Source organism: Riemerella anatipestifer, from assembly GCF_009932355.1.
In the GTDB taxonomy this organism is placed as follows: domain Bacteria; phylum Bacteroidota; class Bacteroidia; order Flavobacteriales; family Weeksellaceae; genus Riemerella; species Riemerella anatipestifer_E.
On the sequence record NZ_LEKU01000015.1, the window covers coordinates 1 to 57,671 of the forward strand.

The following is a 57,671-nucleotide window of genomic DNA, read 5'->3' on the forward strand; positions in this document are numbered from 1 at the left end:
TTTCTCTCAACTTTGCGACCAATTTATGATTAAAAGAAACTATGCTAAAACTTTTGAAGGCTTTAAAACAAGGATAATCAGTAAAATAACCGCCGCAACGGTTATTCAATATATCAATAAATTTATCTTCCAAAGAAAATTAAATCATCTAAAAATCAGTATTATTTAAAATGCACAACGAGTCTTTCTATAGTAATATTTGATCTTAAAGCAGTTGTAAACTCACTTCCTTCTATACTAGAAATATTACTGGTTGTAAGATTATCTGCTGTAATTAATCTAAAGCTATTTCCTAAATAACTTTTTTTATTTGTACTTGTGGTATTATTTCTTTCTGCATGCTCATTTTGAAGTAAATATAAATTTGAAGCATATCTATAGGCGCCTGTAGGAGAGCCATTTGTAGAACCTATATGTGATACGGTTGGTAAAACCTTAGAATCAACTATCGTCAAATGTGGTATTTCATTCGTAGGTATCCCCATTCCTCCACTTGTCCATATATCATCAGTTGTATTACCTCCACCTAAATTCGTTAAAAACATACCTGTATTTGTCTTATAGGCTACAGTATCCCCATTAGCATCAGCTGGTTTTAGATAAGTTTCCGTAACTCCATTATTATCTCTCTGAGCCCAAAGTTGGTCGTTAGCTTGGGAGTCACTTAGCCTCACCCATTTTCCTTCAGAAACTGTTTGGTTGGTAGCTCCATTAGGATTAGAGAAATAGTAGAATCCTGGGGTTACATCTACTACTTTACCTTGGGTATTAGCGTCCGAACCTGTTTTCCCTGTAGCGGTGTTATAAACCACTACACCATCAAATCCCGATAATGTTACCTCATCGGTAACCACCTTTAAATCAAACTTAAACTGTGTTAAATCGGTTTTAGGAAAACCTAACAACTTTCCTTTAGAAACATCTGCTTGACCTTGAAAATTACTTGCATCAAGAAAGTAATTGGTATCAAATAAGCTTTTAGAAATTTCTCCATTGGATAGTACTTGGGCTTGAGCTATTGTACAAGTTCCTAATGCTAATGCCAGTATTGTTATTTTTTTCATTTTGTCTGTTTTTTTATGTTAATAAATGACTAGTTTCTACCTCCTATAAGATACCATTTAGCTCCATCAGACCAAACCATTTGAGCTGAACTTGCAGTAATAGATGAGGTTTCTGATGGGAAATCCACCCCATTAGTCCCTGTATAGTTAAGCGTCCCCCCTGTAGAATTTTTAAAGTGAATAATTGCTCCTTTATGTGCACTAGGTGCTGGGAGTTTTAACGCTCCTGCATTAGTTGTAAACTCATAGAAATCAGCTAAACCTATTTCTTTACCAGAAGAAATTCCTCCTTCTTTTGTCCACTCATAACTTGGAGATACCGTTTGTCCCAATCTTGCGGTAAACTCTTTAGTTGTAGAAGCCGCTCCTACTTTTACCCACTTAATAGCAGTTTTATCAAAGTAGTAAAACCCTTTACCATTGTAATTAGATGTAGTACCTGTAGCATTAGCTGCCCCAGAACCAATGAATAATAAAGTACCATCTTCTAGCCCTGTACCCATATTTTCGGCTCTGTCTGCACTTACATTTGGGATTAAAATCCCCTCTTTGGTATTTCCACTTTTGTTAGCATCAGATATTTGAATCTCTAATGTTGCATTAGGATAAGGAGTATTGATACCCACTTTACCATTGTATTGTCCGTAAGCTACTAAGCCTAAACCTAAAAAGGCGAATACACTCAATTTTGTCGTTTTTGTTGTCATAAAATTTAATTTTAAAATTGTTGATATTTAAAGTTTATAGATATTGGATTTTAGACTTTAGATTTAAGGGTTGAGGTGATACTAGGTTCTAATATCTCACCTCTAAGTTCTAACCTAAAAAAACGCCTTCCCCCTCTAAACACACACAAAACGAGAGGAAAGGCTAATACAGAAAGAGCAAAATACTCCCCCTGAACACTAAAAGCACCTAACAAGAACGACCATATTATTAGACAAAACAATGGTGCTTTTAGCATGTATTTATGAAAGCTAAAATTAGAATAGGATAAACGCCAAAAGCCCCCAACAAAAGTTGTTGGAAGAAGTCTATTAAGCCCAAATTTAGGACTAATGATTAACGATGAAAATCTATATAAAAAGTAATATAATAGAACGCGTAGGCACGGTACTATTTGTGTGTGTGTACACAATTATTTGGAACAACCAAATAATTGAGGTACTTTTTTACACTTAGTTGTATGTTTTTGATATAGTGGGCCATAAAACTGGGACAAATGTATAAGCTATTTTTTAGATATGCAAGTTTTAGGAGCTTGTTTTTTCTTTCAGAGGATACCATTATCCAATAATTTTGCTAAAGACAGGGCTAAATTTTTTCTAGAAAAAGCAGAAATATCTTGTGGAGTTTTAGTAAAATCGGTTTGCTTCCAAAGTTGGTATTGCTGTAATAAATACTGCTTTAGAGAGGCTTTGTCTTGGTAAGAAAAATGTTTACCTGTTTGGGTTTCTTCTAATATCTTTTCTACATCAGCTTGGGCAGGTCCAAAGGAAATAATGGTATTTCCAGAAGCAAGATACTCAAATATTTTACCAGGGATAATCCCTTTAGAAGTCTCTTGTGGGAAGTTGGTTATCAGAAGTAGTGTAGAATGATGCATCTCTTCCACGGCTTTATGGTGTGGGAGGTATCCTAAATCGTTAATGTGGTTTTTAAGAGGCGTGTGCTCCCAACTTTCGGATATTTTGGCATCAATTCTACCCACCAGTTTTAGCTCAAAGTCGGCTTTAAAATCGGTAGATTCATTAAGTAGTTCGTTCAGTGTTTCCCATAGTATTTCAGGATTTCGCAGTTGCTCTAATACCCCAATATAGCTTAATGTAAATTTAGTTTTAGGCTTTCTTTCGGTGGTATTGAGGGCTTCAGAATCGTAACCATTGGTAATACACACCGCATTTGCTCCTTTTTTTATAAAGTTTTCGGCATCGGTATAGCTGGTAGCAAGGGTAATATCTGCATGGTTAAATACCTTCTGCTCCAGTTCTCGATGTTTTCTATCGGCTATTTTAGAGAGTTTAAGGTGTTTGTAGTAGGATATTTCTGTCCAAGGGTCACGGAAATCGGCAATCCATTTTAATTTTGGGAACTCTTTCTTGAGTTTAAGCCCAATTAAGTGCAGGGAGTGTGGTGGTCCTGTGGTTACTAAGGCGTCAAAATGATGTTCCTCCAAATACTTTTTTAGAAACTTCACTGAAGGGTTTACCCAAAATACTCTAGCATCAGGAATGAAAAAATTTCCTCTTATCCAAATAGAAAGTTTAGATTTCCAACTTTGATTAGTGCCAATATCAAACTGCCCTGTTTTAAATTTTTTGTTGTTTTTGTTGAGTTTTTCGGCAATTTGGTAAGGCTCCCAGATTTTTGTTTTTATAATATCAATGTCCTTTGGTATTTCCTTTAGCAGGCTGTTGTCTAATAAAGGATAGCTTGGGTTTTCTGGAACAAATAAGGTAGGTTGCCACCCAAACTCTGGGAGGTATTTGGCAAATTTGAGCCATCGTTGCACACCTGGACCTCCCGCGGGAGGCCAGTAATAAGAGATGATGAGTGTTTTTTTAGGCTGTGGCATTCTGCTCTTTGTAGAGTTTTAAAATTCCCAAGATACTTAGTAAGATGAATAGTCCAAAAGCACCATAAGACCACAGTTTACCTTTGTGCAGAACTTCAGGGTCAAAAACCATTTTGATGGTATGATGTCCCGCAGGAACATAAACGGCTCTAAGAAGGTAGTTCGCCTTTATATAAGGAACTTCCTGATTGTCCACAAACATTTTCCAACCTTTTGGGTAGTAAATTTCGGAGATTACCGCAAGTTGAGGTGTTTTAGACTGGCTCTTAAGCTGTATTTCGTTTGGCTGATATTGGATAAGCTGGATATAGGCGGTACTATCAGGCTGAATGTTTTTGCCATTAAAGTAGCTTTTGTCTTCGGTGCTTACCACGGCTGTTCTTTTGTTGTCTATTGTGCCGATAGCTTTAATTTCCTCGTTAGGCGTATTAGCCCATAAAATATCAGAAACAAACCAAGCGTTGCCATTAGCATCAGGGTTAGGATAGGCTTGTGGATTGTCTGCACTACCTACCACAAAATACTTAGCATTAAGCATATTCAGTATTTTTGGTAATGCTACGGTGTCTTGTTTGCTAAAATATTCGTTGATTAAATCATCATATCTTCTCAGTTTAGCGGCACTATAACCTCCAATAGAGGCTTTGAAATAAGAAGTATTAGTTTCGCCAAAAGTTCCTAAAGTATTATTGAAAATTCGGTAATGACTTTTATCTTTTTCGGCTAAAGTTTCTAAAGTTTTATTGATGTTCACTTGAGAAAGAAGTCCTTGTATGTAAGGATTGTCTCCTGCCTTTCCTATAAGATAGTCGTTGTTTTCTGTTTGGAAAGGGTTTTCTGCGAAGGTTTTATCTACAAAATTACTGCTGTTAAGATAACGCTGATTTACTGTCCATAAATCAAATAAACTTACCAAACCAATGATAACTAAAGCGATATTTTGAGATAATTTTCCCTTTAAACTAAGCCAAAGCACTATCGCCGTAATGCCTACATATAATATTGCTTTTATAGCATCTGCTCGGAAAAACTGCCATCTTTCGTCTTGTAGATAATTGAGTAGATAGGGTGGGAGATAGGTCTTTTCGGTATCATTGTAAAAGTTTAAAAGAGATTTGCCTCCTACGAGTAAAATCACCGTAAATCCTAACACAGAAGCCGTAGTATAGATGAGGTACTTTTGTTTTAACTCTTTGGAAAAATTTTGATTTTTAAAAAACTGATACAAACCTAAAATCCCAATGAGCGGAAATAAAAGTTCTACCACAACTAGGATAGAAGATGGTGCTCTAAATTTGTTGTAGAGCGGAACATATTCTATAAAAAAGTCGGTAAGTGGCATAAAATGATGTCCCCAAGCCAACATAATCGTGAGGGCGGACGCTCCCAAAATCCAATATTTGTATTTTTTTCTAGCAAACACAAATCCTAACACTGCAAGGAAACAAACCACGGCACCCTGATAGGCAGGTCCAGAAGTCATAGGCTGGTCTCCCCAATAGGTAGGACTACTAAGCCCTTTAATGATATTATTAACTTCCTCTTGTGAGGTTGCATTTTCTTGTACAAGTTCTTGGATACGCCCCATCATTCGTTCCGAGTCTTTTTCTTGGCTTCCGCCTCCCATAAGTCTAGGAATAAATAGGTTGAATGTTTCTAGCTTTCCGTAACTCCACATGGTAATACTTTCTTTATCCATACCAGACTTTTCAGTATTGCCTTTTTCGGTGTTTAGAATTTGCTTTCCTCTTACGGTTTCCTTAACATATTCGGCATTTGCCATGAGCCTTTGAGCATTCATACCTACCCCTAAAGCAATAGCAAGGGCTAGTACACCAGAAGAAATACCGAAGTGTTTCCAAGTGGTATTGCCTTTAATGGCTCTAACAAGTTCTGAAATAAACAGAAATCCTAATGCTATAAATAGGTAGTAGGTCATTTGGATATGATTTGCTGCTATCTGTAACCCCATAAACAAAGCGGTAACAATGAATCCTAAAATGTACTTTTTCCTGATATACACTAATAGAATACCTGCAAGTAGAGGTGCAAAATAGGCTACAGTGTGTACCTTACCATTATGCCCAGCAGCGATGATGATGTAAAAATAAGTAGATAGCCCAAAAAACGAAGCTCCAAGTAAAGCGTACTTCCAATTTCTCACGGTTACCATACCCAGTAGGAAAAATCCTGAAAACAACAAAAACAGATAATTGGCTGGTTTAGGAAGGAAGTTTAAGAGATTATCCACCTGTTTTATAAGGTCGCCTCTAAACTGTGCACCTGTTTGGTAGGTCGGCATTCCGCCAAACATAGCATCGCTCCAATAGGTTTCAGTACCGTATTTAGCTCTATAATCTAATAGCTCTTTTGCACCGCCTTTGTAGTGCACAATATCGGGTTGCATAAGCTGTTTACCAGAGATAATAGGATTGGCATAAAGTACAGCGATTAGCACAAAAATAACCAAACTGCCAATGATAAAAATGATGTTTTTGTTTTTCAGATTCATATCACTTCGTGAATTTTGTAGCGTATTATTCCTTTATTTCTTCATAATCTACGGTTTCGGCCTCCCATTTTATATTGCTCTTTTTGGAAGTGCTTTTTTGCCGAGATTGACTTTGAGATTGTGATTGATTTTGAGCTTTCTGATGAGGAAAATAATTATAGAATTTGTTAAAGAATAACCGTTTTAGGATATTCCAAACAAAAAATATAACAATAGTAGTCAAAATTATCTTTAAAATATATTGCATAATTTGTTGTAAATAATACGGTTTTAAAGAGTTAAAAAAATCAAAATACACCTACACTAAAGTAATAGAATAGGTGTATTTATAATATGATTAAGGATTAAGCGTAATGCTAGACTGTGTGGTCTGCGTCATCGTTTGGCTTTGTTTACCATCAGATAAACTTTCCTTTTGTGTAGTAGTCATATTTTGTTTAGACGAAAGAATCCAACCTGTGTTGGCATCTAAAATAATTTTACCATTCTGAGAACCTTCTACACTAATGCTGTGTGTGATACCTTCTTGCTTTTTAGAGTCAGATTTTTTTGGAATGCCACCTTTTATGCTTACTTCTGCCTTTCCATCAGCTACTTTTTCTAGTTTATAAGTGGTACTGATTTTTAGCTTTCCGTCAGGTGTTAAATTATCGGTTTCTGTCCAAGTTTCGCCTATTTTAACTCCTTTTTTAGGCAGAATGTTAAGGCTTTGAGTAAATTGTTCCTTAAACATTTTCTCATTAAACCCTTGCTTGAAACCGTCCATAAATTGTTTTCTTTCTTTGGCATCTTTGATAAGACTAGTGATGTTTTGTTCCACCTTTTTATAAACTGCATCAAATCCCGAAATAGAAATAACATTCCCCTTTTCGTCCATTTTCATTTGGAGTTTGTTACCAGAAAGAGCTTTGTTTACCGTCCACATACCTTTTAGTTGTTCCTCTTTTGGTGCAGCTTGTTTGGTATCAATAACTACTGTTTTGCCTTGGGAAGAAGATTTATTAACTTTTCCTACGAGGTTTACGGTAATATCGTAAGTGCCATTAACAAAATCGTTTACGGTAAACGTAATTTCATCGGTCATTTCTTGTGTACCACTAATGCTTTTCCCAGAAGGGTCTTTTACAGTAGTAACATCTTTTTGAAAGGAAGTTAAAGGATAAGTTTTACCTTTTTCTAGTTTAAAAGATAAAGAATATATTCCAGCAGAATCAGCGATGGCAGGTTTTGCCTCAGGAATTTTAGCTCCTTCTTCCTGCGGAGTATCTACTGTAATGGTTTCAGCTTTACCTGTTTCTTTATTGATAACCACTTTGGTTTCTTTGTCTTTTTTACAAGATGTTAATGCGAATGCAACGATGCTAAGTGCAATTATTTTTTTAATCATTTTAAATATTTCAAATTTTAGTTGTGTTATTTTAATTTTAAAGTCCCATTCTCTGTCTTACCACTTCGTACAGGATAGCACCACAAGCTACGGACACATTTAGGGATTGCGTTTTACCTTCTATTGGTAGTTTTATTTTTTCGTCAGAATGGTGAAGTACTTCTTTAGAGATGCCTTTTTCCTCGTTCCCCATTACTAGGGCAAAAGGAATTCTAAAATCCACATCATAGATTAGTTGTTCCGCTTTTTCGGTTGCAGAAAATACAGAAACCCCCGACTGTTGAAGGAAATCTACGGTGTGAGCTAGATTTTTTTCTTTACATATTTTAACATTGTATAGGGCTCCAGCAGAAGTTTTAATAGCATCTGAGTTGATGGGAGCAGCACCTTTCTCTGGAATGATGATGGCATCTACGCCTACACATTCTGCGGTTCTACAAATGGCTCCGAAGTTTCTAACATCAGTTAGTCTGTCCAAAATGACTAAGAAAGGTGTTTTACCTTGTTCAAATATTTCAGGGAGTACCGCTTCTATACTATGGAAAGGAATATCTGAAATAAAAGCCACCACGCCTTGATGATTTTTTCTCGTAAAACGGTTGAGCTTTTCTATGGGTACATAGTTAGGACGGATTTTATGCTTTGCTAAAAGTGCTTTAAGTTCGGCATAAATGCTCCCTTGTAACCCATTTTGTAAGAATACTTTATCTATGGTTTTACCTGCTTCTATGGCTTCTATTACAGGTCTTAAACCGAAGATGAAATCTTCTTTTTTATCGTTATTTTTTTGGTGCGATGTATAATCTTGCTTCATTTTCTGTTGTTTAGTCAATCATCAATGCTCTTCTCTGTGCTAATATATAGCCGTAGTGCAAGCTTTCGTGTAAGTTGTTGAATATAATGGCTTCTTTGATACTTTTAATATCTATCCCAAAACTGGTGGAATATGGCGAGTAGTCCAAAAATAGACCATCATCATAGTCTTTCATTAAAACTCTAGAAGTCTCGGATAGTAGAAATCCTAAATCCTCTACTTCAGAATCCTTTACATCTAAGTTTGGGAGTGTGCCTTTTTTGTATCGTTCTATCCAGTAAGAGTCTATCCGAAAAGGGTTGCCACTAAGATAGTAGTGCAACAACTGTTGAGTGGCTACACAATGAGCAATGTTCCAATAGATGTTATTATTAAATCCATCAGGAATTATGAGCAATTGCTCCAAAGGAGAGCTTTGCAGTACTTCTAATAGATTTTTTCTGACAGCTTTATGGTTAGAAAAATGATAGTTCATTTAAACTTTATTAAAAATGTATTTAATCCTCAAAAATAGTTTAATTAGTTGAAAATGCCAAAGTTTTATTATAAATTAACTATTTTCTAGGGAGAGCTTGGTTAAGTACGATGAATAAAGGATTTAATTTAACAAACTTTAACACAAATTTAGCTTAATTTATTTTGAAAATATTCTCGAATTATTGCACTTTTACCAAATATTTTTGAATAAAAATGGCAGAATTACATCAAGCGGAAGAAATAAAGATTTTAACTGAACAGATTCAAGTTCAGAACTATCATTTTAAGCTCTTAAAAGAAGAGATGGGGAAAGTGGTTATAGGGCAGTCTTATATGGTGGATAGATTGCTAGTAGGGCTTTTGGGTAATGGGCATATCCTTTTAGAGGGCGTGCCTGGCTTGGCAAAAACTTTGGCTATAAAAACACTTTCGGAAGCCTTACAAGGACAGTTTTCAAGGATACAGTTTACGCCAGACCTTCTACCTGCAGATGTGGTAGGTACAATGATTTATAATGTTAAAGAGAATGATTTTTCTATAAAGAAAGGTCCCGTGTTTGCTAATTTTGTGTTGGCTGATGAGATTAACCGTGCTCCAGCAAAGGTGCAATCGGCACTATTGGAAGTGATGCAAGAAAAGCAGGTAACCATAGGTGATGAAACATTACAGTTGCCAAAACCATTTCTTGTAATGGCAACGCAAAACCCTATTGACCAAGAAGGAACTTACCTTTTGCCAGAAGCACAAACCGACCGTTTTATGCTAAAATGTAAAATAGAATATCCTGAATTTGAGGACGAAAGAGTGGTGATGAGAATGGTGTCTACATCAGATATTCCTAAGGTAACTCCTGTGGTATCTTTGGAGCAAATTTCAGAAGCAAAACAACTTATCAATAAAATTTATTTGGACGAAAAAATAGAGAAATACATTTTGGATATGGTCTTTGCAACTCGTTTTCCTGAGCGTTATGGCTTATCCGATTTAAAAGATTATATCAGTTTTGGTGCGTCTCCTAGAGCATCTATCGGTTTAGCGGTGGCATCTCGTGCAATAGCCTTTATTAAAGGAAGAGCTTTCGTGATTCCAGAAGATGTTAAAGAGATTGCAAAAGATGTTTTAAGACACCGAATTGGATTGAGTTTTGAAGCTGAAGCCGAAAATATCACTACAGATGAAATTGTAGATAGAGTTTTAGCTAGAGTTCAAGCTCCATAAAACTTTATTTTATTTGATACAGAAAAATAGATGCAGGTAAAAGACATCATAAAGAAGGTTAAGCAGATAGAAATTCGCACCAAAAAAAGGATAGATGCAGCACTTATGGGGCAGTATCATAGTGCTTTTAAAGGGCAGGGAATGGCTTTTTCTGAAGTGAGGCAATATCAGTTTGGAGATGATATTAGAAGGATTGACTGGAATAAAACTGCTCGTTTCAAAGAACCCTTTGTTAAGGTGATGGAGGAGGAAAGAGAGCTTACTATTATGCTATTGGTAGATATTTCTGCGTCTATGGATTATGGAACAAAGGTTCAACTAAAGAAAGAATTTGTAGCAGAGATTTGTGCTAGTTTAGGATTTTCGGCAGTAGGAAATAATGATAAGGTAGGTGTGGTACTTTTTGCAGATAAAGTATATAAAGTCATTCCGCCACAGAAAGGTAGGAAGCATATTTTAGCCATTTTGAGTCAAATTTTGTCAGCAGATTATGTACCTGCGAAATCTAATATAGATGTAGCTTTAGAATATGTGATGAATGTTTTTAAGAAGAAATCGTTTTTGTTTTTACTATCCGATTTTAATGATGAGATAGATGAGAAAACATTAAAGGTAGCATCAAGAAAGCATCAACTATTAGGAATAAGGGTGGCAGATGATAAGGATAACGAAATTCCAGATGTGGGATATGTATTTTTTCAAAATGTAGAAACAGGAGAAAATATCTGGGTGAACACTTCTAACCGAAGGTTTAGATACCACTTTGCGGAAGAGCAAAAGCAGAATTTAAAAAAGATGAAGGAAACTTTTGATAAAAGTTCTGCCCATTTTATAGACCTTAAAACAGGTGCTGATTATACACGAGCATTATATCAATATTTCCAAAGGAGATGAAATTAAGAATAATTTATACATATATAGCAGTATTTTTTTTACAGTGCTTTGGGGCTCAAACACTTTCTTCTAGTCTTACAAAAAATAAAGTAGGAATGGGAGAGCCTACGGTGCTTAAAATAACCATCAATGGTCTTCAAGGGAAAGATGTAGTGTCTGCTCCTAAAAATGAGTTGTTACCCTTTCATTTTGAAGAAATTAAAGATGATATAGATAAAAAAGAAGACCAATACACGAGGCTGATAGAGTTTGCCATTTTTGAGGAAGGAACTTTTAAGATTCCACCTTTGGAATTCAAAATTGGAGGGCAGGTACAAACAACGATACCTTACGAAATACAAGTGGTAAATACAGCTCAACAAGGAGATGAGGTGAAGGATATTATGAATAACAAGCAGGTAGAGCTTGGAGTAAGAGATTATTGGGAGTTGTATAAATATTATGTGTTGGGTATTTTGGGCTTTTTAGCGTTGGTATTTCTGATAGTGTTCTTTATTAAATATGGAAGAAAAAAATCGGCAGAGGCTAAATTACCAACTAATAAAACCCTAAAAGCACTAGAATTATTAAAGAAGAAAAAGTATATACAGTCGGGTAATTACAGAAGTTTCTATGTGGAACTTATAGAGATTAGCAGAACTTTTTTACAAGAGCAGTACCATATTCCTGCGGAAGTTTTATTAACAGATGATTTGTTGGCTTTAATGAAAGAAGACTCTAAAATATCCATAGAAAATGAAAAAGTGATAGAGGAAGTCTTTTTGAGAGGAGATTTGGTAAAGTTTGCTAAAACCATTCCTGATGCCGATTTAATGGAAACCGACTATCAGAAAATAGTGGATTTTGTGAAACGTTCATATCAAGATATAGAATTTGAAAACTTAAGGAGAGATGTTTAATTTTGAGTTTCATAATCCTTGGTTTTTATTACTTTTTTTAGGTTTTATACCTCTTGTTTTTAGAGATTTAAGTCATAAGAAAAGAAAAGGAGTTGCTGTGTCTTCTACTAAGAATATGCAAGTGATTTCTTATTTTGGAGCGGTGTTGTGGCTACTCAGAGTTTCTAAATATATTATTCTTTCGGCTCTTATTTTGGCGATAGCAAGACCTAGGACTTTCAGTATTTCGGAAGATAGGGACGAGACTAAAGGTATGGATATTGTGCTTTCCATAGATGTGTCGCTGAGTATGTTGGCTAAAGATTTAAAACCTGATAGATTAACGGCTCTCAAAGAGATTGCAAGGACTTTCATTAAGCAGAGAATTACGGATAGGATAGGCTTAGTAGAATATTCTGGAGAGGCGTTGATGAGAGTGCCTTTGACTTCGGATCATAGGATAGCAGAGGAAGAATTGATGAGTTTTAACCCGATGGATTTGGAAGGTGGAACTAATATCGGCGATGGTTTGGCGGTAGCTGTGAGTCATTTAAGAAAATCTAAAGCAAAGTCAAAAATCATTATTTTGATGACAGATGGTGTAAATACCATAGACAATGCTATGTCTCCACTGACAGCGGCAGAACTGGCACGAAATAATGATATTAAAGTCTATACCATAGGTATTGGGAGTAATGGTTTGACACTGATGCCTACGCAACAAGATATTTTTGGTAATTTGGTGTTTACAGAGGAGCAAGTGAAAATAGATGAATATCTTCTGAGAGATGTAGCCCAAATTACAGGAGGTAAGTATTTTAGAGCTACCTCTAATGAGAGTTTAAAGCAGATTTACGAAGAAATAGACACTTTAGAAAAATCTAATATTAAAACCTCTAAAATTTACAATTATCAAGAGTATTTCAGGTGGTTTTTATGGATAGCATTGGTAACTTTAGTTTTAGATGCTTTGTTGAGATGGAGGGTGTTTAGAGTATTAAATTAACAAGAGAAACTTTATGTTATAGTGATGGATTGGTATTTGGGTAATTATTGGTATGCATTATTGATGCTTTTGTTACCATTATTGGGGTATCTTTTGTTTCGTTATTTAAAATGGAAAGAAAGGGTTAGAGGCTATTTTGCAGATGAACGCTTTCAGAGTACACTATTTGAAAAAACAAAATGGTATCCTAAGTTTTTCTTGGTGATGTATTTTGTGGCGTTTTTGTTTTTAATTTTTGCGATGATGGATTTAATGGGTGGGAAAGAAGAAATTAAAGTACAGCAAAAAATGAATAATGTAATGTTTCTTGTAGATGTTTCTAACTCTATGAATGCTCAAGATGTTGCTCCAGATAGGCTTTCGTTAGCGAAAAATATTGTAATATCATCTATGCAAAAAATGACTAATGATAGGGTAGGTTTGGCTGTTTTTGCGGGAGAGGCATTTTCTGTAATGCCATTAACTACGGACTATTTGGCGGCGGAATCTTTCGTTTCTGGATTAGAGACTTCGGCAGTGTCTATACAAGGGACAGATTTTTATAAAGCAATGCAGGTGGCGGTTTCTAAATTTAAGACCGTTTCCAAAGGGTCTGGCAGGATAGTACTGATAAGTGATGGTGAAGATAACGAAGGTAATGAAGTTGCAGCTATAAAAGAAGCTCAATCTAATGGAATACAAGTTATTACCGTAGGTGTAGGTACAGAGGAGGGTGCTCCAATTCCCGAATATATTTTTGGACAATTGATGGGATATAAGTCTAGTCTAATGGGGGAAACGGTAATTTCTAAAAGACAAACTCAGGCTTTAATAAATATTTCTGAAAAGACAGGAGGGATTTATATTGATGGTAATCATATAGATAAAGCGGTTAATGAGATTTTAGAAAATCTTAAAAAACAATCTTCTACAACAGAAAGTTTTGTGAAATCTCAAACAGGAGTACATTACTATCAATACTTTTTGGCGGTGTCTTTGCTTTTATTTTTTATCATTTATTTAACAAATCCTAAGCGGGATTTTAACATTTAAAATCGTTATTTTTGCATAGTAAATGACTAGGAATCTATTTATTAGTTTTTGTTTAACTCTCTTTTGTATCTGTATCTTGCAAGGGCAGGGTAGTTACAATGCTTTGTCCTATAAGGGAAATAGAGAATATGATTCTAAAAACTATGATAAAGCTTCGTCTTACTTTTTAGAGGCTATTAAAAAGAAGCAAGACTTCGGTGGTCATTATAATTTAGGTAATACTTTGTATAAGAGAGAAATGTATTCTGAAGCAAAGGCAGAGTACCAGAAAGCTTTATCTCTAGCGAAAACCAAGGAAGATAAAATGGCATCTTTGTACAACTTAGGCAATGCAGAAATGAAGGCTCAAAATTATGATAAAGCCGCTGAGTTCTACAAGAAAGCTTTACAACAAGACCCTTACAATGAGTCTATAAGAAAGAATTATAATATTTCTAAGTTAAAACAAAAGGAGAAGAATCAATCAAAATCGAATAATAAATCTCAAAATCAAAATTCGGAGCAGGATAAATCACAAGATAATCAGCAAAAAAAATCTGAACAAGAGTCGCCTCAAAATTCAGATAAAAATAAAGACGGTGGAGCTAATGAGAAAGATAAAGGTCAGGGTGCAGGACAGACACCTAAACCTGATAATAATAGCTCTGAAAACAAAAGAGGAATGTCTAAGGAAGAAGAAAATAGAATTATGCAACGCTTGGAAAGCAAGGAACGAGATGCTGCAAGAAGAATTCTTAATAAAAATTCATATATAGACCCCAAAAGTAATGAAAAGGATTGGTAGTCATAATGCGTAAGGAGTTTTGGAGTATATTACTATTCTTATTGTCCGTAAAATTGTACGGGCAAGTCTCTTTTTATGCAGAAACTAATACCAAAGAAGTCAAAGCAAATGAGCCTGTATTATTTACAATAATGCTAGAGCTTAATGGTAACGAATACAGACAAGAATCTCTCATAAGGTTGCCCGACCTTTCAAAATTTGAAGTTTTAAGCGATGGTTCCTCTAGAAATACCTTCTTAGACCCTGATAAAAATATTACGGTAGACCAGATTGTTTATCAAATACTTATAGCACCCAAAAAAACAGGTAAACTAAAGATTGGGAGTGCTTTGGTAACTGTAAATGGGAAAATATATAAAACAGAGCCGTTTGAAGTATCTGTAACAGGAAGAGAGGCGTTGAGTAATAATAAGATTTCTGATGATATTCAACTAAAACTACAGATTAAAAATCACTCTGTTTATCAGCATCAAGGAGCGGTGGTAGAACTCAAAGCGTATGCTAAGAATATAGACTATTTTCAAAGAATCCATGATATTAAACTTCCAAAAGACGGAACGAATAGATTTTATCTTATATCAGGGAGATCAGACGATATAGAACCGTTAGAGGGGAATATACTTTTGTCTCAAGTGTTGGGAGTTTATGTAATGTTTCCTGAAAAATCTGGTCAGTTAGAGCTTTCTAAAATTTCTGCTAAGGTAGCAGGAACGGGGAAAGATGAGGTTATATATGCTAACTCAAAAAATGCTATAAGAGTTAAACCATTACCAAAAGAGGCTCCTGTTGGGTTCAAAAATGCAGTTGGGCAGTTTAAAATAGAGTCAGATAGTGTTGCAAAAGGAGTCAAAAAGGGAGTGCCGTTTTATTTTACGGTACGTTTAAAAGGGGTAGGGAATTTGGATAGATTGCAATTTCCTTCGCTTGTGCCTAGTAAAGACTACAAGGTTTATTCTCCAAAAATCATAAAAAATATAGCCGTTACCCAGCACGGAATGAAGGGGAGTTTAGTGGCTAAATATTTAGTAGTGCCTAATGTACTTGGTGATATAAAACTAGAATTGGAGCCGTTGGTTTATTTTGACCCTAAAAAAGAATCTTATCACACATTAGAACTTAATGAAGTGAATGTTTTGGTGGCTTCCGATAGTCTAGATAAAGTAAAAACTAACACTTTGGATAAAGTGATAGACAATACCAACTATGTCTTAGAAACCGTACAGTTACCTAAAATTAAAAATGAAACTTTTAAAAGCTCTGAAAATACTAAATGGTATCTTCTAGGAGGGTTACTGTTGTTAAGTAGCTTTTTAGGTGGTTTTTTATTGAGTAAGAGATTGAAGAAAAAAGGTAATGCAGCTGATGTAAAATCTGATTTGAAAGTACAACATTACAGTATAATTGATTTTGAAGATGATTATAGAGTTCTAAGAGAATCTCTAGAGTATAAAAACTACCCAATGTTTTTTGATACTTTTGATAAAATGAAGATAAAAGTCCAGCACTATTTTAATTCAAACAGTATCAATATTCAATCTGTGATAGAAGAGAAGAAGGGGTATTTTATAGCTGAAGAATATAGGCAATTGGTTTCTAATATAGAAATAGAAAAGTACGCTCCTGTTAAAGATGCTGAACAATTAAACGAATTATATTACAAAATCATCAATTTGCATAATAAGATGGTGGTGTAATCATTTTTTATTCCTATTTTTGCCCACAAAAATGTAATAATAAAGATGGGATTTTTAGAAGAATTTTCACTTAAAGAGTCAATGACGAGTTTCATGGTATTGTTTGCGGTAATAGATATTATCGGTTCTATTCCTGTTATTGTATCATTAAGGAAAAGGTTTGGTCATATAGAGTCAGAAAAGGCATCTATAGTGTCGGGTATTCTAATGATTTCTTTTCTTTTTATTGGAGATAAAATTTTGCAATTTATTGGGGTAGATGTTAACTCATTCGCAATAGCAGGGGCGTTTGTGATTTTTGTGATTGCTTTAGAAATGATTTTAGGAATTGAAATCCATAAGGCAGGAGAAGTTAATGCGGCTTCTATAGTTCCTATTGCGTTTCCTTTGGTCGCAGGAGCAGGGACGCTAACTACTACTCTTTCGTTAAGAGCAGAATATCATATTGTAAATATTATTATAGGTATATTACTCAATATTTTAGTGATTTACCTTGTGCTTAAATCTGCTAACTGGTTAGAGAAAAAACTTGGAGATGCTACACTTATGATTTTCCAAAAGGTGTTTGGGATTATATTATTAGCTATTTCTATAAAACTATTTACAGCTAATTTTGCACAACTAATAGCAAATTATATCAATATCTAAAAAGTGATATGAGTATGAAACTAGTATATAAAATATTTTTAGGATTATTTATTGTATTTATAGGTCTTAACCTTTATGCAATAGATTGGGAATTAGGATTTATGGATAATGAGAATACCAAGTTTGTATTTTCTATTTCTGCGGCGTTGTTGGGAGTGCTTTTAGTTTTTGTACTCAATACATGGAGTAAACTGTCTCCTAAAAAATAAAATTGAAAGAGGGCTTTTCAAAACTGAAAAGCCCTCTTTTTTATTTACTTCTCTAAATTTCTGTAGTAATCAAGTGCAGAAATTATTTGTTTTTCTTCCACATTATAATCAAATAAGCAACTGCCTATCCCATTGATGAGTGCGAAATTAACAATGCCATTTTGGTTTTTCTTGTCGTTTTTCATTAAGGTTATAATGTTGTCGTTAGAAAATTCTTTTATAGAAATATAAGGGTAAAAACGAAGCAAATGTTTCTCTATATTATGATAAGTTTCGTTATCTATAAGATCTTCTGTAAGGGCAAGGTAGCTTTCTGTAATCATACCTAGTGCTACGGCTTCACCGTGAGGGATGGGCTTTTCTAGTGCCATAAAAAGGCTTTCTACAGCGTGTCCAATAGTATGTCCAAAATTGAGCGTTTTTCTTACATTTTGTTCCTTGAAGTCTTTATTTACGACCTCTTGTTTTATTTTCATAGAAGTTTCTATAAAAGGAGCAACGCTTTCTGGAGTGAGCTCGGTAATAGAGCTTAGAGCGTCCCAATGCTGCCTATCAGCTATTAGACCGTGCTTTAGCATTTCTGCAAAGCCACTTCTTAATTCAACAAAAGGTAGTGTTTTTAAAAAATCTGTATAGACAAATATCTGCTCAGGAAGTGCAAAAGTCCCTACGATATTTTTAAGATATTGGTGGTCTATTCCTGTTTTTCCGCCTATGGAAGCATCACACATAGAGAGGAGTGTGGTTGGGAGGTTAATAAAACTAAAACCTCGTTTGTAGGTAGAAGCAATAAAACCACCTAAATCACTAATAACACCACCACCAAGGTTAATGAGTAATGATTTTCTATCCACTTTAAAATCCGAAAGTATCTCCCAAATTTGTACGGCTGTACCGATGTTTTTATTCTCCTCACCAGCTTCTATCTCTACAATTTCAAAATGAATATCGGTTTGTAAATTTCCTAGAAGAGTGGGGAGACAATATTCGTGAGTGTTCTCATCCACCAAGATGATGATTTGGCTTGGTTGGGTCTTTTCTAAAAACTGATTAAGACTGCTAAAATCGGAATCTAAACGGCTAATCATAAGTGCTAAATTTCAGCAAAGATAACTATATTTTTGGAGTAGGCTGTCTATGGTTTTATTGTTGTAAAGAGGGTGTTTTAAATTTTAATAAAGAAATTAGTTTTAAATCGGATAAATTAAATAAATTTGCTGTTATATAAAAAAACAACTAATAATGAGTCTTTTTAACGATACCAAAGTCGCTTTTGCAGATAAAACAACAGAACAGCTAGAGAAAGCAAAGTGGATGTTTACTATGATTAAGTTTCCACAATTGACTAATGTAGGAATAAACTTTCTTAATTTTAGTATTAAGAATAATTTCCCTTTTGTGGAGGGGATTGTTGAAAAAACATTATTCCAGCAGTTTTGTGGTGGCGTTACTAGAGAGCAAAGCCAGAAGGTAGTTAATGAGATGTATCAGCGTCATATAGGCAGCATCTTTGATTATGCCATAGAAGGTAAAGAAGAAGAACAAGCCTTTGACCATACTTGCGAAGAAATAAAACAAAATATTCTATACGCTACGGGGAATCCAGCCATTCCTTTTGTAGTTTTTAAACCAACAGGATTTGGGAGGTTAGATTTATATGCTGAAGTTCAGGCGAAAAAAGAGTTGACAAGTTCAGAAAAAGAAGAATGGAGCAGGGTAGTGAAACGCTACGAAGAAGTTTGTCAGTTAGCATACGACAAAGGTGTGATAGTAATGGTAGATGCCGAAGAGTCTTGGATACAAACAGCCGTAGATGATTTGGTAAACGAAATGAAATCTCGTTATAATAAAGAGAGAGCTATTGTGTGGAATACCATTCAGATGTATAGAACAGGAAGATTGGAGTATCTAGCCGAAGATTTAGAAAGAGCCAAATCTAAAGGTTATTACTTAGGCTACAAGTTTGTTAGAGGGGCTTATATGGAGAAAGAAAGAGAAAGAGCAGAAAAAATGGGCTACCCATCACCTATCCAGCCAACCAAACAGGCTTCTGATGATAATTATAATGCAGGGATAGATTTTGTAATGGCTAATTTAGACAAAGTTTCGGCGTTCTTTGGAACTCATAATGAGAAGTCTACGGAGCTGGTGATGGATAGAATGAAAGAAAAAGGTCTGCCGAATGACTTCCAACAAATCCATTTTGGACAACTTTATGGAATGAGTGATAACATCACTTACTACCTAGGAAACCAAAAATACAATGCGTGTAAATATCTGCCTTACGGTCCAGTGAAAGATGTGGTGCCATACCTTACGAGAAGAGCTCAAGAAAATACTTCCGTGGCAGGGCAAACAGGTAGGGAGCTATCTCTAATAGAAAGAGAACTTAAAAGAAGAAAAACAGAAAGATAAAATCCATCAGAATATATAAACTAAGTCGAAGTAAAACCTTTTACTTTGGCTTTTTTTGTAGAGAAGATTTAAAAACTTTTCTTCCAAAAACTTGTACACTTCCATAAAAGGTTATAAGTTTGCTCCATATTTATGCGATACACTATCAGCGACATACAAAAAAGTGAAAAAAAGTGGCACAAAAATTTGGTAGTTCCAAATAATTGTGTAAACACACACAGATAATTACCTGCGTATACGTCGTATTATCTAGAAAATTCTTTAGACTTTTATCGTTCAACCAAAATATTATTCCGCCAATTTTTATTGGGGGCTTTTCGTGTTTAGTTCAATCTAAATTTTGTTTTCATCAATATTTACTAAAAGCACCATTGTTTTGTCTAATAACATGGTCGTTCTTGTTGGGTGCTTTTAGTGTTCAGAAAGGGAGCTTTCGCTTTCTTTCTGTTTTAGCCTTTCCTCTCGTTTTGTGTGTGTTTAGAGAGGGAAGGCGTTTTTTAAGGTTAGAACTTAGAGGTGAGATATTAGAACTTAGTATCACCTCAACTCTTAAGTCCAATATTCAGCATCTAACATCTAATCTCCAATATCTAAATCTAACCCTTTAAATATTATAAATTATGTCAATTAAGTACAAAACCATTCAGAAAGCCCAGCCAGGAGTGGCGGGCGGAGGCGACAAAAAATTCTATGCTTCGCCTGTGTATCAAGGCGAGAAAACTCTAGAAGGTCTTACCAAAGACATTGAAAAGATTTCTACCGTAAGTGGAGCCGACATCAGAGCGGTGCTTTATGCACTCGTAGATGTGATGCAGACTTCACTTTCAGATGGACAGATTGTAAGGCTAGGCGAACTCGGTAGTATGAGAGTAAGCCTTAGCAGTGAGGGCAAGGCTAAGGAAGAGGAAATAACTTCGGCAGCAGTAAAGTCAGCAAAAGTATTGTTTACCCCAGGGTCTGACCTTAAAAAGATGCTACAAACGCTGAAGTTTGAGAAAGCCTAGCCACTCACAAAAATTTCCTAGCTAGGGAATGGTAATTCTCAAGCTAGGAAATCTTAATTCCCTAGTTAGGAAATTCTAAACGCCACGCTAGGGAATTTTTAACCCAAAGAATAACAAAGAAAAAATAAACAAAATCATTAACAATTTTAAAATTAAATATTATGAAAACAAAGACTACAAAATTAAGTGTATTAGCCTTTTTAGGTTTAGGATTAGTAGCTTATGGGCAACAAGGATTGTACGATGGTAAGGTAGGTGTTAATACCTCAGAGCCTAATGCCACCTTGGAAATTAAAATATCCAAAACTAATGAAGGGGGGAATACTAAAGAGGGGATTTTAATCCCAAGTGTTACGGCTGCAAGAGCGAAAGCAATGGGCGAAGGCGTAGCAGAATCTACCTTAGTCTATATTACTGATGGTACGGGTGAAGCAAATACTACTATTTCTAATGTAAGTGGCAAAGGTTTCTACTACTATGACGCTACCGATAAAAAGTGGCAAAAAATAGGTGGAAACTCTAATGGAGCAACTTTAAATACCATTACTGGGAATATTAGAGAAGTAACCTCTATAACCCCTGAAGAGTGGGCAAAGCCTAATACATTTGCTTTAGTACAAACGAGCGGAGACCAAATTAAGTTGCCTGCCCCCTCAAGTTATACTAACAAAATTATCTCTGTAAATAATCAGTATAATAGCCAAGTAACTTACTTTAATACAAATAAACCCGTAGGAGCTAGTACATTATTCTCTGGGAAAGGACATATATTAATGTCAGACGGTACAAATTGGTATATCATAGGAGGAAGTTATTAATCACAAAAAATAAGGTAGAACTAAAAAAGAATACAAATGAAAAATAAAATAATAGCAGCAAGTTTATTAGTAGGTTCTTTAGCTTACGGACAAATAAAAATACAGACAGGAGCAGACCCTTCTATAGGAAATCAAAACCCATTTTTAGATGCGTCTGGTTATATAAATTCAGATAATAATGTAGGAAAAGGCTTGTATTTTCCAACAACCGATTTAAAAACATGGGAGTTTAAAACAGACTTAGTAAATCCTGGTAATTTCTCAAACTACTTTGATGGAATGATAGTCTATAATACTGGTGAAGGTACTCCTACCACAGATGCTAGCAAAGGTGGGATTAGAAAGAACTTAACCAGAGGTTTCTACTATTTTAAAAACCCTAACCAAAATTTCCCTACTGGTAGCGTAGCAAATGGAGAGTGGGTAAGGCTAAGCGATACCCAAGCTAATGACCAACTTTGGGCTCAGAGAGATAATAATGGAGTTCAAGAGACTTATCTAAAACCAGCTGATGCTAAAGGAGATTTGGTAAGCTACCAAGGAAATAGAAAATTATATAATAACCTAGGTGAGTTTAATTTTAATGGAAATACATTTAGACTTGGTACGGACTTAACTGGTGCAAGAGATATACCTAATTTGAATTTAATAACCTCTGATGTTTTGCCTAATCAGGCTAAATTAGCGTTTGGTAATCTATTTACATTTGATAAATCCTATGTTTTCAATGGGCACGCTTCTGAAATTAAACAATCTCATATGCAGACTGCAGAAAATACTAGCTCTAATGGAAAGTCATATTCTGCAGGAGCATCGGTTTTGTTTACGGATAAAGATGTAACGGGTAATTTAGGTTTTTTATCAGGATACAATGTAAATGTGGTAGTAAACTCAAACGCTACTGTTGACAGACTTAATGGATTATCAATTGGTTCATCAGTTGGTGATTTCTTAGGTAGTTCTAGTCCAGTAGCTGAGGTTATAAGTGGAGCAACATTGTACCCATCATCACTGGCTAACTCAAAAGTTACAAGCCTTTATGGTGTAACAGCGATACCGGTTGCCTATAAGTCTACAAATGATTATATCATAGGGGTTAATACAATAGCACAAAGTGGAAGTAAATTCTGGTATGATACCCGAGATGGCGGTAGTTATCCAGCTACTACATTAAAACATTTATTGGGAGTGAAATCTTCAACTGAAGCTCTACCTAATTCAACTATTGATGCATTGGCATCTTCATTTAATTTGTCAACATATAATAGTAATTCTAGTGTTACGCGCGGTTATGGGATTTTAAATAAATCGGATTTTGATACAGGAGCCACAGTAAAAGATTTTAGTAGCTATGAAACATTTCTAGAGGTAGGAGGTAATGTGAATATGGATACATTTGCAGTATTCAAATTTTTCAAAAATGCCGCCGCCAACTTAGATAGTTTTAATCCTAAGAATATGTATGGATTATGGCTTGATAATATTAACAATGGTACAAATTCTAACTATGCAATTTATACAGGTTTAGGAACTATTCGTTTTGGGGATAATGTGGGTATAGGTGTAGATACACCAGTAGAAAAACTAGAAGTAGCAGGTAAAGTAAAAGCCTCCGCTTTTATAGGAACTAACGGTGCTTCTATCTTCCCAGACTATGTCTTCCAAAAGTATTATACAGGTACTTCTAGCCTCAAGACAGATTATAGCTTTAAACCCCTTAGCCAAGTAGAAGACTTTGTAAAAGCTAATGGGCATTTGCCAGGGTATTTGTCAGCTTCTAAAATCAAAGAGCAAGGTTATATAGACCTTATGGCTACCCAGCTTACCAATGTAGAGAAGATAGAAGAGCTGTATTTACATAGTATAGAGCAGGAAAAGAAGATAGAAGCTCAGCAAAAACAGATAGAAGAGCTAAAGTCTTTAGTGCAAGAGTTGCTTAAGAAGTAGCCTAGTCTTGTTTAGAGATAGAGCCGTCCGTTTGGGGCGGCTTTTTTATTTTAGGCTAGGGCTATTGGGCTGAAGTTGTACTTGTTTCAAAAAAAGTTTTGTTTCTTTTGGATATTCAAAACCTAAGGTCTATATTTGTGCTGTATTTGTACCTTAACATCATCGGAAATGTTATCAAGAAAGGCGGAGGGACTAGACCCTGTGAAGCCTTAGCAACCCTTTCATCAAGAAAGAAGGTGCTACATTCTACCTATTTTGGGATAGATAACTAAAAGATTTCTACTTTACCTTTTGAGCTTTCTTTTTAACATTTCAATGATTTTTTAAATTTTATTGAAATGGAAACTAGCATATTTAATCAGCTCGATGCCTTGCTCCAAAAGAGGATACTTATTTTGGACGGTGCTATGGGCACTATGATACAACGATATAATTTTACCGAAGAAGATTATCGTGGCGAACGCTTTAAAGATTGGGAACATCCTGTTAAAGGGAATAACGACTTGCTGTCCCTCACGCAGCCACAAGCTATAGAAGAGATACATCGTTTGTATTTAGACGCAGGGGCAGACATTATAGAAACCAATACCTTTTCTAGCACCACCATCGCAATGGCAGATTACGCGATGGAGTCTTTGGTGGAAGAACTCAACTATGAATCGGCTAGAATTGCTAAAAAACTTTGTGAAGTTTACACCGAAAACAATCCTGATAAACCTCGTTTTGTGGCAGGGGCAATGGGACCTACTAACAGAACGGCATCGTTATCTCCAGATGTTAATGACCCAGGATATAGGGCAATTACCTTTGAAGATTTAAGAAAAGCCTACAAGCAACAGGCAAAAGCATTGCTAGAAGGCGGTGCTGATATTTTACTTGTTGAAACCATCTTTGATACGCTTAACGCCAAAGCCGCCTTGTTTGCCATTGATGAGCTGGCAGAGGAGAGAAATACCAAAATTCCTATTATGGTATCAGGTACAATTACCGATGCATCTGGGAGAACTCTTAGCGGACAAACAGCGGAGGCTTTTCTTATTTCGGTTTCTCATTTAGACTTGCTGAGTGTAGGGCTTAATTGTGCTTTGGGAGCTAAGCAGCTCACGCCTTATTTACAGGCTTTGTCAGAACATTCCAACTTTTACATTTCGGTGTATCCTAACGCGGGGTTGCCTAATGCTTTTGGAGCATACGATGAAACGGCAGAGCAAACGGCGGAGCAGGTTAAAGAGTATTTAGACAAACAGTTAGTCAATATCATTGGAGGCTGTTGTGGTACCACGCCAGAGCATATCCGTGCCATTGCCGAATTGGTAAAACATTATGAACCTAGAAAACTTAATCTCGTATGAAAGGAAATCATCAGTTAGAACTTCCTGCGAGACCACTTAAATTGTCAGGATTAGAGCCGCTTATCATCACTCCCGAATCTAACTTTGTGAATGTTGGGGAAAGAACCAATGTTGCAGGGTCTAAACGATTTTTAAGGCTGATAAAAGAGGGCAACTATTCCGAAGCGTTAGATATTGCAAGGCATCAGGTAGAAGGTGGAGCTCAGATTTTAGATGTCAATATGGACGATGGGCTTATTGACGGTAAAGAAGCCATGGTAAAGTTCTTAAACCTCATTGCTTCCGAGCCTGATATTGCTCGTATTCCGATTATGATAGACTCTTCCAAGTGGGAGATTTTAGAGGCTGGGTTACAGGTAGTGCAGGGTAAAGCGGTGGTCAATTCCATTAGTCTTAAAGGTGGCGAAGAAGAATTCATCAATCAAGCTAAAAAAATAAAAAGATACGGTGCGGCGGTTATTGTTATGGCTTTTGATGAAGTGGGACAAGCCGATACTTATGATAGAAGGATAGAAATAGCAGAACAATCTTATCGTCTTTTGGTGGATAAAGTCAACTTTGCTCCAGAGGATATTATTTTTGACCTTAATATATTTCCTGTGGCTACGGGAATGGAAGAACACAGACGAAATGCCATAGATTTTATTGAAGCGACGAGATGGGTAAGACAAAATTTACCGTATGCTTCGGTAAGTGGGGGCGTGAGCAATGTTTCGTTTTCTTTTAGAGGTAATGATACTGTGAGGGAAGCCATGCACTCGGTATTTCTATATCACGCCATACAAGCAGGAATGAATATGGGGATTGTAAACCCTACCATGCTAGAGGTGTATGATGAAATTCCTAAGGAACTTCTAACCCTAGTAGAAGATGTTATATTAGACCGAAAAGATGATGCTACAGAACGCCTACTAGAATATTCAGAAACGCATAAATCTACCAAAAAGGAAAAGGTAGAAGATTTATCGTGGAGGGAACAATCTTTACAAGAACGAATTACCTACTCATTAGTAAAGGGTATCGACCGCTTTGTAGAGGAAGATATGGACACTGCTCTTAAAGTGAGTGAAAAGCCTTTAGATATCATAGAAAATAACCTTATGACAGGTATGGGCGTAGTAGGCGATTTATTTGGAAGTGGGAAGATGTTTCTGCCTCAAGTGGTAAAATCGGCTAGAGTGATGAAAAAAGCCGTGGCTTACCTTCAGCCTTTCATAGAGCGTGAAAAAGATGCTACACGACCGTCCAATGGTAAAATTTTAATGGCAACCGTAAAGGGAGATGTACACGATATTGGTAAAAATATTGTGAGTGTAGTGTTGGGTTGCAACAATTACGATATTGTAGATTTGGGCGTAATGGTACCTGCTGAAAAGATAATCCAAACAGCGATAGACGAGAAGGTAGATGTTATAGGGCTTAGTGGACTAATTACTCCGAGTTTGGACGAGATGGTACACATTGCTTCTGAATTAGAGAGGCAAAATCTAGAATTTCCTTTAATGATAGGAGGTGCTACAACTTCAAAAGCCCATACAGCGGTTAAAATTGCTCCTCAGTACCGCAATACGGTAGTTCATGTTAATGACGCTTCTAGGGCGGTAAATGTGGTAAGTTCTCTACTGAATAAAGAGAAATCTAATGCTTATGCTCTTAATTTGAGAGAGGAATATGATGAGTTTAGAGAGAAATTTCTTGGTAGAAAAATAGAGAAGGAATATGTCTCAATAGAAGAAGCAAGACAAGAACGCTTTAAAATTGATTGGGATAAAGAAACTATTTCCCAGCCTAATAGTTTAGGAATAAAGGTGATTGAAAATCAGGATTTGGAAGCATTGCTACCTTATATAGATTGGTCGCCGTTTTTTAGAAGTTGGGATTTACACGGTAAATATCCACAGATTTTAGAAGATGAGGTCGTTGGTATTCAGGCTCAAGAATTGTATCATGATGCTCAAAAAATGCTCAGCCAAATTTTGAAAGAAAAAACACTCACAGCGAAAGCCATTTTTGGTATTTTCCCTGCTCAGTCTAATGATAAAGACGATATTATCATCAACAAAAATGAGGAGAAAATAGCCTTTAGAACATTAAGGCAACAGCTTAAAAAATCCAAAGGAAAGCCTTACTATGCTTTGTCGGATTTTATTGCTCCAGAAACTTCAGGTAAGCAAGATTATTTGGGACTGTTTTGTGTAACGGCTGGCTTTGGTACGGAAGAATTAGCTAAAGCCTACGAAGCTCAAAATGATGACTATAACGCCATTATGGTAAAGGCTCTTGCGGATAGATTTGCAGAGGCTTTTGCAGAATATCTGCATCGTGAGGTAAGATTAAAATATTGGGGATATGCCCAAGATGAAAGTTTAGATAACGAGGCACTTATTGCCGAAAAATATAGAGGGATTCGTCCAGCTCCAGGGTATCCTGCATGTCCAGACCATTTGGAAAAAGAAACTATTTGGGAAGTACTTAAAGTAGAGGAAGAAATAGGAGTTTACCTCACCGAAAGTTTAGCGATGTTTCCTACGGCATCGGTGTCAGGTTATTATTTCGGAAGTCCTCATGCTAAATATTTTGGAGTGGGAAGAATTACAGAAGACCAATTAGAAGATTACGCTAATAGAAAAAATATCAGTATAGAAAAAGCAAGAAAATGGCTCACTCCTAACTTATCAGAGTAGTTTAGTTTTTGTGTAAAATATTAAAATTGATTATGAAAGTAACAGAACATATAAAAAAATCAGAAGGTAAAACCTTATTTTCGTTTGAGATATTACCTCCATTAAAAGGTCAGAATATAAAATGTATTTTTGATGCCATAGACCCTCTTATTGAGTTTAATCCTAGCTTTATAGATGTTACCTACCATAGAGAAGAGTATGAATATGTAGAGGTAAAAGATGGTTTGCTAGAAAAAAGAGTGGTAAGAAAACGCCCTGGTACAGTGGGGATTTGTGCCGCAATACAGAATAAATATAAGGTAGATGCTATTCCGCATATCCTTTGTGGTGGCTTTAATAGAGAGGATACCGAGAATTTTTTAATTGATTTAGATTTCTTAGGCATAGATAATGTCATGGCACTGAGGGGCGATGCGGTGAAATCCGAAATTTATTTTAAGCCAGAGAAAAACGGTCATGCCAATGCTTCGGATTTAGTAAAACAAATACAGGAGATGAATCAAGGTATTTATTTGGATACCAGTTTAGAAAAAGCGGCTCCAACCAACTTCTCCATAGGTGTGGCTGGTTATCCAGAGAAGCATATGGAAGCAGCCAGTTTTTCTCAAGACATCGGTTATCTTAAAAATAAAGTAGAGGCAGGAGCGGATTATATTGTAACTCAAATGTTTTTTGACAATCAAAAATATTTTGATTTTGTGGACAGATGCCGTTCTGAAGGGATAGAAGTCCCAATTATACCAGGGCTTAAGCCTATTGCGACTAAAAGTCAGTTGAGTCTTATTCCGCATAGATTTAAGGTAGATTTACCAGATGATTTGGTAATAGCAGTTACGAAAGCGTCTAGTAATTCTGAAGTAAAGGAAATAGGTGTAGAATGGTGTATAGAGCAAAGTAAAGATTTAATGAAAAACGGAGTGCCTATTCTCCATTATTACTCTATGGGCAAAAGCGAAAGTGTAAGAAAAATAGCAGAAGCTATATTTTAAGATTGATATTGGTTCAGGCTATCGCAAGATAGCCTGAACGTTTTTTTAGTCAATTTCCTTTGAAATCAATAGGCTTACAGCATTTCCTCCAAACCCAACTGCATTTACTAGTATATTATTGATTTTCTTTTCTTTGGTTATATTTTCTTTTTCAATAAAAGGAATCTCAATGAGTTGCTGGTGTTCTAACATCAGTAAAGCCAATTCTAAACTCAAAATTCCAGATGCTCCAAAGGTATGCCCTATTTTCCATTTATTAGTGGTAATGAAAGGCGTATTATGATGAGCAAAAACATCTTCTATGGCAAATCTTTCGGAGGTATCACCTTTAATAGTTCCAGGGGAGTGCATCACAATGGCATCTACTTTAGACTTGTCAATATTTTGAGTCGCCATCTCCATCGTCATTCTAAGACATTCAGCCCTTTCGGAAATAGAGATGTTATGAGTTAAAGGCTCCGAAGCAACGCCTATCCCTGTAATATAAGCGAATGGTGGTCTTTCGCCTATGAGTTTACCAATCGCCATAGCACCAGCACCTTCGCCTAAGACCATCGTATTTTCTGTTTTAGAAATATCTCCAGCAAGGCAAGGATAGTTTTTGTCTAGGCGATGAGAGTAGATTTTAAGGGCTTTCATTTGAGCAATACTAAAAGGTGTTAAAGAAGCCTCGGCACCACCCACCAAAAACTGATTGGTAAATCCAGCCTTTATCCATGCAATACCATTAACCACCGAATGCAAAGCCGTAGAGCAAGTAATGGAATGAGAAAAGTCTGGACCCGTAATACCTAAATCCTGAAGCACCCAAGTTGAAATATTACCCAAAGTGGTAAGTGGAGAGGTTAGAGTAGGAGTTTTTCCTGTTTCTAAAAAAGTTTGGTAGAATTTTTCAAAACTTTCAGTAGCACCTCTGGAGGAACCTAAATTTACTCCAATATTATCGTTAGTATTCCATAGGGCTTCTTTAAAGGCCATTCTTGAAGCAAGTATGCCGTACAGTACAGAAGGGTCTAGCTTTTTGTAAGAAGGGTGTTCTTCTTTTAAAGCATTCAGATGAGGTATTATGCTATCGTGCAGTTTTCCCATTAAAGTAATCTCTCCGTTGGAAAGTTCTTTTTTTAAGTAGGTTTTGTTATCACAATAGGCACTCCAAATATCTGTTTTGTGCATGCCTAGAGCAGATACACTGCCAAATCCGTAAATACCAATAGCCTCGTCTAGCTTCATCTGTCTAAATCTGTTTTAAGAAGGAGCAAAGATAAAAATATGAGATGGACTGAATCTACTTTTTAGCGATATTTTTGTACTTTAGCCCCAGAATTATTCCCTTTAAAATGAATATTCCCAAAAGATTGTTAGATAAAATTTCCGAACGAAAAGAAAAAAATGCGTGGCGAGTGTTAACGGAATACACAGGCGAATATGTAGATTTTTTTTCTAATGATTATCTAGGTTTTTCTAAAGAATCTTTGTTAGAAGATGATAAAGTTGCTTCGTATCCAAAGGCATTGGGAGGCTCTACGGGATCTAGACTATTGTCTGGCAATTTGTCTATTTTTAGAGAGGTAGAAGAGGTTATTAAAGGCTTTCATCAGTCGGAAGCAGCTCTTATTTTCAATTCGGGATATAATGCTAATTTAGGCGTGCTTAGTGCTTTACCTCAAAGGAATGATTGGGTATTGTATGATGAACTTTCTCACGCTTCTATACGAGATGGCATTCGGTTGTCTTACACACAATCTAAAAAGTTTAAACATAACGATTTAGAAGACTTAGAACATTTACTTAAAAACAAAAAAGAAACATCAGTTGCAGGAGAGATTTACATCGTTACAGAATCTGTTTTCTCTATGGACGGCGATGCTCCTGATATTGAGGCTCTTCTGAATCTTGCTCAACGCTATGGAGCTTATGTTATTATAGATGAGGCTCACGCTTTGGGTGTTTTTGGAGAATATGGGAGCGGACTGAGCCAAGTATGGTGTCAGCATTCGGCTTTGCTTTGTAGGGTGGTTACTTTTGGTAAAGGTTTAGGGTGCCACGGTGCGGCGGTGCTTTGTTCGGAATTGTTGAGAGAATATCTTATCAATTTTGCAAGGAGTTTTATTTATACTACGGCTTTGGATAGTCATTCGGTGCTCTCTATTTTAAAGGGATATAAAGCCCTTAAAACTCAAACACATCAAAGAGAAAAATTACATACGAATATCGCTTTTTTCAAAAGCGAAGTAGAACGCCTAGGGCTTAAAGATTACTTTATTTCTAGTAAGGCTCCTATACAAGGTATGCTGGTACAGGGCAATAGTCAAGCTAAACTATTGTCTAAAACTTTGGAAGAAAACGGCTACATTGCCAAAGCAATACTCTCGCCTACCGTTCCCGAAGGTAAGGAACGATTGAGATTTTGCATACACGCTTACAACACACCTTCGGAGATAACGGGAGCTTTAGAAATTGCCCACGATTTTATCATTTCTAATGTAAAGAAATAAACTTATGAAACTATTTGTTACAGGCATAGGTACAGAGGTTGGCAAAACTATGATTTCTGCCATATTGGTAGAGGCTTTAGGAGCTGATTATTGGAAACCTATACAAGCAGGAGATTTAGACTTTTCGGATACAGATAAAGTGAAAAATTTAGTTACTCGTACAGATGTATCGTTTCACCCAAATGCTTATGCCCTTAATACACCTGCTAGTCCGCATTATTCAGCAGAATTAGATGGTATATCTATCAATCTTGAATCTATGGTAGAACCTCTTACCGATAACGATTTGGTGATAGAAGGTGCAGGCGGTGTGATGGTTCCCATAAATGATAAGGATACTTTTTTAGATTTTATTAAGGAAGATTATAAGGTGGTTTTAGTTTCTAGAAACTATTTAGGAAGTATCAACCATACTTTAATGACTTACGAAGTGCTTAAAAATAAAGGCGTTGATTTTTTAGGTATTGTATTTAATGGAGACGCCAATCCTTCTACGGAACAGATTATCATCTCTAAAACTCAACTGGAAGTAATAGGTAGGGTAGCGGAAGAACCTATATGGGATAAAGAAACAGTACGAAAATACGCTTCTATTTTTAATGCTAATTTTTTCAAAAAATGAATTGGAACGAAAAAGATTTAGAATACAATTGGCACCCTTACACACAACATAAAGGGCTAAAAGAACTCCCTGTTATTGTGAAAGGTAAAGGCGAGTTTTTATGGGATACCAATGACAAATGCTATATAGACGGCATTGCCAGTTGGTGGGTTAATCCGTTTGGGCATAGTAATCCTGTTTTGGCAGAAGTTATTTATAACCAGCTTAATACTTTAGAGCATGTGTTGTTTGGAGGTTTTACGCATACCAAAGCAATTGAACTTTCAGAGCGGTTATTAAGTTTATTGCCCTCTAATCAAAAAAAAATATTTTACTCGGATAATGGTTCTACAGCGGTGGAAATAGCCATCAAGGCAGCCCTCCAATTTTTTTATAACAAAGGTTTAAAAAAAACTAAGATTATTGCTTTTGAAAATGCTTTCCATGGAGATACCTTTGGAGCAATGGCGGCTAGTGGGATTTCATTTTTTACCGAAGCATTTAAAAACTCCCTTATAGAAGTAGAAAGAATTCCTGTACCTACCAAAGGAAACGAGGAAAGATGCATTAAACAATTTGAAACTTTGGTAAAAACAGATGAGTTTGCGTGCTTTATTTTTGAACCATTGATACTTGGTGCGGCAGGAATGCAAATGTACGATGCAGAGCCTCTCAATCAATTGATTACTATTGCTAAACAAAACCAAGTGTTTACCATAGCTGATGAGGTTATGACGGGCTTTGGTAAAACAGGTAAAACTTTCGCTTGTGAATATCTTTCTCAACAGCCAGATATGATGTGTCTTTCTAAAGCTCTAACGGGGGGAACTATACCTATGGCGGTTACTAGCTTTTCGGAGGAGGTGTTTCAAGGGTTTTATGATGATGATGTTAATAAAGCCTTGTTTCATGGGCATACTTTCACGGCTAATCCTACGGGCTGTGCGGCAGCTTTAGCGGCTATAAATCTCTTGCTTACAGACGAAATGCAAGGGCATATTAAACGGGTTCATCAGTCTCATATGAAGTTTTTGAAACAATTAGAAGGGAAGAAAGTGGCTAATGCTAGAGTGCTAGGTGTTATTTTAGCATTTGAGTTAGAGGTAGACGGTAAGCACGATTATTATGGAAATTTAAGAAACAGGCTATATCAGTTTTTTATAGAGCAAGGGGTAATTCTTCGCCCTGTGGGTAATACGATTTATGTATTACCGCCTTATACCATTTCTGATGAAAGCCTCAATATCATTTACCAAAAAATATTGGAGAGTATAGATAAATTTGGAGAGGTTTTATGATGAGAATTATAAAGAATAATTACCTGTTTCAATAAAAAATAATTTAAAGATATGATACATCAGTATAAAAAAATAGGTTATTCCTTTTTAATGGTAGTAATTACTTTGCTAGTGGCGTGCAAAGGGGAGAAATCTAACCCTAAGCCATTACCGAAAGAAGATAAATCGCTAGTAATTCAAAAAACAAAAGAGGTTAAAAAGCTTGCCAATTTACTCATACACGAAGTAGTGAACAGATTACCTGAATCTGACACCCTTTACATTGCAGTGGAAAAGCAGCATTCTATCTGTGGTAACGATGATCGTTTTAATGGTACAATGGCTCCTAATACCGAAGCAAAAGAAATTAGTATAAATTCTACAGAGGCCTATGAACCGCTTTATAAAGTTAAAAACACAACAGTAGTAACAGGAGGGCTTTTAGATGAGAATTATTTTAATGCTGATTCAATGAAATTTAGCTTTAATCTTTCAGAAGAAAAAAAGCCAGTCTATTTATTGGATTTTGTTTCAATTAAAAATGATAAGATAGAAGTAATGATAAAGCATAATGATAAAGAAAAAGCTCATATCACTGTAGTTTTTAAGAATAATCAGTGGGTGGTTTTAGATTAAAACTACATACTTGACTTAATGGTTAGAAATAAACCTCTCTAGTGAATTTCAACAGCATGTTTGTCCTTACCGTAACAGACTATCCGTTAGCCTAAGGACAGACACCCCGTTACGGTAAGGACAGATACTCTGTTCTGTAGCATTCGGTAAAAGGTAACAAAATAGGCTACTCATCTAATGAGTAGCCTTAGTTTTATTAAAATACTTTTTACTAGACAATAACCACGGGATTAGGCAGTCGTTCTGTTCTTGGTTCCTTTAGTAAAACGGAACCCGTGCTGCTTTGTGTGGTAATACTTAGCTCATAATTACCTGCTTCTAAATCTGCAGGAACCAGTATGAGTAACCTTGACGGCTCATTAAGCACAATATGTTCTGCTGAGAGTTTCACTTCTTGCTGAGTGTCTAAGTTTTTAAAGACGATACCATTTTTAGGACTGTCGCCGTCTATTTTAATATAAGTGCCTTTAATTTCGGCATTCTTACCTTTAGTGAGTGTGCCGTCTGCTTTGCCTGTGGCTTTGTCGGTAATGCTGAACACACTCATTGGACTAGATTGTTCACCTAGGATTTCTACCTTAGTGTCTGCTACCGCTTTTCTAAGGTCTAGACCTTGGTTCACATTTACATACACCGAATGCTTCTCCTTATCCCAAGTCTTATCGTAAAATACGCCTTTAATGGCAGGACGCATATACACCAGTCCTGTATTTACGCTATACCCATTAAGTACCAATTCCGAGGCTTTGCGGTTAAAACGAGTGATAATATCTACTGCCGTTTCAGTTTGTATCTCCATGCCTTCTTTTTTAAGGGCTTCTATGATTTCTGTAATGCCAAGACTACCACCTAGAAGGGGTACGGCTACAAAATCGTTAGGGTCATCTTTGGTCAATAGGTTGGGACGCAACCATGCTTTTAGTGTATTCATAAGTGTAAAATTTTAATGTTAGATAAATGTTAGATATTTATATGATAATTATTGTACAAAATGTAAACGAAAGTTTCGTTCTCCTGTTGCAGGTTTCATTGTATATCTTGTATGCTGATGTATATAATAATTTGTGCCTTGTTTTAAATAAATAAATGCCCCATTACCAGTAGTAGTTGCAAAATAAGTATTTACAACTTTTCTATCTTCATAAAAGAGATTATGCACATCCATTGAGAAATAATTTAAATCCGTTATTTGTATCCATGCTGATGCAGAGCCTTCATCTGCATTTCCTCCATTATTGATGTTGTTATTTTGCATATAAAACCATCTGGAAACTAAAGTGTACCAGCCTGTTTTAGGAACAGTATAGGGACCGTAAACCACTGCATCTTGCAAGTCTATTTCATATGGTTTTCCATCACCACTCCATATCGCGTCAGGGACAGCATAGTTAGGAGCTTTTAGAGCGGTACTTGTCCAACTAGCTTTACCTTCGGCATCACTCGTTAAAACTTTTCCTTCGCCTTGGGTGCCGTCTGCTATCTTTACTCCTCCAGCCACATCTAGCTTAGTAGTTGGGACATCAGTACCAATCCCTATATTCCCTGCTCCCTTAAACACTAGATTATTAGACCCTAGAGTTACCGTTCTATTCCCTGCTAGAGTGCCATCTGCAGTGTAGAGGTTAGTAGATACCCCTCCGTCACTACTCAATCTTACCCATTCCCCATTGGCAACACTGCCCGTAGGAAAAGTTTGATTAGGATTTTTAAAGTAATAGAACCCTGGGCTTACACTCACTTGCTTTCCTCCCTTACTGGTATCAGATACCGTAAGACCTGTCCCCGAGTTATACACCACCATACCATCAAAGTAGTTAGAAAACTTACCTGGATCAATTGAGGAGAGTTTAAATTCCCAAGTGGTTAAATTGGTAGTAGGAAAATACAACCCCTTTCCTAGAGTATTAGAAAACTGATTAAAATAAGAGGCGTCCATAAAGGGGTTTTCTCCTCCTATAGTATTAGTAGATTGATTTTGAACTTGAATTTGGGCATTAGCTGTAAAAAAAGCCAATAACCCTAATAAGATGATTTTTTTCATAACGATATAATTTAAGATAATACCTAGTAGCTACCGCCGATAAGGTACCAAATAGCACTATTTTCATCTTTTGGATCTTGTAATCCTGCCATGAGGATATGGGCTTTGCCAGAAGCCAAAGCGTTAACATTCTTAGGCTGATTGGTTCCAGAGTAAGCTAATGCAGTATTGTGCTGATTGTTTACAGAAATTATTTTCCCTATATATTTTTTAGGGTCTGGAAGGACTATTTGCTGGTCTCCAGTTTGTGCTAAAGCAAAAGTATTAGGCACGCTCCATTCTGCAATATTGGCATGTGCTACTTCTCTAATATTACCAGTAATAGATTGTAGCGTAGCTCCTCCTGTAGTACTAGTAGCTTCTGCTCCCAACTTTACCCAAACCCCTCCTTTAAAGAAGTAAAAGCCCGTAGCATCTACATTAGCTGTGGTTCCCGAAGCAGTACCGTCTGCCACAGAGCTAATGTAAAGCAAAGTAGATTCCGCTACACCCGACCCCATGTTGGCAGCTCTCAAACGGCTGACCCTAGGAATTAGCACCCCTTCTACAGTAGAAGCCGTGCTTAGACTATTAGCGGTATTCGGTTTTATTTCTAAAGTGGCTTGGGGCTGAGATTCATTGATGCCTACTTTACCATCATACTGCCCATAAGCCATTAAACCTAGACCTAAAAAGGCACATACACTTAGTTTGGTTGTTTTTGTTTTCATAACATTTAATTTTAGAATTGTTGATATTTAATTGTTTAAGATTATAGAGGTTAGATATTGGATTTTAGAGGTTGGAGGTTCGGTTTAAGGGTTGATGAGGCTGTACTAAGTTCTAAACTCTGAAATCTATCCTCTACCCTAAAAAAATGCCTCCCCCCTCTCAACACACACAAAACGAGGAGGAAGGCTAAAACAGAAAGAGCATTACACTCCCCCTGAGCACTAAAAGCACCCAACAAGAACGACCATGTTATGAGACAAAACAATGGTGCTTTTAGTAAGTATTGATGAAAGCTAAATTTAGAATGGTGTAAATACGAAAAGCCCCCAACGAAAGTTGGCGGAACCGTATTTGGGTTTAACGATAAAAGTTTAAGTAAATTTCTATATAATACAACGCATACCCACGAAACTATTTGTGTGTGTGTGTGTGTGTGTGTGTGTGTGTGTTTACGAAATTATTTGAGCTAGCCAAATAATTTTGCAATTTTTTTACACTTAGTTGTATGTTATTGATATGGTGTGTCATAAAAACTATGACAAACATATTACCTTTTGCGGAAGTATGCAAGTTTTTTTTGATAAATTAGAAACTCTAGGTGTTTTTAAAACTAAAAAAGGTCGTTTAAACTTGTTTTAAACGACCTTATAATGCTTTACTGTTAATCTTCCAATCTTTCTATAAGAGCCATGTAGAAACCATCGTAGCCCTCGCTAGGGAGGAGGCTTTGGTCTTTGATAAGTCTAAAGTTAGGGTTTGTAGCCAAGAATGTGTTTACCTGATTTTGGTTTTCTGATGGTAGGATAGAGCAGGTAGCATACACCATCTTACCTCCTTTTTTTAGGATTTTAGAATAATCTTGGAGGATTTGTTGCTGCTCTGTCTTTATTCTTTCTATAAAATCGGTATCTATTTTCCATTTAGAATCGGGGTTTCTTTTTAGAACGCCCAATCCAGAACAAGGTACATCTAGCAAGAGGCGGTCGGCTTTATCGTGTAGCCTTTTAATAACTTTGTTGTCCTCTATAAATCTAGTTTCTATGTTGTGAGCTCCCGCTCTTTTAGCTCGGCGTTTCAGCTCGGCAAGTTTCCACTCAAAAATATCTAAAGCAATAATTTGCCCTTTGTTTTTCATCAGGGCAGCGATGTGAAGTGTCTTGCCGCCTGCACCTGCACAAGCATCTACCACTCTCATACCTTCTTTAACCTCTAAGAAATGAGCAATTTTTTGAGACCCTGCATCTTGTACTTCAAACAATCCGTCTTTAAAAGCAGAGGTAAGGAAAACATTTTTCTTTTCCTTTAGCTCTATGGCTTCAGGGTAGTTTTTGAGGTTGTGGCATTCCACGCCCTCGTCGTTTAAGTCTGCTACCAACTCCTTTGGCGTTGTCTTGAGTGTGTTGGCTCTTAGTACAGTAGCTGCTTGTTGGTTAAGGGCTATCATTTCTTTTTCCCATGCTTCGCCAAGTTCTTTTTCTAGTGTTTCCGCGAGCCATTCAGGGATAGAATGTTCTATGGCTTTGGTAGGGACGGTATTTTTTTTCAGTTTGGTGATGATGTCGGCTATTTTAATTCCGTCAAATTCTTCAAACTTTTTATAATGCGTTTTGCTCCAAAGCAGATAAGCAAGGATAAGCCTATAGATATTGTTGGGCTTTACGCCTTCGCCCATATAGTATTCTAGGCGTTTTTTCCAACGGATAATGTTATAAAATATCTCTGAAACTACCGCTCTATCTTGGCTTCCCCATTTTTTGTTGGCTTTTAGCAGTCGTTCTATGACTTTGTCGGCGTATTTGTTTTTTTCAAAAAAGGTTTCTCTAAGTGCGTCGTGTATGCCAATAAGTAGGTTGCGGTGTATGAGTTGCATAAGTGTTTTATTGTTTTTAATTCTAAAATGAACGGAAGTAAGTTAATACTCATAATAAAGGTGTTGACTTCTCCTCTGCAAAAGTACTAAAATGAAACCATAACTCCATACAGAAACGGATATTAAAGCGTAAAGGATAGAGGCGGTATCCTTTTTTGAGGAGGAACGACGAGAAAAAGATAAAGCCGAAAGCCTGACCCGAGCGGTAGGGAATGCTTCGGCGAGGGATACGCCCTAATTATTGGGCACAAAAGGGTGGGGGTTTGTTTTCTCTTTTTTATCTTTGCAGGGTTAAATAGCTAGTTGGTTCTTAGAATTCATGGAAAAATATATCAATCTTAATCAGAATAGAAATCTTAAACTATTTAAAACTATCTCTAAAGTAGCGGAGGAGAGAGGGCAGACGGCGTACATTGTGGGAGGCTATGTGAGGGATTTGCTTATGAAACGACAAGTGCCTACGGATATAGATTTTGTAACGGAGCAAAGTGGGATAGAGTTGGCACAAGCGGTAGCAAAGGAGCTGGATTCTAATCTGAAAGTATCGGTATTCAAGACCTATGGGACTGCTATGATAAAGTGGAAAGGGCTAGAATTGGAATTTGTAGGTGCGAGAAAAGAAAGCTATTCGGAAGATAGCCGAAAGCCTGCTGTGGAGCAAGGAAGCCTAGAAGATGACCAAAAACGCCGTGATTTTACCATCAATGCGATGGCAATCTCTTTAGGAAAGGAAGACTTTGGGCGTTTGGTGGATCCTTTTGGTGGAGTACAAGATTTAGAGTCAAAAATTCTGAAAACCCCACTAGAGCCTCTGCAAACTTATTCTGATGATCCTCTTAGAATGATGAGAGCGATTAGATTTGCTTCTACGCTTAATTTTAAGGTGGAACAAAATTCTCTAGATGCGATAAAACAGGAAGCGGACAGGATAAAAATCGTCTCAATGGAGCGTATTATGGTAGAGTTTAATAAAATAATGCTTTCCGAAAAACCATCTATAGGCTTGAAGCTCTTAGACGATACGGGACTTTTAGAGAAGATTATCCCCGAACTTACCGCTCTTAAAGGTATAGAAGAAATAGAAGGACAAACGCATAAAGACAATTTTTACCATACACTAGAAGTAGTAGATAACATATCTAAACATACGGATAAACTTTGGTTACGATGGTCGGCACTGTTGCACGATATAGGGAAAGCTCCTACCAAGAAATTTGTAGATGGTATTGGCTGGACATTCCACGGACACGAGTTTTTAGGTTCTAAAATGGCTAAACCTCTTTTCCAGCGATTGAAGTTGCCTCTAGGGGCAGACTTAAAGTATGTGCAAAAGATGGTGAAACTTTCATCTAGACCTATTGCTCTAGTAACAGATGATACTTCTGATGCTGCTCTTAGACGCTTATTGTTTGATGCAGGGGAAGATTTGGAGGATTTATTCACACTATGTAAGGCTGATATTACTACTAAAAATGCCAAAAAGCAAGAACGCTTTAGAAAGAACTTTGAGTATGTTGCTCAAAAAATAAAAGAGGTGGAGGAGAAAGACCAAATAAGAAATTTTCAGCCGCCTATTTCTGGGGAGGAAATAATGGCTTTGTTTCAACTAAAACCAGGTAGAGAAATTGGGATTTTAAAGGAAAAAGTAAAAGAAGCAATTTTGGAAGGTGAAATTTCTAACACTCCCGAAGAAGCTAAAGATTTCGTGATAAAAGAAGCAGAAAAAATAGGATTGAAACCTTGTGTTTAAAAAAATTATCACAGCATAATAAAAATAAATAATAAAAAAGCAGAGCCATTGGCTCTGCTTTTTTATTATACAGATTACAGATTATTTTTGTTGTTGTTGCTTAATCAAGTTCAATGCAGAACCAGCTCTAAACCAACCTATTTGTCCATCATTGTAAGTGTGGTTAGCTAAGATAGTATCTTTAGATCCATCTGTGTGTACTAACTCAATAGTAACAGGCTTACCTGGAGCAAATTCAGCTAAATCTACAAAGTTGAAAGTATCTCCTTCTTTGATTTTGTCATAATCAGCTTCGTTTGCAAAAGTAAGAGCTAACATACCTTGTTTTTTAAGGTTAGTTTCGTGGATACGAGCGAAAGATTTTACTAAAACCGCCATAGCTCCTAAATGTCTAGGTTGCATTGCAGCGTGCTCACGAGAAGAACCTTCGCCATAGTTGTTATCCCCAACGATAACCGTTTTGATACCAGCCGCTTTGTAAGCTCTCGCTGATGCAGGAACTTCCATATACTCACCAGTAAGTTCGTTTTTAACCTTGTTGGTTTCCATATTGAATGCGTTTACAGCACCAATAAGGGTATTGTTAGCGATATTATCTAGGTGTCCTCTATATTTTAACCAAGGTCCAGCCATAGAAATGTGGTCTGTAGTACACTTACCAAAGGCTTTAATTAACAGTTTAGCTCCCATTACATTTTCTCCGTTCCAAGCAGGGAAAGCGTCTAGTAATTGTAGTCTGTCAGACTCTGGAGCTACTTTTACTTGAACTTGAGAACCGTCTTCAGCTGGAGCAATATAGCCTGCGTCTTCAACATCAAATCCTCTTGGAGGAAGTTCAAACCCTTGAGGTTCGTCTAATAAAACTTCTTCTCCGTTTTGGTTAGTTAATTTGTCTTTTCTAGGGTCAAAAGTTAAATCTCCTGCAATAGCTAACGCCGTTACTAATTCTGGAGAAGCTACGAAAGCATAAGTGTTAGGGTTACCATCTGCTCTCTTAGAGAAGTTTCTGTTGAATGAGTGTACAATCGTATTTTTTTCTTGTTTCTCAGCACCTTCTCTAGCCCATTGTCCGATACAAGGTCCGCAAGCATTAGCAAATACTTTACCTCCGATTTTATCAAAAGTATCTAAATAGCCATCTCTTTCTACAGTAAATCTTACTTGTTCAGAACCTGGAGTGATGGTGTATTCGGCAGCTACTTTTAAGTTTTTCTCTTGAGCTTGTTTCGCTACGGAAGCAGCACGAGAAATATCTTCGTAAGAAGAGTTAGTACAAGAGCCAATTAACCCTACTTCAACCTTAGTAGGCCAACCGTTTTTCTCTGCTTCCTCTTTCATTTTTGAAATAGGTGTTGCAATATCTGGAGAGAAAGGTCCGTTTAAGTGTGGTTCTAATTCAGAAAGGTTGATTTCAATAACTTGGTCGTAATATTTTTCAGGATTAGCGTAAACCTCTTCATCTGCACGAAGTACATTTTTGATAGCATCGGCAGCCTCGGCTAAATCTGCTCTACCTGTAGAACGAAGATACTCGCCCATATTATTATCGTAAGCAAATATAGAAGTAGTAGCACCTATCTCTGCACCCATATTACAGATAGTACCTTTACCTGTACAAGATAAAGCTTCTGCACCTTCGCCAAAGTATTCTACAATGGCACCTGTACCTCCTTTTACAGTAAGGATACCTGCTACTTTTAGGATAACATCTTTAGCAGAAGTCCAACCATTAAGTTTACCTGTAAGTTTGATACCAATCATTTTTGGGAATTTTAGTTCCCACGGCATTCCTGCCATTACATCTACAGCATCAGCACCACCTACACCTATGGCTACCATACCCAAACCACCAGCATTAGGCGTGTGAGAGTCAGTACCAATCATCATACCACCAGGGAATGCATAGTTTTCTAACACTACTTGGTGGATAATCCCAGCTCCCGGCTTCCAGAATCCAATACCATATTTGTTAGATACCGATTGAAGGAATTGATAAACTTCGTTATTTTTATTTTCAGCTTCTTGTAAATCTTTATCTGCTCCTACACGAGCCTGTATAAGGTGGTCTGCGTGTACTGTAGAAGGTACAGCTACTTTAGCCTTACCTGCTTGCATAAACTGTAAAAGAGCCATCTGTGCTGTAGCATCTTGCATTGCTACTCTATCTGGAGCAAAATCTACATAAGATTCTCCTCTCTTGAACGCTTCTGGTTTCTGTTCAGAAAAAAGGTGAGCACAAAGGATTTTTTCAGAATAGGTAAGAGGTCTTCCCATAAACTCTCTCGCAGCGTTTACTCTATTTTCAAAATCAGAGTAAACTTTCTTAATCATATCAAAATCAAAAGTCATATTATAAATGGTTTGTTTTCCGTATTAAAAATTTAATATCCACAAAAATACAAATTTTATACGGAATAGTGGTTTTAATGAGTTTAGATTGATTATAAATAAGGGTAATAGATGTGTGAAAAATGAGTTTTCAAAAATTATCGTTTCAATTTTTTTAATAGAGGAGCAATGAGTTGTTGGGTTGGATAAATTTTGAGCATATAGTTACCTAAAAGAATAATACTAAGTGCAAGTGCAGGACGATAAATAAAGTCCATTATTGCCCAAGGTGAAGCAGGTAGATTGTATGTCAGTAGTATTGTTCCACCACATAATAAAGACATATATAGCATCTTTAAAGAAAGTGGAAATACCCCAAAATATATTCGGTTGAATATAATTTTAATAATGTTAAAAGTGGTGAGAGAAATAGCGGTTGCTAAGGCTATTCCCATAATTCCTAAGTCGGTATAGCGTAAAAATACGAGATTAAGTCCTACTGTAGCAAATGCTAAAAATAGCATAACTACTATATTGAACTTGAAGTATTTAGACATGGAAATGATATGCCCATTGAAACCTGTAGCTAAATCAAAAAGAATAGCAGGACCTAGTATCCATAGTAGGTATTGGTGGTCTAATAGTTCGTTTCCGTTTTTAATCATCTGTCCTAAAAATGGAAATCCAGCTAAAAGACAAGTGTAAAGAATAATCCCTATACAGAAAAGGTTAAGAGAAGTTTTTTGATGAGAGGCTTGGAGTTTAGCCATGTCGTTTTCTTCAAAACATTGGTTTATCAGTGGAGCGTAGATGGTGTAAAGCCCCATAGCAGGTACGGCAATGAGTTGTAAGATAGAATAAATGTTGGAGTAAACACCATTTAGGGTAAAGTTGAGAAATTCGCTTATCATTACATTGTCTATCTTGATAGCAATATAGTTACCAATGTTTCCTAAAAAGCCATAAAAACTGTACTCTAAAAATTTTTTCCAAGTATTATTAGTCCTAAAAAACTGTGTGGAAAAATCCCATTTAAACCCAGTTAATTTTTTATTATACCAAAAATATCCAGCTAGAGACAATACAAATATTCCTAGAAAAAAAGCTAAAGCACCGTATTCTGGAATTCCTAGAAAGAAAAACAACGAAAATGCTCCTATATTAGCGATTTTAGGGAATAAGTTTTCGAAAATGTTAGGTATTGCTATTCTTTTGTAATTTGAAATGTATTTGTTGAGGACTGAGGAAATGGAAAGTAGAAAAAGTAATGGTAATATGAGGTATTTCATATTCCAAAACTGAGTTTCTTTAAGACTAGGAAATAAGAAACAAGCTAGAAAGAATGCTCCAGAAAATACTATAAAATTAAAAACTACAGCTAGCAGAGAGAGAGAGAGCATGCTTTGGTTGAGCCCTTGTTTTTCTGCGGAAAAAAAGAATTTAACATTAGAAAAAGAAATTCCAAAGACAACGATTGGTAGAAAAGTTTCCGCCATAGGCAGAATGTATCTCAGTTTTCCATAAAACTCATAATCGTGAGGGAATAGGAATACAGAAGATAGAGTGCCTATTAAAAAGCCTAAGTAGCCTATTATAGAGTACTTTATACCTTGTCTTGCAATAACATTCATCAATCAAACAATGAGCTGCAAAATTAACAAAATAATTAACACTTGTTTTAAAATTCTTAACCTATGTTAATAGAGTTTATAGTTGCAAGAAGCTATCTTTGCCGTAAAATTATTTAAAACAATGAAATATATAAGTATAGCAGGAAGTAATAGTAGTGTGTCTATTAATCAGAAGTTGATTGGATATCTTTCGCAAGAATTGGGTTTTAACGAACTTTTTCTTACGCAATATGAAATCCCTATGTATGGTATAGACGAAGAACAAAAGGGCTTCCCGAAAGATGTGGAGATGTTGTATAATTTAATATTTGAATCCGAGGTAGTTATGATTTCTGTAGCGGAACACAATGGTAATCTAACAGCATTTTTCAAAAATATTATAGACTGGCTCTCTCGCTATAAAAGAAGTTTTTTGGAAAATAAAAAAGTGGTGCTCCTAAGTTCCTCTCCTGGGAAAATGGGAGGCAAATCCGCTCTAGAAGTAGCAAAAAATATGTTACCTCGTTTTGGAGGGGAAATAATCTATGCTAAAAATATTGCTAATTTTAACGGTGATTTTTTAAATGAGGAATTTAGAGAATTGGTGCAAGATATTAGAAGTGTTTTGTTGTGGTGAAAAAAAATATTTTGACCTCTAAATAATTATGCGTATTAGATGTTTGTTTTTTCTCTTATGATTATGGTTTGTTTATAAAGATAATAGAAAATACGCAATAATGTTTTTTTATTTATGTGTTTAGTTATCAATATTTTAATTGATTTCTTTTTAAGAAATTAATTAAATATTTTTCTGATTGGAAATATTTCGTATATTTGTGTGTTATGCGGCAGCTTAAAAGACGACACCAAACCAAAAAAAATCACCTTGACAACCACCCGACTTTGAACTACGAAGGATGAAATTTTTCAGGGACAACTTCCAGCATTTCCAAAAAACAGTTTACCCATTGACTTGGAGACAAACAAACAATTTGAGCATTAAGGTTTAAACCGAATTTTTCCGAAATTGACCTGACCTGACTTTTCCTGAAAATCGACTTTAAAGCTGTTTTTACAGATAAATCAGGTTTCTCTAACAGACAGGAAATAAATGCTAAGTATTTGGCTTTAAACTTAAAATCAAAAAATAAGTGTTTTCTTTTAATGTTTAACAGGGCTGATTTGACAGTTGGCGGTGGCAAGAAACTTTCAGGACCTACCTCATAGACAAGTTTCAAATCAAAAAAAGTATGATAGAAAACGGTATATGGATTGTAAAGCTTCCTCGAAAATAACTTTTGTGTAGGTTCTAACTGAAGGATAATGGAACCTCCCAGAAAATTTCCAAGACTCTCAAACATCAGGATTTTGAAAATATCGGAAGTAATGCCATAAGGAATATTTGACACCACTTTGAAAGGAAATTTCGGAACTGCAAAATTCCTAAAATCACAACCGACAACTTGAACATTTCGGGCATCAGAAAATAATTTTCGTAAATGTTCAACCAAAGCTGTGTCGTTTTCAATAGCAACAACATTGTTGGCGATTTTTAATAAATGAACAGTAAGAAACCCCTTGCCTGCCCCAATATCTAAAACCGTATCCTGATTACTTATATTTGCTTGTCTTATTGCATCTTTTATTAGCACTTTATCAATAGTAAAGTGCTGACCCGTAAAACGAACGGGCAATTTCTTTTTTGTCATTAGTAACTTCTTACAGGTGAATACTTGAATTCAAATCACAATTCATAATTCAAAAATTGAAATTGCTTGACTGCAAATTTAGTAACTTTGCTTGACAAATTAACGAGAAAGAAGAGAAAATGAAAGCCGACCGCATAACATCACCTATACGCAAGCAGGGGGTTCGTGCTTCGTAAGACAGGAAAGTGGTAAATTTGAAGTTCAGTTCTTCGTAGGAAGTTCAGTGGTTAAAATCCCTGCCTGCGTATAGCTGAGAAACGTTAGCAGAAATTGTAACCAAATTCCCTGTAAAAAATGAAAGAAGTTTGGCAGTTCAAAAAAACTATTGTTGAGAGTGAACCATATTTTATAGAAAATTTAAATATTTGGGATTTTAACTGGAAAAATACTGGAGAAAAAATCCAAATTCAAGATCCACTCCACAAAAAAAATATGATTTTGATGTTTTCGAAATAAGTTCTGGAAATAAAATTGTAAGATTTTCTGCTGGAGAATTTTCAAATTTAATTTATGGAATCTATGAGCCGTATGAACCTGCTGAAAATGATAGAAAAAATATTTTGCAAAAATTTTTCTCGAAACTGAATAAATAATGGAAACCACAAGTCAATCCGCAGTTGGAAAATTCTTAATCTACGATTCTACAAAAATATAAATCAAGGTTTCTTTATAATAGGAGAATTAATTGAAGGAAATATTGAAATCGAAAAATAATTATGCTAAATTTTCACGGATTTAAAAAAAGCCAAAAAATAGAGCAAATAGAAGAAGTGAGAAAAATAGAAAATGGAATCCCTTTAAACTGGATATCAATAAAAATTTCAACTGAGGTTGCCTGAATAATTATAGACCAAATAAAAGAAAGTAACAAGGAAATAATAGCGACAATCTACAAAAACTAAAAACAACTTCTGCTAACATAGTATTTGCAAAAGGCGGGATTAAGGTGTTGAATTGAAAATTTGGGTATATTTATCCGCCTCTGCTTTTCCGTATTACTTTTTTTCTTAAATTAGCAATACGGAAAAAGCATTCGCTACGGTTGTGCTGAATTGAACTTAAAGTCCAATTTAGCCCGCCCTTCGCAAATACTTTTTCCGTTAGCAAACAGTTTAAAACAGAACGCAAAAGTTAAAATGATATGAAAATAAGTTATAAAAAAAAGCAAATGAATATAAACCTAATTTTCGGATTGATTTGGTTTGCTTGGTTCTTTATTAATATTCTAACAAAAGAAAAAACGAGTTGGTTAGATTATGGTTGGATTGTAATTTCTGTTATTTACTTGAGTTTATACTTTTACCAACGACAATACAAATATTTATCAATAGAAAACGGATTTATTATGGAGAATAGACCATTTGGAAAGAAAATAAATCTTAATGATATAAAGCAAATCAAAAACTTTGCTGGTGACTATATTATAAAATCAGAAAAAGATGAATTAACAATCAATACTCAAATAATTGATCCGAATTCACTAACCGAATTGAGAACCGAATTAGATAAATTAAACATAGAATGGAATTGAAAACCGATTTGCTAACAGCAGTTTGGCAAAATGGCGGGTTTAGTGCTAAATTGAACATTTGGTTTTCAAATGAACATTATTGCTAAATTGAAAGTAAGTGCTTCAAAGTCCGCCACTTCGCCAAGCTGCAAAACGTTACCAGCTATACACTCCAAACATTTCGCTAAGGAACTGAAACGATTCAAAACGCTCTAAATTGTGAATAATAAGAAACTGAATTCAGACCCAGTTGAGCAGAATGTGTTAGAGGGTCTAAATTCATTTTCTACAACGGACGACTTGAAAGCATATTTGAATGAGCCGACTCTTAAAAAATGTTGGAGAGTACAGCTGATAACTCGTAACACTCGACTGAATGTTGGACTTTTAAAATCTAAAAAGAGAGGAAAAATCTGAAAGGAAAGAACCTCAAACTGACGAAAAGCGGAAAAACGAATGGATTTCGGAACTGACTTAAAGGCTGAAAAACTAAACTGTCAAATTGTGGACTTGAACGCTGAAAATGTGAAAAACGTGCGGACTGAAAACTATGCGGAAAAGACAAAAAATAGTACAGCTGGTAACAAGGTATTGTCGCAAGCGGGGGATATTTGCATTTTAGAAAAATTTGTTTACCTTTGAAGTATGGTATTTGGGTTGAAGTTGGGTGCTGAGAAGCCCCGCCTTCGGCAATACCCTGACCGTTAGCTGGCATTTTAAACAAACTCATGAAAATGAATACATTAAAACTGATAATAATTTCATTTACGTTTCTAATAATCAATTCATGTGCTACGGTACATGATAATAACCTAAAGTATCAAATAGAAAAAATCATCTCATCCAAAAAAGGTGATTTTGGCATCTCAATTATTGACGAAAATAACAACATCATCGAAATTAATGGAAATAAATCTTACCCTTTACTGAGCACTTTTAAATTTCCAATTGCTTTGACAATACTACACAAAGTTGAAAATGGTGAACTATTAATGCAACAACAAATCTTCATAAAAAAAGAAGAATTGCTGGAAAATACTTGGAGTCCATTTAAAGAAAAATACCCAAACGGAAACATTTCAATTTCATTAGAAGAAGCACTTCATTGGATGATTGTTTACAGCGACAACAATATGACTGATATTCTACTCCGTTTAATAGGTGGAACTAACGCCGTAGAAAAATTTATTGATGATGAAAACTTTGTCATTAAGAACAATGAAGATGAAATGCACAAAGACTGGAATTCTCAATTTATTAACAAATCAACACCAAATTCATTCACGAAACTTTTAAAGAACTTTTCCGAAGGAAAAATGTTAAACTCTGAAAATACGAAATGGCTATATGAATCTATGGTTAATAGCAAAACAGGTGTGAAACGATTAAAAGGCAAACTACCTAATGTTAAAATTGCACAGAGAGCTGGCACTTCTTTCACAAATGATGATGGAATCACAGGCGCAATAAACAATGTAGGCATAATGCAACTTCCTAATAATCAAAAAATTTATATAACTGTATTCATACACAATACTTCGGAAGAATTCAACAAGGGTGAGGAAATAATTGCTGATATTGCTAAAACGACTTATGAATTTTATACAAAAGAATAAAAACGTCAGCTAACATAGTATTTGCAAAAGGCGGGGTTAATGTGTTGAATTAAAAAGCAGGAATATTTAGCCGCATATGCTTTTCAATTCAACTATTTTGAGTAATTTAGTTTCATTGAAAAAGCATCTGCTACGGTTGGTCGAAATTGAACTATTGGTTCAATTTAGCCCACCCTTCGCAAATACTTTTTCCGTTGTGCCTCATTGTAAAAAGCCGACCGCACAAACAGCACATTTGGTTTTTGCCGATACGCAAGCCAACCCTAAAAACCAAAAGAGCTGTTTTTTGCCAACGCTTGACCGAAAAAATTTGTAAATTTGCGTTTTGAAACAGTATGATAAGATTTATTTACATAGCATTATTAACCCTGATTGGTTTCTTACTGACACCAACAGACATCTATGCTTGTGGGTCAAAATCTGAAAACATAGAAAATAATTGCACCAAACAATCCGACACCGAAGCGGAAAAAAAAGAGTGTTGCGACACAGAAAAAGGACAATGCAATAAGCACGGAAAAGATTGTGATGGAAAATGTGGCAACTCAAACTGTCATTGTCCTTCAAACCATACAAATTTTACTATTCCATTCTTAATCAAATTTTCAGGAATTAAGTTAATCCCCAACAAGCCAAATTTTTATTACCAAGATAGCTTTTATTCATCAGGTTTCATTTCTATTTGGCTACCGCCAAAAATAGGCTGATTTCTTGCCTTGACAGCCAAAGGTCTGTCCAATTGAACGCAATTATTAGCTTTCAATCACAATTTTTCATTCAACATTTAATTTTAAAAAAATGAAATCAATAAAAATATTGATGGCAATAACACTATTGCTATCGTTTACAGCGTGTAACGCTCAAATCAAAAACGCTAAAACCGAAAGCGTAAAAATTTACGGTAACTGTGGTATGTGTAAAACGACCATTGAAAAAGCAGGAAACATTAAGAAAGTAGCGCAGGTAGATTGGAACAAAGATACCAAAATGGCTACTCTTACTTACGACCCAAGCAAGACCAATCAAGATGAAGTTTTGAAACGCATTGCATTGGCGGGTTATGATAGCGAAAAATTTCTTGCACCTGATGATGTCTATGCGAAACTTCCTGAATGCTGTCAATACGACCGTGTGAAAAAATCGGAAACGGTAAAAGTAGAAACGATAGACAACCATTCTAATCACAATCACGGTGGGGCAACTGACAAGTCAACAGAAACAAAGCAAGAAGTAAATCAACTCAAATCAGTTTTTGAAAACTATTTCGCACTTAAAGATGCTTTGGTAAAATCTGATGGAAACTTGGCTTCTGCCAAAGCAAAAGAATTGCTCAACGCTCTTAATGCCGTGCAGATGAACAAACTTTCCAATGAAGAACATACTGTTTGGATGAAAGTAATGAAGGACTTGATATTTGATACCGAACACATTGAAGAAACCAAAGATGTTGGGCATCAAAGAGACCATTTCAATACCTTGTCTGACAATATGTATCAACTCTTGAAAGTTTCCAAACAAGAAACACCTACATATTACCAACATTGCCCAATGGCAAACAATGGTAAAGGTGCTAATTGGTTGAGCAAGGAAAATGCAGTGAAGAACCCATACTATGGTTCTAAAATGCTCACTTGTGGTAAAACGGTTGAAACCATTGAATAAATGAAGCTCTACATCAAAAATATGGTGTGTAGTCGCTGCAAAATGGTAGTGAAGTCTGAGTTGGAAAAACTCGGACTTCAACTACTCGCAGTTGATTTAGGCGAAGTAGAAGTAACACCCATTTCAGAAAGGCAAAAAAGTGAAATTGCAGAACACCTGAAAGGTTTTGGTTTTGAACTGATTGATGACAAGAAAAGCCGATTAATTGATAAAATTAAAACTTTAATAATTGAATTGGTGCATCAACAAAATGCCCAACTCAACACCAATCTTTCTGATTATTTGTCAAAACAGTTAACACAAGATTATTCATCTCTTAGCAATTTGTTCTCGGAAGTAGAAGATACGACCATTGAGAAATACTTTATTAACCAAAAAATTGAAAAGGTGAAAGAATTGCTTCTGTATGATGAATTGACACTGAATGAAATTGCTTTTCAGATGAATTATAGCAGTGTGGCATATTTGAGCAATCAGTTCAAAAAGGTAACAGGCTTTTCGCCTTCGCATTACAAGCAATTGAAAGACAAAAAACGGAAGCAGATTGAAGACTTATAAATGTTACAACTCAAACCCAAAATACCACAACAACAATGAACAAATAGCTTCGGAACTTTGTACCATAGTTATTAACTTTTAAAATGTAAGATTATGGTACATACATATCAAGTAACAGGAATGACCTGTTCAAGTTGCGAATCAAAAGTAAAATCATCGTTGCTAATGGTAGAAAATGTGGTAAATGTTGATGTTTCAAAAGACGAAAATTCAGCCTCAATCACAATGGATAAACACATTGCATTGGATAAGTTGCAGAAAGCCTTGACCGAAAAATATCAAATTTCTGCCCAACATCACAGCGAATTGGCTGAACAAACCAAAAGTTGGCTTGAAACCTACAAGCCTATTTTGTTGATATTTTTCTACATCTCATTGGTAACGCTATTGGTGCAATTTTCCAACAATAGGTTTGATGGTATGCAGTGGATGCGACATTTTATGGCAGGGTTCTTTTTGGTGTTTTCGTTTTTCAAAATGCTTAATTTGAAAGGCTTTGCCGAAAGTTATGTAATGTATGATGTTGTTGCCAAACGTTTACCCGCTTGGGCTTATATCTATGCTTTCACAGAATTGGCTTTGGGTATTGCTTTTTTAATCAATTTTAATCCGCTTGTTACTAATAGTTTAACATTTATAGTAATGAGCATCAGCATCATTGGCGTATTGCAATCGGTATTGAACAAAAAGAAAATCCAATGTGCTTGTTTGGGTGCAGTGTTCAATTTGCCAATGAGTACCGTAACTATTATTGAAGATGCACTAATGATTGCAATGAGTGCTTGGATGCTTTTAAACCTAATTTAAAATGAAATTTATTAAATGGATAATCAAAAAAATATTTATAAAAAATTGTTGCCGATAGTTCTAATGCTATTGGCAACTACAACCATTTTCGCCCAAAAAGTGGTGCGATATGACCTTTACGTAAAAGACACTATTGTTAATTTTACAGGAAAAGAAAAAAGGGCAATAGCCGTAAACGGACAAATTCCTATGCCAACACTCACCTTTACCGAAGGCGATACGGCAGAAATTCATGTTCATAATAGGCTCAGAGAAAGCACATCGTTGCATTGGCACGGATTGTATTTGCCCAATAAAGAAGATGGTGTGCCCTACTTGACCCAAATGCCCATTGAACCGAATACGACCCACGTATATCGTTTCCCAATTATTCAAAACGGTACACATTGGTATCACAGCCACAGCGGACTGCAAGAACAAATCGGAATGTACGGCTCAATGGTTTTGCTCAAAAGAGCAGACGACCCAACTTTCAGAAAAGGCATTGATGATTTGCCTTCTGTGCCTATTATTTTGAGCGAATGGACAGACTATAATCCTGATAATGTACACCGAATGTTGCACAATGCTAATGATTGGTTCGCCATTAAAAAAAACGCTGTGCAGAGTTATGCAGAAGCCAAAAAAGCAGGACATTTCAAAACCAAATTGACCAACGAATGGAAACGAATGTTGGCAATGGACGTGAGTGATGTATATTATGACAAATTCTTGATTAACGGAACATCTGAAAGCCAACTCGCTCAATTCAAAGCAGGCGACAAAGTAAGGTTGCGAATATCAAACGGTGGTGCATCTTCCTATTTTTGGCTCACGTATGCAGGTGGAAAAATGACTGTCGTTGCCAATGATGGCAATGATGTTGAGCCTGTTGTGGTGGATAGACTAATTATAGGAGTTTCAGAAACCTATGATGTCATCGTTACCATTCCGGCAGAAAATACTTCCTATGAATTTTTGGCAACACCCGAAGACCGAACTAAATCGGCATCTATTTACATAGGTTCAGGTATTAAGCAGTTGGCAAGTCCATTGCCTAAACTGAAATACTTTGAAGGTATGAAGATGATGAACGATATGATGAAAATGGATGGCACAATGAACGATATGGGTATGGATATGTCATTGCAACAAATGGATATGAATACGGTAATGTACCCTGAGATTACAGGAGAAAATAAACCCAAAAAATCCGAACATTCAGACCATAGCAATCATACAATGCCCAGTAATGACATTGTTACCTTAAACTACGCAATGCTGAAATCACCTACCAAAACCACTTTGCCAAAAGATGCACCTATCAGAGAATTAAGGTTTGAATTAACAGGCAATATGAACCGCTATGTGTGGAGTATGGACAACCGAGTGCTTGCTGAAACTGATAAAATTCTAATCAAAAAAGGAGAAATTGTAAGAATAACACTCTACAACAACTCGATGATGCGACACCCGATGCACTTGCACGGACACGATTTTAGGGTTATAAACGGGCAAGGCGATTATGCACCGCTTAAAAATGTTTTGGACATAATGCCTATGGAAACCAATGTGATTGAGTTTGAAGCCAATTTAGAAGGCGATTGGTTTTTTCATTGTCATATTCTCTACCATATGATGGCAGGGATGAACCGAGTTTTTAGTACAGAAAACCAAGCACCCAATCCATTGTTGCCTGACAAAAAATGGGCTTACAAAAAACTACAAAGAGAAAGCAACGAACTACATTTTATGTTTCAAAACGACTTTGCAACAAATGGAAATGATGGTATGACAATGTTGCAAAATACCCGATGGAGTTTTGGCACTGAATGGCGTTTGGGATATAGCGACAAACACGGATACGAAACAGAAACACACATAGGGCGATACATAGGCAGAAACCAATGGCTAATGCCCTTTATTGGCTTTGATTGGCGATACAGAAAGCACGAAACACCAGAAAAAAATCTTTTTGGGCAGACTAATACCAAAGACAATCGGACACAGTTTAGTTTAGGGGTTGCATATACTCTGCCAATGCTTATAATTTTACAAACAGAAGTCTATCACGATGGAAACGTAAGAGTACAATTAAGACGTGAAGACATTCCACTTTCAAAAAGGTTTAGAGCTGCATTTATGGTAAATACAGACAGAGAATATATGCTTGGACTGAATTATATCGCAAGTAAAAACTTAGGTTTCAGAACGCATTACGACAGTGATATGGGTTTTGGAGTAGGACTGACATTTAATTATTAAAACCAACCCACAAGCCATACACATTGCCAAGTCGCACGAGCCGATACGCAAACCAAAACTTGGCAAAGAGTATGGCTTCCCAACAGTAACAGAATTGACCGACTATATAACGGACAAAAAAGAACAACGAAGGCACAACATCGGTTTTGCGTAATGGCGGGTTCAGCGCAAAATTGTAATTTTGTGCATCTAATTAGCATTTTGGTAGGCTGACAGTGAAGTGCATCTAAGTCCGCCACTACGCAAAGCCGAGAACCGTTACCAGCTATACACTCCAAACATTTTGCTAAGGAACTGAAACGATTCAAAACGCTCTAAATTGTGAATAATAAGAAACTGAATTCAGACCCAGCTGAGCAGAATGTGTTATGGGTCTAAATTCATTTTCTACAACGGACGACTTGAAAGCATATTTGAATGAGTCGACTCTTAAAAAATGTTGGAGAGTACAGCTGATAACTCGCAACGCTCGACTAAATGTTGGACTTTTAAAATCTAAAAAGAGAGGAAAAACCCCAAAGGAAAGAACCTCAAACTGACGAAAAGCGGAAAAACGAATGGATTTCGGAACTGAAAACTGAAAAAGAATAACTAAAAAACTGTGGAACTGACTTAAAGGCTGAAAAACTAAACGGTCAAATTGTGGACTTGAACGCTGAAAACGTGAAAAATGTGCGGACTGAAAACTATGCGGAAAAGACACCACGCCGAAAAAAATAGTACAGCTGGTAACAAGGTATTGCCGCAAGCGGGGGTTAATTGCTTTTTTAGAAAATTTTGTTTATCTTTGAAGTATGGTATTTTAGTTGAAGTTAGGTGCTAATAAGCCCCGCCTTCGGCAATACCTGGACCGTTGTAGGTAATTTCATGTCAAACGTTATGTTATAATTTAAATCAAGTATTTAATTAATTGAATGGGCGGGGAGAAATTAACTAAAAAAAAAGATTCCGATTCGACGTCCTTAGTTCCAAAGTGGAATAATTCGGGAAGTAATAAAATTATGAGAAAACTTACATTTTTGATGGCTATAATTCTGTTTGGAGGAATTTTGTTTCAATCTTGTCGAAAAGAAGATGAACAATCTAAAACACTTAAATCTTTAATTGTTGGAGAATGGAAAGTGATTTCTTATGAGATTTCGAATTTTGAAAACTCAGGTGAGACAATTGATGACACAAGGGGAATTGTTCCAAGACCTATTATTATATTTAATTCCGATGGTACAACATCTCATACTATTTTCGGGTCTACAAGAAATTTGACATATAAATTGGAAGCCGATAAATTAACCTTTAGTCAAGAAATTGCATTTGATCATAAAGAATTCGAGTGTGTAATTTCTGGAAACACACTGACTTTAAGACGAAATGATTTAAGAAATCATAACGCTTATAGTGAGCAAACAAAAGTTGTTCTTGAAAGATATACAAAATAAAAGAAACTACCTACAACATAGTATTTGCAAAAGGCGGAATTTAGGGGATGATAGAAGATTTAGTAATATCTATTCGCAAAATGCTTTTCAATTCAACTATTTTGAGTAATTTAGCTTCATTGAAAAAGCATTCGCTTCGGTTGTACTGAATTGAACTTATCGTCCAATTCAAACCCGCCCTTCGCAAATACTTTTTCCGTTAGCAGTAATGGTAGCACGACCGTCAACGAATAGAAAAATATGACACTACACGAAGCAATAGAAAAGCTTTTACGACAAACTGGACGACCTATGACTACCCAGCAAATTGCTGACGAGTTGAATAAAAATGGTTGGTATCAGAAAAAGGACGGCTCGACAATTCAGGCATTTCAAATTCACGGCAGGACAAGAAACTATGCAAATATTTTTGACCGTGATGGTTCGACCGTTTCCCTAATCGGACAAGCAGTTACTAAAGCAAAACCTGTGACAAGTTCACAACCTAAGACAGTTGAAAAAATTGTAAAAGCAATCTCGACAAATACCAAAACATCGTTCGACCCAATTTCAAACTCGGACACGACCATTTTGATTTTAGGGACAATGCCAGGCGACAAATCTCTTGAACTTGGCGAGTATTACGGACATCCAAGAAATAAATTTTGGAAAATCATATCGAGAATAACAGAGAACAATTTGCCTCTGACATACACGGATAAAAAAGAACTTTTACTAAAAACTAAAATTGGAATTTGGGACGTAGCTCATAAAGCAAATAGAAAAGGTAGCCTCGACAGTGCAATCGAAGATGAAGAACCAAACGACTTGGACAATTTTATCGCTAGACATAAGAATTTAAAAGTAATTGGCTTCAATGGGACAAAATCCCAAGCACTTTTCGACAAGTATTTTGACAGACAAAGTGGCTTAAAATATATTTCTTTACCAAGCACAAGCCCTGCAAACACAGGTATTGACTTTGACAACATTTGCAAACAATGGCGACAAATATTGACGAAATAATTAACGGACGACCAAGAACCACTACTGCTAACATAGTATTGGCAAAATGCGGGGGAATGTCTAAGTTGAACTACTCTACTTTTTTATCCGCCGCTATTTTTTCATTCCACAATTTTTTATAACTTAGTTCCACGAAAAAAATATCGGCTACGATTGGTTGAAACTGAACTTTTCGTTCATTTTCGCCCGCACTTCGCCAATACTTTTTCCGTTAGCGGTAATTATAAAACAAAATGACTGTAAAAAACATAATAGATGCTATTTCATTACTTTTTAGTTTTGAGATAATTGAAGAAAAAGAAAATGAAGTAATTTTCAAAATTGTTTCTGATAAGAATGCAACACTTTATCTTTCAGAAGTTGAAGAAATAATCAAAAATTTAAAATCAATAAACGAAAGTGACGTTGAATTAGTTACACAGAATTACTATGAAGTATTAATCAGACAAGAAAATAGAGGAATTATTTTTGGTGGTGAATTAGTAAAAAATGATTTAGTAAATAAAATTGAATATAAAATTGATAAGCCAACTAATGAATATTTAATATTTTTTTTATATAATCTATCAAAATATGATGCGCCTAGAATATTAAGGAGTGGAATTGCTAGTTCTAGATTGAGAAGGATTTACGAAAACAATAATGAATCTCAACTTTCCTTATTCGACCTAAATATTTTGGATGTCATAAAAAATATTTTGCCTCGATTTGAAACACTTCTAATAAAATCAGAAACTCAGAGAAAAAAAACTGAATTTGAGCAATTAGTTTACGCTTTTTTATTTAATTTAAGTTATAATATGGATTACACTCTTCAACCTTTGAGATTTATGGATGAATTTATCCAACCATATCGTCTAGGAAGATTGAGGAAAACAATGTTTTCAAGTTTAGAACCCCCAAAAAGACTTTATAATAATGAATTAATTTTATATTATCAAAAAGGTATATCAAGTGATGGATTAGATCACCAATTTCTTTCATTTTACCACGTTATTGAACATTTTTTTGAAAAAATTTACAATGATGATATTATTAATGGAATTAAAACAGAACTAACAAAACCTAACTTTTCTTATAAAAGAACAAAGGATATATCTTCATTGGTATCTTTAATTCAAAAGAGACTGCGTTACAAAAACGAAGAATTTGAAATTAATGAATTGGAAGCATTAGAGTTAACATTAAAGAAGTTTGTAAACGACATAGATGCTTTAAAATCAGAACTCGAAACTATTTCAACCGATTTAATAGAATACTTTAAGACTAATGAGGTTCCCTTTTGTAAAGGAAACAAGGTAAACTTTGATAGTAATAATTTTGATGAAATTTATAAAAATTTAGCAAAAAGAATTTATTATACAAGAAACGCAATAGTTCATAGTAAAGAAACTGACAAAACTA

General features: G+C 35.7%; 51 protein-coding genes, 1 pseudogene and 1 riboswitch (1 of these 53 running past the window's edge). Of the genes and pseudogenes, 35 read left to right on the forward strand and 17 right to left on the reverse strand.

Annotation, left to right across the window (positions count from 1 at the left end; genetic code table 11):
- A pseudogene (locus tag GXW81_RS05780) lies at positions 1–169 on the forward strand (IS982 family transposase); the annotation flags it as partial.
- Here GXW81_RS05780 and GXW81_RS05785 read toward each other — a convergent pair.
- The 8 genes from GXW81_RS05785 to GXW81_RS05820 all read right to left on the reverse strand — a co-directional run bounded on the left by GXW81_RS05785 (position 162) and on the right by GXW81_RS05820 (position 8,827).
- Complete coding sequence (locus GXW81_RS05785) at positions 162–1,064, reverse strand: hypothetical protein (RefSeq protein ID WP_154212511.1); 903 nt, start codon at positions 1,062–1,064, stop codon at positions 162–164. The pseudogene GXW81_RS05780 and the gene GXW81_RS05785 overlap by 8 nt on opposite strands.
- A gap of 29 nt (positions 1,065–1,093) precedes the next feature.
- Positions 1,094–1,771, reverse strand: coding sequence for a hypothetical protein (locus tag GXW81_RS05790; RefSeq protein ID WP_064969360.1), 678 nt, complete (start codon positions 1,769–1,771; stop codon positions 1,094–1,096).
- A gap of 566 nt (positions 1,772–2,337) precedes the next feature.
- Positions 2,338–3,639: a glycosyl transferase family 1 gene (locus tag GXW81_RS05795; RefSeq protein WP_154212510.1), complete on the reverse strand. Its 1,302-nt coding sequence runs from the start codon at positions 3,637–3,639 to the stop codon at positions 2,338–2,340.
- Positions 3,626–6,151 (reverse strand): YfhO family protein, encoded by a 2,526-nt coding sequence (locus GXW81_RS05800; protein ID WP_161531576.1) that lies wholly within the window; start codon positions 6,149–6,151, stop codon positions 3,626–3,628. Before GXW81_RS05800 ends, GXW81_RS05795 begins: the two co-directional genes overlap by 14 nt.
- A 25-nt stretch (positions 6,152–6,176) precedes the next feature.
- Entirely contained in the window at positions 6,177–6,398 is a 222-nt protein-coding gene (locus GXW81_RS10510; RefSeq protein ID WP_064969363.1) for a hypothetical protein, read from the reverse strand.
- A 90-nt stretch (positions 6,399–6,488) separates the two neighbouring features.
- The gene (locus tag GXW81_RS05810; RefSeq protein WP_064969364.1) at positions 6,489–7,538 is read right to left on the reverse strand and encodes a DUF6263 family protein; all 1,050 of its coding nucleotides are present in this window, start codon (positions 7,536–7,538) and stop codon (positions 6,489–6,491) included.
- Positions 7,539–7,575: 37 nt separating this feature from the next.
- Positions 7,576–8,352: a 23S rRNA (guanosine(2251)-2'-O)-methyltransferase RlmB gene (rlmB, locus tag GXW81_RS05815; protein WP_064969387.1), complete on the reverse strand. Its 777-nt coding sequence runs from the start codon at positions 8,350–8,352 to the stop codon at positions 7,576–7,578.
- Between the two features lie 10 nt (positions 8,353–8,362).
- Positions 8,363–8,827 carry a DinB family protein gene (locus tag GXW81_RS05820; protein WP_064964763.1) on the reverse strand — a complete coding sequence of 155 codons (465 nt, stop codon included), beginning with the start codon at positions 8,825–8,827 and terminating at the stop codon, positions 8,363–8,365.
- Between the two features lie 215 nt (positions 8,828–9,042).
- Between GXW81_RS05820 and GXW81_RS05825 the strand changes: the two genes are divergently transcribed.
- The 9 genes from GXW81_RS05825 (at position 9,043) to GXW81_RS05865 (ending at position 17,192) form a co-directional block, all read left to right on the forward strand.
- Complete coding sequence (locus tag GXW81_RS05825; RefSeq protein ID WP_064964762.1) at positions 9,043–10,047, forward strand: MoxR family ATPase; 1,005 nt, start codon at positions 9,043–9,045, stop codon at positions 10,045–10,047.
- 30 nt (positions 10,048–10,077) lie between these two features.
- The gene (locus GXW81_RS05830; protein WP_064964761.1) at positions 10,078–10,941 is read left to right on the forward strand and encodes a DUF58 domain-containing protein; all 864 of its coding nucleotides are present in this window, start codon (positions 10,078–10,080) and stop codon (positions 10,939–10,941) included.
- Positions 10,938–11,840: a BatD family protein gene (locus GXW81_RS05835; protein ID WP_064964760.1), complete on the forward strand. Its 903-nt coding sequence runs from the start codon at positions 10,938–10,940 to the stop codon at positions 11,838–11,840. The genes GXW81_RS05830 and GXW81_RS05835 overlap by 4 nt, the downstream gene beginning before the upstream one ends.
- Positions 11,833–12,825 (forward strand): VWA domain-containing protein, encoded by a 993-nt coding sequence (locus GXW81_RS05840; RefSeq protein WP_161531577.1) that lies wholly within the window; start codon positions 11,833–11,835, stop codon positions 12,823–12,825. The genes GXW81_RS05835 and GXW81_RS05840 overlap by 8 nt, the downstream gene beginning before the upstream one ends.
- A 24-nt stretch (positions 12,826–12,849) precedes the next feature.
- Positions 12,850–13,857, forward strand: a complete 1,008-nt coding sequence (locus tag GXW81_RS05845; protein ID WP_161531578.1) for a VWA domain-containing protein — start codon at positions 12,850–12,852, stop codon at positions 13,855–13,857.
- A 103-nt stretch (positions 13,858–13,960) separates the two neighbouring features.
- Positions 13,961–14,641, forward strand: coding sequence for a tetratricopeptide repeat protein (locus GXW81_RS05850; RefSeq protein ID WP_260393559.1), 681 nt, complete (start codon positions 13,961–13,963; stop codon positions 14,639–14,641).
- A gap of 5 nt (positions 14,642–14,646) precedes the next feature.
- A complete protein-coding gene (locus GXW81_RS05855; RefSeq protein ID WP_260393560.1) occupies positions 14,647–16,335 on the forward strand; it encodes a BatD family protein in 1,689 nt (562 codons plus the stop codon).
- Between the two features lie 45 nt (positions 16,336–16,380).
- A complete protein-coding gene (locus GXW81_RS05860) occupies positions 16,381–16,983 on the forward strand; it encodes a MarC family protein (RefSeq protein WP_161531579.1) in 603 nt (200 codons plus the stop codon).
- Positions 16,984–16,997: 14 nt separating this feature from the next.
- Positions 16,998–17,192, forward strand: coding sequence for a hypothetical protein (locus GXW81_RS05865; RefSeq protein WP_004917483.1), 195 nt, complete (start codon positions 16,998–17,000; stop codon positions 17,190–17,192).
- 44 nt (positions 17,193–17,236) lie between these two features.
- Here GXW81_RS05865 and aroB read toward each other — a convergent pair whose 3' ends face one another.
- Complete coding sequence (gene aroB, locus GXW81_RS05870) at positions 17,237–18,280, reverse strand: 3-dehydroquinate synthase (protein ID WP_161531580.1); 1,044 nt, start codon at positions 18,278–18,280, stop codon at positions 17,237–17,239.
- Between the two features lie 154 nt (positions 18,281–18,434).
- On the opposite strand from aroB, the gene GXW81_RS05875 reads away from it, so the two are divergent.
- The 7 genes from GXW81_RS05875 to metF all read left to right on the forward strand — a co-directional run bounded on the left by GXW81_RS05875 (position 18,435) and on the right by metF (position 28,401).
- A complete protein-coding gene (locus tag GXW81_RS05875) occupies positions 18,435–19,607 on the forward strand; it encodes a proline dehydrogenase family protein (protein WP_161531581.1) in 1,173 nt (390 codons plus the stop codon).
- A gap of 620 nt (positions 19,608–20,227) precedes the next feature.
- Positions 20,228–20,611, forward strand: a complete 384-nt coding sequence (locus GXW81_RS05880) for an HU family DNA-binding protein (RefSeq protein WP_161531582.1) — start codon at positions 20,228–20,230, stop codon at positions 20,609–20,611.
- A 161-nt stretch (positions 20,612–20,772) separates the two neighbouring features.
- Positions 20,773–21,429, forward strand: coding sequence for a hypothetical protein (locus GXW81_RS05885; RefSeq protein WP_161531583.1), 657 nt, complete (start codon positions 20,773–20,775; stop codon positions 21,427–21,429).
- A 36-nt stretch (positions 21,430–21,465) separates the two neighbouring features.
- A complete protein-coding gene (locus GXW81_RS05890; protein WP_161531584.1) occupies positions 21,466–23,376 on the forward strand; it encodes a hypothetical protein in 1,911 nt (636 codons plus the stop codon).
- A gap of 168 nt (positions 23,377–23,544) precedes the next feature.
- Positions 23,545–23,647: riboswitch (SAM riboswitch) on the forward strand.
- A gap of 67 nt (positions 23,648–23,714) precedes the next feature.
- The gene (locus tag GXW81_RS05895; RefSeq protein WP_154469336.1) at positions 23,715–24,728 is read left to right on the forward strand and encodes a homocysteine S-methyltransferase family protein; all 1,014 of its coding nucleotides are present in this window, start codon (positions 23,715–23,717) and stop codon (positions 24,726–24,728) included.
- Positions 24,725–27,412 (forward strand): methionine synthase, encoded by a 2,688-nt coding sequence (metH, locus tag GXW81_RS05900; protein WP_161531585.1) that lies wholly within the window; start codon positions 24,725–24,727, stop codon positions 27,410–27,412. The genes GXW81_RS05895 and metH overlap by 4 nt, the downstream gene beginning before the upstream one ends.
- Before the next feature lie 32 nt (positions 27,413–27,444).
- Positions 27,445–28,401 carry a methylenetetrahydrofolate reductase [NAD(P)H] gene (gene metF, locus GXW81_RS05905; RefSeq protein WP_161531586.1) on the forward strand — a complete coding sequence of 319 codons (957 nt, stop codon included), beginning with the start codon at positions 27,445–27,447 and terminating at the stop codon, positions 28,399–28,401.
- A gap of 45 nt (positions 28,402–28,446) precedes the next feature.
- On the opposite strand, the gene GXW81_RS05910 is transcribed toward metF, so the two are convergent.
- Positions 28,447–29,631, reverse strand: coding sequence for a beta-ketoacyl synthase N-terminal-like domain-containing protein (locus GXW81_RS05910; protein ID WP_161531587.1), 1,185 nt, complete (start codon positions 29,629–29,631; stop codon positions 28,447–28,449).
- Between the two features lie 107 nt (positions 29,632–29,738).
- On the opposite strand from GXW81_RS05910, the gene GXW81_RS05915 reads away from it, so the two are divergent.
- The 4 genes from GXW81_RS05915 to GXW81_RS05930 are packed head-to-tail and all read left to right on the forward strand — an operon-like array spanning position 29,739 to position 33,410.
- The gene (locus GXW81_RS05915; RefSeq protein ID WP_161531588.1) at positions 29,739–30,896 is read left to right on the forward strand and encodes an 8-amino-7-oxononanoate synthase; all 1,158 of its coding nucleotides are present in this window, start codon (positions 29,739–29,741) and stop codon (positions 30,894–30,896) included.
- Between the two features lie 4 nt (positions 30,897–30,900).
- Positions 30,901–31,518, forward strand: a complete 618-nt coding sequence (bioD, locus tag GXW81_RS05920; RefSeq protein ID WP_161531589.1) for a dethiobiotin synthase — start codon at positions 30,901–30,903, stop codon at positions 31,516–31,518.
- Positions 31,515–32,795 (forward strand): adenosylmethionine--8-amino-7-oxononanoate transaminase, encoded by a 1,281-nt coding sequence (gene bioA / locus GXW81_RS05925; protein ID WP_161531590.1) that lies wholly within the window; start codon positions 31,515–31,517, stop codon positions 32,793–32,795. Before bioD ends, bioA begins: the two co-directional genes overlap by 4 nt.
- A 51-nt stretch (positions 32,796–32,846) precedes the next feature.
- Positions 32,847–33,410, forward strand: coding sequence for a hypothetical protein (locus GXW81_RS05930; RefSeq protein ID WP_161531591.1), 564 nt, complete (start codon positions 32,847–32,849; stop codon positions 33,408–33,410).
- A gap of 211 nt (positions 33,411–33,621) precedes the next feature.
- Here GXW81_RS05930 and GXW81_RS05935 read toward each other — a convergent pair whose 3' ends face one another.
- The 4 genes from GXW81_RS05935 to GXW81_RS05950 all read right to left on the reverse strand — a co-directional run bounded on the left by GXW81_RS05935 (position 33,622) and on the right by GXW81_RS05950 (position 38,032).
- The gene (locus tag GXW81_RS05935; protein ID WP_161531592.1) at positions 33,622–34,341 is read right to left on the reverse strand and encodes a DNA-binding domain-containing protein; all 720 of its coding nucleotides are present in this window, start codon (positions 34,339–34,341) and stop codon (positions 33,622–33,624) included.
- A gap of 48 nt (positions 34,342–34,389) precedes the next feature.
- Positions 34,390–35,451 carry a hypothetical protein gene (locus GXW81_RS10515; protein ID WP_260393561.1) on the reverse strand — a complete coding sequence of 354 codons (1,062 nt, stop codon included), beginning with the start codon at positions 35,449–35,451 and terminating at the stop codon, positions 34,390–34,392.
- A 23-nt stretch (positions 35,452–35,474) separates the two neighbouring features.
- Positions 35,475–36,161, reverse strand: coding sequence for a hypothetical protein (locus tag GXW81_RS05945; RefSeq protein WP_161531593.1), 687 nt, complete (start codon positions 36,159–36,161; stop codon positions 35,475–35,477).
- 662 nt (positions 36,162–36,823) lie between these two features.
- Positions 36,824–38,032: an RsmB/NOP family class I SAM-dependent RNA methyltransferase gene (locus GXW81_RS05950; RefSeq protein WP_161531594.1), complete on the reverse strand. Its 1,209-nt coding sequence runs from the start codon at positions 38,030–38,032 to the stop codon at positions 36,824–36,826.
- A gap of 319 nt (positions 38,033–38,351) precedes the next feature.
- Between GXW81_RS05950 and GXW81_RS05955 the strand changes: the two genes are divergently transcribed.
- Positions 38,352–39,782: a CCA tRNA nucleotidyltransferase gene (locus GXW81_RS05955; RefSeq protein WP_161531595.1), complete on the forward strand. Its 1,431-nt coding sequence runs from the start codon at positions 38,352–38,354 to the stop codon at positions 39,780–39,782.
- Between the two features lie 81 nt (positions 39,783–39,863).
- On the opposite strand, the gene GXW81_RS05960 is transcribed toward GXW81_RS05955, so the two are convergent.
- Both GXW81_RS05960 and GXW81_RS05965 read right to left on the reverse strand, forming a co-directional pair.
- On the reverse strand, positions 39,864–42,131 hold the full coding sequence (locus tag GXW81_RS05960) for an aconitate hydratase (protein ID WP_015345567.1): 2,268 nt from the start codon (positions 42,129–42,131) through the stop codon (positions 39,864–39,866).
- Between the two features lie 137 nt (positions 42,132–42,268).
- Positions 42,269–43,741 carry a lipopolysaccharide biosynthesis protein gene (locus GXW81_RS05965; RefSeq protein ID WP_064964837.1) on the reverse strand — a complete coding sequence of 491 codons (1,473 nt, stop codon included), beginning with the start codon at positions 43,739–43,741 and terminating at the stop codon, positions 42,269–42,271.
- A 121-nt stretch (positions 43,742–43,862) separates the two neighbouring features.
- On the opposite strand from GXW81_RS05965, the gene GXW81_RS05970 reads away from it, so the two are divergent.
- Positions 43,863–44,357 (forward strand): NADPH-dependent FMN reductase, encoded by a 495-nt coding sequence (locus GXW81_RS05970; protein ID WP_064964836.1) that lies wholly within the window; start codon positions 43,863–43,865, stop codon positions 44,355–44,357.
- Positions 44,358–44,628: 271 nt separating this feature from the next.
- Here the strand turns inward: GXW81_RS05970 and erm(F) are convergent, their stop codons facing one another.
- Positions 44,629–45,429 carry a 23S rRNA (adenine(2058)-N(6))-methyltransferase Erm(F) gene (gene erm(F), locus GXW81_RS05975; RefSeq protein WP_042005545.1) on the reverse strand — a complete coding sequence of 267 codons (801 nt, stop codon included), beginning with the start codon at positions 45,427–45,429 and terminating at the stop codon, positions 44,629–44,631.
- 294 nt (positions 45,430–45,723) lie between these two features.
- Between erm(F) and GXW81_RS05980 the strand changes: the two genes are divergently transcribed.
- The 12 genes from GXW81_RS05980 to GXW81_RS06030 form a co-directional block, all read left to right on the forward strand.
- A complete protein-coding gene (locus tag GXW81_RS05980; RefSeq protein ID WP_161531596.1) occupies positions 45,724–45,885 on the forward strand; it encodes a hypothetical protein in 162 nt (53 codons plus the stop codon).
- Between the two features lie 685 nt (positions 45,886–46,570).
- Positions 46,571–46,960, forward strand: coding sequence for a hypothetical protein (locus tag GXW81_RS05985; RefSeq protein ID WP_161531597.1), 390 nt, complete (start codon positions 46,571–46,573; stop codon positions 46,958–46,960).
- A gap of 435 nt (positions 46,961–47,395) precedes the next feature.
- Complete coding sequence (locus GXW81_RS10350; protein ID WP_185153014.1) at positions 47,396–47,581, forward strand: hypothetical protein; 186 nt, start codon at positions 47,396–47,398, stop codon at positions 47,579–47,581.
- 92 nt (positions 47,582–47,673) lie between these two features.
- Entirely contained in the window at positions 47,674–48,555 is an 882-nt protein-coding gene (gene blaRASA, locus GXW81_RS05990; protein ID WP_041320648.1) for an RASA family extended-spectrum class A beta-lactamase, read from the forward strand.
- Between the two features lie 335 nt (positions 48,556–48,890).
- Positions 48,891–49,262 carry a hypothetical protein gene (locus GXW81_RS05995; protein WP_064964788.1) on the forward strand — a complete coding sequence of 124 codons (372 nt, stop codon included), beginning with the start codon at positions 48,891–48,893 and terminating at the stop codon, positions 49,260–49,262.
- Positions 49,263–49,353: 91 nt separating this feature from the next.
- Positions 49,354–50,217: a DUF3347 domain-containing protein gene (locus tag GXW81_RS06000; protein ID WP_014614999.1), complete on the forward strand. Its 864-nt coding sequence runs from the start codon at positions 49,354–49,356 to the stop codon at positions 50,215–50,217.
- Entirely contained in the window at positions 50,218–50,775 is a 558-nt protein-coding gene (locus GXW81_RS06005) for an AraC family transcriptional regulator (protein ID WP_004917545.1), read from the forward strand.
- Positions 50,776–50,868: 93 nt separating this feature from the next.
- On the forward strand, positions 50,869–51,582 hold the full coding sequence (locus GXW81_RS06010) for a heavy-metal-associated domain-containing protein (protein WP_081271772.1): 714 nt from the start codon (positions 50,869–50,871) through the stop codon (positions 51,580–51,582).
- A 15-nt stretch (positions 51,583–51,597) separates the two neighbouring features.
- The gene (locus GXW81_RS06015; protein ID WP_161531598.1) at positions 51,598–53,826 is read left to right on the forward strand and encodes a multicopper oxidase family protein; all 2,229 of its coding nucleotides are present in this window, start codon (positions 51,598–51,600) and stop codon (positions 53,824–53,826) included.
- A gap of 1,001 nt (positions 53,827–54,827) precedes the next feature.
- Entirely contained in the window at positions 54,828–55,262 is a 435-nt protein-coding gene (locus tag GXW81_RS06020) for a lipocalin family protein (protein ID WP_161531599.1), read from the forward strand.
- Between the two features lie 240 nt (positions 55,263–55,502).
- Complete coding sequence (locus GXW81_RS06025; protein WP_221410757.1) at positions 55,503–56,267, forward strand: DNA-deoxyinosine glycosylase; 765 nt, start codon at positions 55,503–55,505, stop codon at positions 56,265–56,267.
- A gap of 233 nt (positions 56,268–56,500) precedes the next feature.
- Positions 56,501–57,671, forward strand: the 5' portion of a protein-coding gene (locus GXW81_RS06030) for a hypothetical protein (protein WP_161531600.1). It continues 101 nt past the right edge of the window; only the first 1,171 of its 1,272 coding nucleotides appear in the window; it begins with the start codon at positions 56,501–56,503; its stop codon lies off the right edge, out of view.

Coding starts and splice junctions, on each gene's coding strand:
- GXW81_RS06005 (WP_004917545.1), top strand. CDS start 50,218: ATGAAGCTCTACATCAAAAATATGGTGTGTAGTCGCTGCAAAATGGTA.
- GXW81_RS06025 (WP_221410757.1), top strand. CDS start 55,503: ATGACACTACACGAAGCAATAGAAAAGCTTTTACGACAAACTGGACGA.
- metF (WP_161531586.1), top strand. CDS start 27,445: ATGAAAGTAACAGAACATATAAAAAAATCAGAAGGTAAAACCTTATTT.
- GXW81_RS05935 (WP_161531592.1), bottom strand. CDS start 34,341: ATGAATACACTAAAAGCATGGTTGCGTCCCAACCTATTGACCAAAGAT.
- bioD (WP_161531589.1), top strand. CDS start 30,901: ATGAAACTATTTGTTACAGGCATAGGTACAGAGGTTGGCAAAACTATG.
- GXW81_RS05880 (WP_161531582.1), top strand. CDS start 20,228: ATGTCAATTAAGTACAAAACCATTCAGAAAGCCCAGCCAGGAGTGGCG.
- GXW81_RS05995 (WP_064964788.1), top strand. CDS start 48,891: ATGATAAGATTTATTTACATAGCATTATTAACCCTGATTGGTTTCTTA.
- GXW81_RS05865 (WP_004917483.1), top strand. CDS start 16,998: ATGAAACTAGTATATAAAATATTTTTAGGATTATTTATTGTATTTATA.
- GXW81_RS05985 (WP_161531597.1), top strand. CDS start 46,571: ATGAAAATAAGTTATAAAAAAAAGCAAATGAATATAAACCTAATTTTC.
- GXW81_RS05915 (WP_161531588.1), top strand. CDS start 29,739: ATGAATATTCCCAAAAGATTGTTAGATAAAATTTCCGAACGAAAAGAA.
- blaRASA (WP_041320648.1), top strand. CDS start 47,674: ATGAATACATTAAAACTGATAATAATTTCATTTACGTTTCTAATAATC.
- GXW81_RS06020 (WP_161531599.1), top strand. CDS start 54,828: ATGAGAAAACTTACATTTTTGATGGCTATAATTCTGTTTGGAGGAATT.
- GXW81_RS05835 (WP_064964760.1), top strand. CDS start 10,938: ATGAAATTAAGAATAATTTATACATATATAGCAGTATTTTTTTTACAG.
- GXW81_RS06000 (WP_014614999.1), top strand. CDS start 49,354: ATGAAATCAATAAAAATATTGATGGCAATAACACTATTGCTATCGTTT.
- aroB (WP_161531580.1), bottom strand. CDS start 18,280: ATGATTAGCCGTTTAGATTCCGATTTTAGCAGTCTTAATCAGTTTTTA.
- GXW81_RS05890 (WP_161531584.1), top strand. CDS start 21,466: ATGAAAAATAAAATAATAGCAGCAAGTTTATTAGTAGGTTCTTTAGCT.
- GXW81_RS05910 (WP_161531587.1), bottom strand. CDS start 29,631: ATGAAGCTAGACGAGGCTATTGGTATTTACGGATTTGGCAGTGTATCT.
- GXW81_RS05830 (WP_064964761.1), top strand. CDS start 10,078: ATGCAGGTAAAAGACATCATAAAGAAGGTTAAGCAGATAGAAATTCGC.
- GXW81_RS05795 (WP_154212510.1), bottom strand. CDS start 3,639: ATGCCACAGCCTAAAAAAACACTCATCATCTCTTATTACTGGCCTCCC.
- GXW81_RS10515 (WP_260393561.1), bottom strand. CDS start 35,451: ATGAAAAAAATCATCTTATTAGGGTTATTGGCTTTTTTTACAGCTAAT.
- GXW81_RS05965 (WP_064964837.1), bottom strand. CDS start 43,741: ATGAATGTTATTGCAAGACAAGGTATAAAGTACTCTATAATAGGCTAC.
- rlmB (WP_064969387.1), bottom strand. CDS start 8,352: ATGAAGCAAGATTATACATCGCACCAAAAAAATAACGATAAAAAAGAA.
- GXW81_RS05800 (WP_161531576.1), bottom strand. CDS start 6,151: ATGAATCTGAAAAACAAAAACATCATTTTTATCATTGGCAGTTTGGTT.
- GXW81_RS05785 (WP_154212511.1), bottom strand. CDS start 1,064: ATGAAAAAAATAACAATACTGGCATTAGCATTAGGAACTTGTACAATA.
- GXW81_RS05895 (WP_154469336.1), top strand. CDS start 23,715: ATGGAAACTAGCATATTTAATCAGCTCGATGCCTTGCTCCAAAAGAGG.
- GXW81_RS05875 (WP_161531581.1), top strand. CDS start 18,435: ATGAGTCTTTTTAACGATACCAAAGTCGCTTTTGCAGATAAAACAACA.
- GXW81_RS05945 (WP_161531593.1), bottom strand. CDS start 36,161: ATGAAAACAAAAACAACCAAACTAAGTGTATGTGCCTTTTTAGGTCTA.
- GXW81_RS10510 (WP_064969363.1), bottom strand. CDS start 6,398: ATGCAATATATTTTAAAGATAATTTTGACTACTATTGTTATATTTTTT.
- GXW81_RS05960 (WP_015345567.1), bottom strand. CDS start 42,131: ATGACTTTTGATTTTGATATGATTAAGAAAGTTTACTCTGATTTTGAA.
- GXW81_RS05980 (WP_161531596.1), top strand. CDS start 45,724: ATGAAAGAAGTTTGGCAGTTCAAAAAAACTATTGTTGAGAGTGAACCA.
- GXW81_RS06010 (WP_081271772.1), top strand. CDS start 50,869: ATGGTACATACATATCAAGTAACAGGAATGACCTGTTCAAGTTGCGAA.
- GXW81_RS05930 (WP_161531591.1), top strand. CDS start 32,847: ATGATACATCAGTATAAAAAAATAGGTTATTCCTTTTTAATGGTAGTA.
- GXW81_RS05885 (WP_161531583.1), top strand. CDS start 20,773: ATGAAAACAAAGACTACAAAATTAAGTGTATTAGCCTTTTTAGGTTTA.
- GXW81_RS05820 (WP_064964763.1), bottom strand. CDS start 8,827: ATGAACTATCATTTTTCTAACCATAAAGCTGTCAGAAAAAATCTATTA.
- GXW81_RS05950 (WP_161531594.1), bottom strand. CDS start 38,032: ATGCAACTCATACACCGCAACCTACTTATTGGCATACACGACGCACTT.
- GXW81_RS10350 (WP_185153014.1), top strand. CDS start 47,396: ATGGATTTCGGAACTGACTTAAAGGCTGAAAAACTAAACTGTCAAATT.
- GXW81_RS05790 (WP_064969360.1), bottom strand. CDS start 1,771: ATGACAACAAAAACGACAAAATTGAGTGTATTCGCCTTTTTAGGTTTA.
- GXW81_RS05810 (WP_064969364.1), bottom strand. CDS start 7,538: ATGATTAAAAAAATAATTGCACTTAGCATCGTTGCATTCGCATTAACA.
- bioA (WP_161531590.1), top strand. CDS start 31,515: ATGAATTGGAACGAAAAAGATTTAGAATACAATTGGCACCCTTACACA.
- GXW81_RS05970 (WP_064964836.1), top strand. CDS start 43,863: ATGAAATATATAAGTATAGCAGGAAGTAATAGTAGTGTGTCTATTAAT.
- GXW81_RS05825 (WP_064964762.1), top strand. CDS start 9,043: ATGGCAGAATTACATCAAGCGGAAGAAATAAAGATTTTAACTGAACAG.
- GXW81_RS05855 (WP_260393560.1), top strand. CDS start 14,647: ATGCGTAAGGAGTTTTGGAGTATATTACTATTCTTATTGTCCGTAAAA.
- GXW81_RS05860 (WP_161531579.1), top strand. CDS start 16,381: ATGGGATTTTTAGAAGAATTTTCACTTAAAGAGTCAATGACGAGTTTC.
- metH (WP_161531585.1), top strand. CDS start 24,725: ATGAAAGGAAATCATCAGTTAGAACTTCCTGCGAGACCACTTAAATTG.
- GXW81_RS05840 (WP_161531577.1), top strand. CDS start 11,833: ATGTTTAATTTTGAGTTTCATAATCCTTGGTTTTTATTACTTTTTTTA.
- GXW81_RS06015 (WP_161531598.1), top strand. CDS start 51,598: ATGGATAATCAAAAAAATATTTATAAAAAATTGTTGCCGATAGTTCTA.
- GXW81_RS05955 (WP_161531595.1), top strand. CDS start 38,352: ATGGAAAAATATATCAATCTTAATCAGAATAGAAATCTTAAACTATTT.
- GXW81_RS05845 (WP_161531578.1), top strand. CDS start 12,850: ATGGATTGGTATTTGGGTAATTATTGGTATGCATTATTGATGCTTTTG.